This window comes from Mesorhizobium sp. (assembly GCF_024509055.1).
Classification (GTDB): Bacteria; Pseudomonadota; Alphaproteobacteria; order Rhizobiales; family Rhizobiaceae; genus Mesorhizobium.
The window spans coordinates 1-46,440 of sequence record NZ_JANINM010000180.1; the positions used below are offsets into that span (position 1 = coordinate 1).

Annotated in this window: 40 protein-coding genes and 2 tRNA genes; 27 read left to right on the forward strand and 15 right to left on the reverse strand. The window is 63.2% G+C overall.

The annotated features are described in order from the left end of the window. Positions 1 to 64 precede the first annotated feature (64 nt). Positions 65 to 1,144, reverse strand: a complete 1,080-nt coding sequence (gene purM, locus Q0L57_RS08565; RefSeq protein WP_296741132.1) for a phosphoribosylformylglycinamidine cyclo-ligase — start codon at positions 1,142 to 1,144, stop codon at positions 65 to 67. 367 nt (positions 1,145 to 1,511) lie between these two features. Between purM and Q0L57_RS08570 the strand changes: the two genes are divergently transcribed. From Q0L57_RS08570 to hdaA, 3 genes are read left to right on the forward strand one after another with little or no spacing between them, the layout of a single operon-like run. Next, complete coding sequence (locus Q0L57_RS08570; protein WP_296741135.1) at positions 1,512 to 2,084, forward strand: CDP-alcohol phosphatidyltransferase family protein; 573 nt, start codon at positions 1,512 to 1,514, stop codon at positions 2,082 to 2,084. Further along, a complete protein-coding gene (locus Q0L57_RS08575) occupies positions 2,041 to 3,234 on the forward strand; it encodes an AI-2E family transporter (RefSeq protein WP_296741138.1) in 1,194 nt (397 codons plus the stop codon). The genes Q0L57_RS08570 and Q0L57_RS08575 overlap by 44 nt, the downstream gene beginning before the upstream one ends. Before the next feature lies 1 nt (position 3,235). Beyond that, positions 3,236 to 3,940, forward strand: coding sequence for a DnaA regulatory inactivator HdaA (gene hdaA, locus Q0L57_RS08580; RefSeq protein WP_296741140.1), 705 nt, complete (start codon positions 3,236 to 3,238; stop codon positions 3,938 to 3,940). 218 nt (positions 3,941 to 4,158) lie between these two features. Here hdaA and Q0L57_RS08585 read toward each other — a convergent pair whose 3' ends face one another. From Q0L57_RS08585 to Q0L57_RS08605, 5 genes are read right to left on the reverse strand one after another with little or no spacing between them, the layout of a single operon-like run. After that, on the reverse strand, positions 4,159 to 5,265 hold the full coding sequence (locus Q0L57_RS08585) for an SAM-dependent methyltransferase (protein ID WP_296741143.1): 1,107 nt from the start codon (positions 5,263 to 5,265) through the stop codon (positions 4,159 to 4,161). A gap of 15 nt (positions 5,266 to 5,280) precedes the next feature. After that, positions 5,281 to 5,862 (reverse strand): DUF3726 domain-containing protein, encoded by a 582-nt coding sequence (locus Q0L57_RS08590; RefSeq protein WP_296741144.1) that lies wholly within the window; start codon positions 5,860 to 5,862, stop codon positions 5,281 to 5,283. After that, on the reverse strand, positions 5,859 to 7,511 hold the full coding sequence (locus tag Q0L57_RS08595; RefSeq protein ID WP_296741146.1) for a hypothetical protein: 1,653 nt from the start codon (positions 7,509 to 7,511) through the stop codon (positions 5,859 to 5,861). The genes Q0L57_RS08590 and Q0L57_RS08595 overlap by 4 nt, the downstream gene beginning before the upstream one ends. Next, positions 7,508 to 8,518, reverse strand: coding sequence for an Ldh family oxidoreductase (locus tag Q0L57_RS08600; RefSeq protein ID WP_296741147.1), 1,011 nt, complete (start codon positions 8,516 to 8,518; stop codon positions 7,508 to 7,510). Before Q0L57_RS08600 ends, Q0L57_RS08595 begins: the two co-directional genes overlap by 4 nt. Before the next feature lie 15 nt (positions 8,519 to 8,533). After that, complete coding sequence (locus Q0L57_RS08605) at positions 8,534 to 9,442, reverse strand: LysR family transcriptional regulator (protein ID WP_296741150.1); 909 nt, start codon at positions 9,440 to 9,442, stop codon at positions 8,534 to 8,536. Between the two features lie 100 nt (positions 9,443 to 9,542). Between Q0L57_RS08605 and Q0L57_RS08610 the strand changes: the two genes are divergently transcribed. Both Q0L57_RS08610 and Q0L57_RS08615 read left to right on the forward strand, forming a co-directional pair. Further along, positions 9,543 to 10,991, forward strand: a complete 1,449-nt coding sequence (locus Q0L57_RS08610) for an aldehyde dehydrogenase family protein (protein WP_296741153.1) — start codon at positions 9,543 to 9,545, stop codon at positions 10,989 to 10,991. Continuing rightward, on the forward strand, positions 10,988 to 11,962 hold the full coding sequence (locus tag Q0L57_RS08615) for a membrane dipeptidase (protein WP_296741156.1): 975 nt from the start codon (positions 10,988 to 10,990) through the stop codon (positions 11,960 to 11,962). The genes Q0L57_RS08610 and Q0L57_RS08615 overlap by 4 nt, the downstream gene beginning before the upstream one ends. 225 nt (positions 11,963 to 12,187) lie before the next feature. Here Q0L57_RS08615 and Q0L57_RS08620 read toward each other — a convergent pair. Both Q0L57_RS08620 and Q0L57_RS08625 read right to left on the reverse strand, forming a co-directional pair. Then, positions 12,188 to 12,264 (reverse strand) — tRNA-Pro (locus Q0L57_RS08620). A 63-nt stretch (positions 12,265 to 12,327) separates the two neighbouring features. Then, positions 12,328 to 13,497: an NAD(P)/FAD-dependent oxidoreductase gene (locus tag Q0L57_RS08625; protein ID WP_296741216.1), complete on the reverse strand. Its 1,170-nt coding sequence runs from the start codon at positions 13,495 to 13,497 to the stop codon at positions 12,328 to 12,330. Between the two features lie 300 nt (positions 13,498 to 13,797). Here Q0L57_RS08625 and Q0L57_RS08630 point away from each other — a divergent pair, with 300 nt between their 5' ends. From Q0L57_RS08630 to Q0L57_RS08645, 4 genes are all read left to right on the forward strand, one after another. Then, positions 13,798 to 14,103, forward strand: coding sequence for an ETC complex I subunit (locus Q0L57_RS08630; protein WP_296741158.1), 306 nt, complete (start codon positions 13,798 to 13,800; stop codon positions 14,101 to 14,103). A 55-nt stretch (positions 14,104 to 14,158) separates the two neighbouring features. Continuing rightward, positions 14,159 to 14,235, forward strand: a tRNA-Arg gene (locus Q0L57_RS08635). Between the two features lie 266 nt (positions 14,236 to 14,501). Further along, a complete protein-coding gene (locus Q0L57_RS08640; RefSeq protein ID WP_296741161.1) occupies positions 14,502 to 14,984 on the forward strand; it encodes an Lrp/AsnC family transcriptional regulator in 483 nt (160 codons plus the stop codon). A gap of 153 nt (positions 14,985 to 15,137) precedes the next feature. Then, on the forward strand, positions 15,138 to 16,031 hold the full coding sequence (locus Q0L57_RS08645; RefSeq protein ID WP_296741163.1) for a GNAT family N-acetyltransferase: 894 nt from the start codon (positions 15,138 to 15,140) through the stop codon (positions 16,029 to 16,031). A 74-nt stretch (positions 16,032 to 16,105) separates the two neighbouring features. Here Q0L57_RS08645 and Q0L57_RS08650 read toward each other — a convergent pair whose 3' ends face one another. The 4 genes from Q0L57_RS08650 to Q0L57_RS08665 all read right to left on the reverse strand — a co-directional run bounded on the left by Q0L57_RS08650 (position 16,106) and on the right by Q0L57_RS08665 (position 19,552). Beyond that, complete coding sequence (locus tag Q0L57_RS08650) at positions 16,106 to 16,516, reverse strand: RidA family protein (RefSeq protein ID WP_296741166.1); 411 nt, start codon at positions 16,514 to 16,516, stop codon at positions 16,106 to 16,108. 1 nt (position 16,517) lies between these two features. Further along, a complete protein-coding gene (locus Q0L57_RS08655) occupies positions 16,518 to 17,516 on the reverse strand; it encodes a threo-3-hydroxy-L-aspartate ammonia-lyase (protein WP_296741167.1) in 999 nt (332 codons plus the stop codon). A gap of 68 nt (positions 17,517 to 17,584) precedes the next feature. Then, positions 17,585 to 18,862, reverse strand: a complete 1,278-nt coding sequence (locus tag Q0L57_RS08660) for an FAD-binding oxidoreductase (protein ID WP_296741169.1) — start codon at positions 18,860 to 18,862, stop codon at positions 17,585 to 17,587. Between the two features lie 24 nt (positions 18,863 to 18,886). Next, positions 18,887 to 19,552 (reverse strand): haloacid dehalogenase type II, encoded by a 666-nt coding sequence (locus Q0L57_RS08665; protein ID WP_296741171.1) that lies wholly within the window; start codon positions 19,550 to 19,552, stop codon positions 18,887 to 18,889. A 220-nt stretch (positions 19,553 to 19,772) separates the two neighbouring features. Between Q0L57_RS08665 and argE the strand changes: the two genes are divergently transcribed. From argE to Q0L57_RS08710, 9 genes are all read left to right on the forward strand, one after another. Then, entirely contained in the window at positions 19,773 to 20,885 is a 1,113-nt protein-coding gene (argE, locus tag Q0L57_RS08670; RefSeq protein WP_296741218.1) for an acetylornithine deacetylase, read from the forward strand. A 142-nt stretch (positions 20,886 to 21,027) separates the two neighbouring features. Continuing rightward, positions 21,028 to 21,840 carry a GNAT family N-acetyltransferase gene (locus Q0L57_RS08675; protein WP_296741174.1) on the forward strand — a complete coding sequence of 271 codons (813 nt, stop codon included), beginning with the start codon at positions 21,028 to 21,030 and terminating at the stop codon, positions 21,838 to 21,840. 11 nt (positions 21,841 to 21,851) lie between these two features. Further along, the gene (locus Q0L57_RS08680; protein WP_296741177.1) at positions 21,852 to 23,225 is read left to right on the forward strand and encodes an aspartate aminotransferase family protein; all 1,374 of its coding nucleotides are present in this window, start codon (positions 21,852 to 21,854) and stop codon (positions 23,223 to 23,225) included. 544 nt (positions 23,226 to 23,769) lie between these two features. Further along, on the forward strand, positions 23,770 to 24,450 hold the full coding sequence (locus Q0L57_RS08685) for an HAD-IA family hydrolase (RefSeq protein ID WP_296741179.1): 681 nt from the start codon (positions 23,770 to 23,772) through the stop codon (positions 24,448 to 24,450). Positions 24,451 to 24,529: 79 nt separating this feature from the next. Further along, a complete protein-coding gene (locus Q0L57_RS08690) occupies positions 24,530 to 26,143 on the forward strand; it encodes an ABC transporter substrate-binding protein (RefSeq protein ID WP_296741182.1) in 1,614 nt (537 codons plus the stop codon). Positions 26,144 to 26,227: 84 nt separating this feature from the next. Beyond that, positions 26,228 to 27,190: an ABC transporter permease gene (locus Q0L57_RS08695; RefSeq protein ID WP_296741185.1), complete on the forward strand. Its 963-nt coding sequence runs from the start codon at positions 26,228 to 26,230 to the stop codon at positions 27,188 to 27,190. Then, a complete protein-coding gene (locus Q0L57_RS08700) occupies positions 27,187 to 28,041 on the forward strand; it encodes an ABC transporter permease (RefSeq protein ID WP_296741187.1) in 855 nt (284 codons plus the stop codon). The genes Q0L57_RS08695 and Q0L57_RS08700 overlap by 4 nt, the downstream gene beginning before the upstream one ends. Continuing rightward, positions 28,041 to 29,729: an ABC transporter ATP-binding protein gene (locus tag Q0L57_RS08705; protein WP_296741190.1), complete on the forward strand. Its 1,689-nt coding sequence runs from the start codon at positions 28,041 to 28,043 to the stop codon at positions 29,727 to 29,729. Before Q0L57_RS08700 ends, Q0L57_RS08705 begins: the two co-directional genes overlap by 1 nt. 132 nt (positions 29,730 to 29,861) lie before the next feature. Further along, positions 29,862 to 31,187 carry an FAD-binding oxidoreductase gene (locus tag Q0L57_RS08710; protein WP_296741192.1) on the forward strand — a complete coding sequence of 442 codons (1,326 nt, stop codon included), beginning with the start codon at positions 29,862 to 29,864 and terminating at the stop codon, positions 31,185 to 31,187. A gap of 14 nt (positions 31,188 to 31,201) precedes the next feature. On the opposite strand, the gene Q0L57_RS08715 is transcribed toward Q0L57_RS08710, so the two are convergent. Next, the gene (locus Q0L57_RS08715) at positions 31,202 to 32,314 is read right to left on the reverse strand and encodes an FAD-binding oxidoreductase (protein ID WP_296741220.1); all 1,113 of its coding nucleotides are present in this window, start codon (positions 32,312 to 32,314) and stop codon (positions 31,202 to 31,204) included. Between the two features lie 107 nt (positions 32,315 to 32,421). Between Q0L57_RS08715 and Q0L57_RS08720 the strand changes: the two genes are divergently transcribed. From Q0L57_RS08720 to Q0L57_RS08760, 9 genes are all read left to right on the forward strand, one after another. Continuing rightward, positions 32,422 to 33,318 (forward strand): LysR substrate-binding domain-containing protein, encoded by an 897-nt coding sequence (locus tag Q0L57_RS08720; protein ID WP_296741195.1) that lies wholly within the window; start codon positions 32,422 to 32,424, stop codon positions 33,316 to 33,318. Between the two features lie 88 nt (positions 33,319 to 33,406). After that, positions 33,407 to 35,497, forward strand: a complete 2,091-nt coding sequence (locus Q0L57_RS08725; protein WP_296741222.1) for a hydantoinase/oxoprolinase family protein — start codon at positions 33,407 to 33,409, stop codon at positions 35,495 to 35,497. Beyond that, positions 35,490 to 37,475, forward strand: coding sequence for a hydantoinase B/oxoprolinase family protein (locus Q0L57_RS08730; RefSeq protein WP_296741198.1), 1,986 nt, complete (start codon positions 35,490 to 35,492; stop codon positions 37,473 to 37,475). The genes Q0L57_RS08725 and Q0L57_RS08730 overlap by 8 nt, the downstream gene beginning before the upstream one ends. Then, the gene (locus Q0L57_RS08735; protein WP_296741201.1) at positions 37,472 to 37,777 is read left to right on the forward strand and encodes a (2Fe-2S)-binding protein; all 306 of its coding nucleotides are present in this window, start codon (positions 37,472 to 37,474) and stop codon (positions 37,775 to 37,777) included. The genes Q0L57_RS08730 and Q0L57_RS08735 overlap by 4 nt, the downstream gene beginning before the upstream one ends. Further along, positions 37,774 to 39,132: an FAD/NAD(P)-binding oxidoreductase gene (locus tag Q0L57_RS08740; RefSeq protein WP_296741203.1), complete on the forward strand. Its 1,359-nt coding sequence runs from the start codon at positions 37,774 to 37,776 to the stop codon at positions 39,130 to 39,132. The genes Q0L57_RS08735 and Q0L57_RS08740 overlap by 4 nt, the downstream gene beginning before the upstream one ends. A 125-nt stretch (positions 39,133 to 39,257) precedes the next feature. After that, on the forward strand, positions 39,258 to 40,721 hold the full coding sequence (locus tag Q0L57_RS08745; protein WP_296741205.1) for an aldehyde dehydrogenase family protein: 1,464 nt from the start codon (positions 39,258 to 39,260) through the stop codon (positions 40,719 to 40,721). Positions 40,722 to 40,780: 59 nt separating this feature from the next. Then, on the forward strand, positions 40,781 to 41,827 hold the full coding sequence (locus Q0L57_RS08750) for a tartrate dehydrogenase (protein WP_296741207.1): 1,047 nt from the start codon (positions 40,781 to 40,783) through the stop codon (positions 41,825 to 41,827). 1 nt (position 41,828) lies between these two features. Further along, the gene (locus Q0L57_RS08755) at positions 41,829 to 43,268 is read left to right on the forward strand and encodes an NAD-dependent succinate-semialdehyde dehydrogenase (protein ID WP_296741209.1); all 1,440 of its coding nucleotides are present in this window, start codon (positions 41,829 to 41,831) and stop codon (positions 43,266 to 43,268) included. Between the two features lie 90 nt (positions 43,269 to 43,358). After that, positions 43,359 to 43,712: a cupin domain-containing protein gene (locus Q0L57_RS08760; protein WP_296741210.1), complete on the forward strand. Its 354-nt coding sequence runs from the start codon at positions 43,359 to 43,361 to the stop codon at positions 43,710 to 43,712. A gap of 61 nt (positions 43,713 to 43,773) precedes the next feature. Here the strand turns inward: Q0L57_RS08760 and Q0L57_RS08765 are convergent, their stop codons facing one another. Both Q0L57_RS08765 and Q0L57_RS08770 read right to left on the reverse strand, forming a co-directional pair. Continuing rightward, the gene (locus Q0L57_RS08765; RefSeq protein WP_296741212.1) at positions 43,774 to 44,898 is read right to left on the reverse strand and encodes an FAD-binding oxidoreductase; all 1,125 of its coding nucleotides are present in this window, start codon (positions 44,896 to 44,898) and stop codon (positions 43,774 to 43,776) included. Positions 44,899 to 44,924: 26 nt separating this feature from the next. Continuing rightward, complete coding sequence (locus tag Q0L57_RS08770; protein WP_296741214.1) at positions 44,925 to 46,397, reverse strand: 2Fe-2S iron-sulfur cluster-binding protein; 1,473 nt, start codon at positions 46,395 to 46,397, stop codon at positions 44,925 to 44,927. Positions 46,398 to 46,440: the final 43 nt, after the last annotated feature.

Consider the following 46,440-nt stretch of genomic DNA (forward strand, 5'->3'; position numbering starts at 1 on the left):
GCCGCGATCAGCGCCGTCATGTTGGAGCCGCGTCCCGAGATCAGGACGACCGTGCGCTTCCTGCTCATAGGCCGATCGAGCCCCGATAGATCACGCCGGCGTCGCGACGCGGCACGATGCGGCCGATCGGCGTCACCGTCTCGCCTGCTTCCTGCAGCACGGCCGCCACCTGCGCCGCCTGGCCGGAGGCTACGGCCAGGATCATGCCGATGCCGCAGTTGAAGGTGCGCATCATCTCTTCCGGCGCGACGCCGCCGGTCCATGCCAGCCACGAGAACACCGCCGGCACCTCGATCGCCTCGAGGTCGAGCTCGGCGGAGAAATCCTTGGGCAGCACGCGCGGGATGTTTTCCGGGAAGCCGCCGCCGGTGATGTGGGCGAGCGCCTTGATGCCATGTGTGTTGCGGATCGCCTTGAGGATCGACTTCACATAGATGCGTGTCGGTTCCAGCAGCGCCTCGGCGAGGCTGATCTCCTCGTTGAAGGGCGCCGGATCGTTCCAGCCAAGGCCGCTCGACGCCACGATGCGGCGCACCAGCGAAAAGCCGTTGGAGTGGAGGCCCGACGAGGCGAGGCCGAGCAGCACGTCGCCCTCGACGATGTCGTCGGTCGGCAGCAGCTGGCCGCGTTCGGCCGCGCCCACCGCGAACCCGGCCAGGTCATAGTCCTTGTCCTGGTACATGCCGGGCATCTCGGCCGTCTCGCCGCCGATCAGCGCGCAGCCGGCCTGGCGGCAGCCTTGCGCGATGCCGCCGACGATCGACGCGCCCTGATCGGGGTCGAGCTTGCCGGTGGCGAAATAGTCGAGGAAGAACAGCGGCTCGGCGCCTTGCACGACAATGTCGTTGACGCACATGGCGACGAGGTCGATGCCGATCGTGTCGTGCTTTCCGGCGTCGATGGCGATCTTGAGCTTGGTGCCGACGCCGTCATTGGCTGCGACCAGCACCGGATCGGTGAAGCCCGCGGCCTTGAGGTCGAACAGGCCGCCGAAGCCGCCGATCTCGCCGTCGGCGCCCGGCCGGCGCGTCGCGCGCACCAGCGGCTTGATCTTCTCGACCATCAAATTGCCGGCATCGATATCGACGCCCGCCTCGGCATAGGTGAGCCCGTTCTTGCGCGTGGCCTTGTCGCCCTTGCTCATATCCGGCTCGTCCCTGTTTCTTCCATGCGGGCTCTTCGCATGAATGGTTTCGGGGAGCAAGGATGACGCGCAGGTGAGGGAGCTTTGCCCCAGGGAAATGCTGAAATGTCGGCGGGACAGCACCCCCCTCTGGCCTGCCGGCCATCTCCCCCTCAAGGGGGGAGATCAGATGTCACGCCGGCTTTCGCCAATCGCCAGGATCGCATGAAGAGCGCGCCGACGCTGATACAGCCAATCTCCCCCTCTGAGGGGGAGATGCCCGGCAGGGCAGAGGGGGGTGCCTCGCGCTGACTTCGCCAGACCGTCCCTTGCACACCCCTCCCAACTCCCTCATCTATCTCCCGAGAAAGCCTCGGCGGGACATGCGGTGACCATTCCCAATCTCATCACGATCATGCGCCTCCTGCTGGTGCCAGCCGTGGTGCTGGCCATGTTGCAAGCGTATTGGGGCTGGGCCTTCGCCGGCTTCCTCGTCGCCGGCATTTCCGACGGCGTGGACGGCTTCATCGCCCGCCGCTGGAACCAGGCGTCCCGCCTTGGCGCCTATCTCGACCCGATCGCCGACAAGCTTCTGCTGGTTTCGGTCTTCGTGGTCATGGGCTTTGCCCGCGAACTGCCGCTCTGGCTGGTGGTGACAATGGTCTCGCGCGACGCGCTGATCGTGTGCGCAGTGCTTCTGTCCAGCGTGATGGCGCATCCGGTCGAGGTGAAGCCGCTTTACATATCCAAGCTCAACACTGTGGTGCAGATCGTGCTGGCGGCGCTGGTGCTGGGTGAGCTCGCCTTTTCAATCCGTCTCGATCCGCTCCGGCCGGCGCTCATAATACTGTCCGGGGTCTTGACCGTGGCTTCGGCCGCGGCCTATCTCGTGGCTTGGCTGAGGCATATGAGCGGCTATGGCGAAGGCTCCGAGACGAGCGGCTCCACAACGGACACCTGACAGCGAGGCAGCGGAGATCGTGGCAGGCATGGCGCTTCGCCGCCAGATTTTCTTCTGGCTGGGCTCGGCTGTCCTGCTCGCGCTGTTCCTCTATGTCTTTTCTGGCATCCTGTTGCCCTTCGTCGCCGGCATGGTGCTGGCCTATTTCCTCGACCCTGTCGCCGACCGGCTTGAGCGGTTCGGGCTTTCCAGGCTGATGGCGACGGTGGTCATCCTCATCGCCTTCATCGTCATCGTCGTGCTGGCCTTCGTCATCCTGGTGCCGGTGCTGGCGACACAGATGGCCGACTTCGCCCGCAAGCTGCCGGAATATCTCACCCGCCTGCAGTCGCTGATCACCAGCTTCGACCCGACATGGCTGGAGCAGCGCTTCGGCGTCAGCACCAGCGGCCTGCGCGACGGGCTGAATTCGCTTCTGACTTCGGGCTTCAGCCTGCTCACCACCGTCTTCACCTCGATCTGGAGTTCGGGCGTGGCGCTGGTCTCGGTGGTCAGCCTGTTCGTGGTCACGCCGGTGGTCGCCTTCTACATGCTGCTCGACTGGGACCGCATGGTGGCGGAGGTCGACAGCTGGGTGCCGCGCGACTATGTCGAGACGGTGCGTTCGCTGGCCCGCGACATCAACACCGCGACCGCCGGCTTCGTGCGCGGACAGGGCACGCTCTGCCTGGTGCTGGGCGCGATGTACGCGACCGGCCTGACGCTGACCGGGCTGAACTTCGCCATCCTCATCGGTTTCTTCGCCGGGTTGATCTCCTTCATCCCCTATGTCGGCTCGCTGACCGGGCTGGTGCTTGCCGTCGGCGTCGCCTTCGTCCAGTTCTGGCCGCACTGGACCATGGTGGTGCTGGTGGCTTGCGTGTTCTTCGTCGGCCAGTTCATCGAGGGCAACATCCTGCAGCCAAGGCTGGTCGGAAAGAGCGTCGGCCTGCATCCGGTATGGCTGATGTTCGCGCTCTTCGCCTTCGGCGCGCTGTTCGGTTTCGTCGGCCTGCTGATTGCCGTGCCGGCCTCGGCCGCGATCGCCGTGCTGGTGCGCTTCGCCATCGCCCGCTATCTCGAATCGCCGCTTTACAAGGGCGAGGCCGCCGAAGCCGTGCCGCCGCTGCCGGCCGATCGCGGCGGCGGCCATCGCTCGTCGCGCGGCTGACATGTCCGATCGCAGGTCCGACGCGCCGCGCCAGCTGCCGCTCGATCTCGGCCACGGCACCGGCTATTCGCGCGACGAACTCGTGGTTTCGGCCACCAACGCGCAGGCCTCGGCATTGGTCGACCGGTGGCCGGATTGGCCGTCGCCGGTGGTGGTGCTCGCTGGGCCACCCGGTTCCGGCAAGACGCACCTTGCCCAGATATGGCAGGCGCATGCCGATGCGGTCGCTATCGACGCCGGCGGGATCGGCTCGCACATTGCCGGCCTCGGCGCGCGCGCCGCCCTCATCGACGACATCGACAACGGTCCGATCGACGAGCAGGGCCTGTTCCACCTGATCAACACCGTTCGCGGCGCCGGTTCCACGCTGATGCTGACGGCGCGGCGCTTTCCCTCCGCCTGGCGTGTCACGCTTCCGGACCTCATCTCGCGGCTGAAGGCGGCGGCGACCGTCGAGATCCATGAGCCCGACGACCTGCTGCTCGCCGGCGTCATCACAAAGCTCTTCGCCGACCGCCAGGTCGAGGTCGAGCCGCATGTCGTGCAATATCTGGTGCGGCGCATCGAGCGGTCGCTGGCGACCGCCATGAAGGTGGTGGAACGCCTCGACCGCGCGGCGCTGGAGCGCAAGACGCCGATCACCCGCGCGCTCGCCGCCGAAACCGTCAGCGCCATGGATGAAGGGCAGGGCGAGTTCGATATCTGAGCTCGGCCTTTTTACCAAAAACGAGAGGGGCCTTGCCCCGTCCCATTTCGAGACAACCTCACTGGCATCCGTCTTGCAGCGCAACAGCTGCCGGCTGACCCCGGTCCCGATCGCGTTCCAGATCGGGTGGTAGGCTCGCCGGGCTCGAGGTTGTTGGGGGCTCGCCCGGCGGGTTTACGTTTCCCTCGCGTCGCTCAGAGCGAGCAACCCCGCCTGTCCTAGGATTTGACGATCTCCGTCACGCAATGGACGTAGTCCATGCGGTGTCCTTCCGGTGCGCGCGCGACTTCAGCTTCGTAGGCGCCGTAAAGATCGTCGACGATCGCGGAGCGATCGCTGGCCGGGCGCGAAGTCTCGAGCGCGTTTGCAAAAACCGTCTCGGACCAGGAACGCAGTGTCGGCACATACGCCTTGGCGAACGCGGCTGCGTCGCGATGGACCCGGAAAGCCTCGGCATAGGGGCAGGGCGTCACCATCGTGAACATCGTCTCGAGCGTCAGGCCGGCGCGTGACACGGAAGAGTCGGGATCGGCGAACGGCGCGGCAAACTCGTCCGGCGTCTTGTAGAATTGCTGGAAGGTGGCGTTGGCATACTCCGCCTGGCTGATCCGCCCGGCCCGCAGAAGATCGCGCCAATGGCGCGCGAACGAATCGAACATGTCGACCTCGGTCGTGTGTCCGAGATAGCGCCCGGCTTCGTCGACGCAGAAATTGGCAAGCGCGAGCCTGCCGCCGGGTCGCAGCTCGCGCGCCCTGGCTATCAGGATCGTCTCCCAGTCGCGAAGCCCCTGGGCGCGAAACAGCTCGCGCTCGGCAGCGCTTGCGCCGACAGCCTGGACATGGTCGGCGATCATGCAAGGTCTCTTGCTGATCCAGTGCATCGCCGTGGCGGAGAAGCCGAGCGACAGCGAGTTGTCCGGCACGATTTGGCGATAGAAACTCGTTCCGCTGCCGAAGATGTAGAGGTCGGGCGTCTCCGCCAACGGAACCTCCGTCGGGTTGCCAAGCAGTCCCTGGCTGAGCCGGAAGAGGGTCGAGAAATCATTGTGGGGGAGGTCCGTATAGGTGATCGATATCGCCCGCCGAGGCTCGGTCGCGCGAATGGCGCCGACCACCCGCCGCATCATGTCCATCGAGGTGCCTCCGTCCGCGGCGCCGAAATCGGCGATCGCGAACGGCTGGCCGTCTGCCGGGCGGGGCATCTTGGCGACGGCGTCGACGACGAGATCGCCGACCTTGTCGATGACGTTCTTGGCGCCGACCGTGTTGGCCGAATAGTAGCCCGCACCAAGCATGGCGATCTTTTGGCCGTCGGCTGCGCTCATTACCTTCTCCCCTTGTTATTCATCGTCCACGCGGCCTCCTCCGGCCCCACGGACGCGCGACCGTTCGCTCTCCGGCACATAGGTTTTGGTGGCGAAGGCATTCAGCGCGGCAAGCGTCTGCCGGTCGATCGTCCCGCGCCGGCCCATTGGAGGCGGCCCTTGCTCCGGGCGCCGTTCGATGGCGACATCCGCCCGCAGCGTTTCCAGGGCCGCCCGATGCGCCACGCGCATGTCGGAGCGAAGCAGCATGGCATCGAGCCAGACCGGCAGGCCGACATCGCGTATGGTGAGCGGCAATGCGTGCGCTGGAGGCGGATTGTCGAGCAGCAGCGCGGCAGTCCGGATTGGGCATAGTGGCTTCCCGGTGGCGATATCGGCCTCGCCCTTGCGCCAGCACGCCGCGCGGGCGGAATCCGGCGGCGCGAAGGATTGCGCATTCTCCGCGAGGCTCAGCATGGCCGGGGCCCAGTCTTCGCCGTCCGCCGCGAGCCTGCGTGCCGAACGCCCGATATCCTCGGCCAGGCCCCATGAGAATCCCGCGCCGCGCGCCGCCTTGGCGCTGAGCGTTTCCACCTCGTTGAGCGAGAGCTCGATCACGCGGCGCCTCCGGTCGGCGCGTTGGCGACATCCTCGATCAGCGGCTCGCCACTGAAGAGCGCGATCCGCACCCATCGATCCGAGCGCGGATCGAAACTGCGCGCGCCAAAAAATGCGAGCTTGGCGCGCAAAATGTCGACAGGCCGCAAATCGGCGCCAATCAGATTGTCGTGGATCTCGGAATAGGGAAACCGGGCGACGATCTGGGCGCGCCGCACGGCATGCCGCCATTCCGGGTGGCGAAGAAGAAATTCGGCAACGGGGGTCGAGGCCGGTTCCTGCGACAGCGCGGCGGCCAGGCTGAGCGCGTCGCGCGCCGTGGCCAAAGGCTGCTCGAGTTCGGCCCCATCTTCCTCGAAGCGTTCGCCGAGCCTTGGCTCGAGCTTTTCCGCGGAGACATACCAGAACCGCGCATTGGCGGCCGGCGCGGCGAAGTCGATACCTGCCGCCCAGGAATAGCAGTCGAGAAGCGTGTGGCGAAGCGAACCGCAACTCATGCCGCCGTCGATGGCATGGCCGTGCGTCTCGTCGGCCTTCATTGTCTCACCGAGTTCGTCGACCAGCGCCCCGTGCGGTTCGAGGATCAGCGAAACACAGGCCTCTTGTCCCTCCAGGGAAAAGTGCTCTTCCGCAAACCGATAAACCGCATCCCAGGGCCTGGGCTCCACGAGAAGACGGTCGAGATTCTGCGCAAGCTCATCCAGGTCGTCGGCCAACGACCGCGTTGCCGCGGCTTGACGGCCGTCGTCGCTGCGCCAGTGACCGACACGCTGGCGCAAATCCGCGAGCGTTTGCGAAAACACCTTTCGCTCCACCTCGCCGGCGCGCGGCTCGGCGCGCACCTTCGCCAGCGCGGTTTCACGCGCCAGGAACCAGCTATGCGTTAGCAGCGGATGGCGAACGAGGAAGGGGGCCATGCCCAGGCCGGTCGCATTTCCCACCCCGACCGCACGGCGCAGGCCCGGCGCCAGCCTTGCCGCACCGGCGGGATTGCGGCGCAAGGCGATATGATCGGCCAGGTCGAGCGTGAAGGATCGGATCAGCCAGACGGTGAGCATCTCCGCCTGGAAGGATCCCGCTAGCTCCGGTCGCGAAGCGATCTGGTCGCGATCGGCGATGCCGAACTTGCCATTGCCATAGACCGCCGTGGTGCGCAGCAGATAGCCGACGCCCAGCAACTCCTCTTCGTCCGGCTGTCGTCCTTGCGCCAGCGCCGTGGTCACCGCTTCGAACAGGCGCACGCTCTTGTTCGCGCGCGCCAGCACGAGCTCGCGATTGGTGTAGCGCCCGGCCTCCTGCAGAGGTGCGTTTGCCTCCAGCCGGGTGATTTCGGCGGCGTCCGGCAACCCGTCATAGAGGACGTAGCTCGTGTCCCAGGCCTGCGCGATCACACGGTCGGAACGCCTTTCATCGTCGAGGGGCGTCGAGAATGCGACCAGGCTGTAGGTCCGCCCCGGCGTCTCGACGGCATAGACCGCCCGCCCGAACCCGTTGTCGTCCAGCTCGAACCGGTCCTTGCGCACACGCCAGCGTTCCTTCGTGGCGCAGCGGATCAACTGGCGCAGGAAGCTGAGGCGCGTCGGATGCGCCGCGCCAAGCCGCCGCAGGCGCATGACGACCTCGGGAGGGCGCAGCGCGATTGCCGTCATGCCGATGTCCCGGCCAGCTTTTCGAGTGTGGCGAGCGTTTCCGCCGCGACATCGATGCCTTCACTTGCGTTGCGCTCGCGCGCGGCGAAACGCCTTGTCCCCGGAAGCCTCGTATCACCGGCGAAGCCACCTGCAACCGTCTCCAGCGTTTGCGCAAACGAACCGCCCGAGGTGGCGTCGGGCGCCACCGCCAGGAAGAACTGGCCGGTCCCCGGAGGACCTCCGGCGGTGCCGGAGAAGGGACTGGCGACAAGCCCGGGATTCGCTCCCGCAAGGCATGCGGCGAAGACCTCGACCAGCAACGCCGAGCCTACGCCCTTGTAGCCGCCGGCCGGCGCCATCGTGCCCTTCAACGCCTCGCCGGCGTCGGTGGTGGTCTCGCCGCTCGCGTCGAAGGCCCAGCCCGGAGGGATAGGCTCGCCCGCGCGCGCGCGCTTCATGACTTCGCTCTTGGCGACGACGCTCGCGCTTTGGTCGATGACGAGCCGCGCGCCGCCATTTCCATCGGGGACCGCGAGCGACCACGGGTTTGTGCCGACCACCGCCTTGCGTCCGCCCCAGGGCGCGATCGAGGCCGGCGCATTTGTGAAACCCAGGCCGACAAGACCGGCTCGAGCGATGCGTTCGGTGTGATAGCCGAGCGCGCCGCAATTGTAGGAGTTGCGGATGGCGAGAGCCGCCACCCCTTGCGAGCGGGCCGTTTCGATCAGCGCCGGCAGACCGATTGCGATGGCGGCGTGGGCGAAGCCGTTGCCGGCATCGACGGCGACAATGGCCGGAGCCGGTCGTGTAAGGCGCGGCTCCGCCAGCCCCAGCACCTTGCCGCAGGTAAGATGCTCGCAATAGGTCGGCAGATACATCAGGCCGTGCGACTTCAGCCCGTCGCGTTCCGCCGCCGCGATTCCGGCAGCCAAGGCCCGGGCCTGCGCCTCGCTGGCGCCGTGGCGTGTCAGCGCCATCTCTGCAAGCGTCTCGATCCGGGCCTCCGTCAGACGTGTCGCGGTCATTGCGTCACCTGCCGATCATGCCGAGGCATAGCCGAATTCTCCTTCGCTCGCCTGTGTCTGGGCGCGGATGCATTCGATGAACCGCCGCGCTGCGGGCTGCAGGTTCCGGCCGGCCTTTGCGATCCAGCCGACGGTGCGGCTCGATCGCGGATCGGCAAGCGGCACGAAGCGGACGGCGTGACTGGATTTCCATCGGCACAACCGGGGCAGGATCGTGACGCCGAGCCCAGCCTCCACCATCGCCAGGTTGGAGCTCACATTGGTCGCGGTGAGTTTCGAGCCGGTGGCAAGCGCCTCGGTCTCGGCAATGCCAAGCGCAGCCGCGGCACCGTTCTGGATGAAGCTTTCGCCCTCGATCTGCGACCACTTCAACGGACGCTTCGATTTTGCCAGGGCATGATCGGCCGGGCACACGAAATCGAGCGGCTCATGGAAAAGCGCCTCGAAACTGAGCTGTGGCCGCTTGGTTGCCAGCACGCACAGGCCGACCTCCACCATGCCATTTTCGACCGCCTCGACGATGGCGTTGGAATCGCTGTCGCGAACTCGGATGTCGAACTGGCCGCCCTCGGCGCGCAGCCGGGCGATCGCTCGCGGCAGCAAGGTTACCGCGACCGAAGGCACGCTGGCGACATCGCAGCGGCCCTGGCGATCGGCGGCATAGCTGGTCATCGCCAGGCAGGCACGGTCGTAATGGGCGATCATGGCGCGCGCCTCGTCCAGCACGATGCGGCCGACAGGCGAAAGCGCGCCCTTGCGTTCGCTTTCGAACAACGGCGCGCCGATATCGTCCTCCAACTGCTTGAGTGTCATCGACACGGCGGATGGCGTGCGGCCGATCTGGTCGGCGGCCGCACGCACGCCACCCTTTTCGCAAACGGCGACGAAGCTGCGCATGCCGGTGAGGCTGATGTTTTTCGTCACTGTTAAGCTTGCCTGAACAAACATGCCAAAAATTGAGCTTGATTGAAGTTCACATCATTGGTTAGGTCGTTGTCAACCGAATTGATGCGGGTCGAACACGATGTTGAACGGTCAGAACTTCATTGCTGGAGAATGGCGCGACGGCTCCGACTGGATCGAGGACGTCAATCCGTCGGATGTGACCGACATTGTCGGGCGCTTTGCGGAAGCCAGGCCTTCCGATGTCCACGACGGGGTGGCGGCCGCCCAAGGCGCCCAGCGGGAGTGGGCCGCGGCCGGGCTCGAAGCGAGGGCCGCCGTTCTCGATGCCATCGGGCGCGAGTTGATGGCGCGCTCGAAGGAGCTTGGCGAATTGCTTTCCCGCGAGGAGGGCAAGACCCTTCCCGAGGGCGTCGGCGAGGTCTACCGCGCCGGGCAGTTCTTCACCTATTACGCGGCCGAGGCGCTGCGCAATCTTGGCTCCTCGGCCGACTCGGTCCGGGCCGGCGTGGATGTCCTGATCGAGCGCGAACCGCTCGGCGTCGTCGCGATCATTTCGCCCTGGAATTTCCCCATCGCCACCGCGTCCTGGAAGATCGCGCCGGCGCTTGCCTTCGGCAATGCAGTGGTCTGGAAGCCGGCCAGTATCACGCCGGCCAGCGCCTGGGCGTTGACCGAGATCATCAGCCGCCAGGCGATCCCGAAGGGCCTTTTCAGTCTTGTGATGGGATCGGGATCGACGGTCGGCCGCGAGTTGGCCGCGAAGGCCGATATCCAGGGCATGAGCTTCACCGGGTCCGGCGCCGTCGGGTCCGGTATCGCCGCATTGGCCGCCGCGCGGTTCGTGAAGCTCCAACTCGAGATGGGTTCGAAGAACCCGTTCGTGATCATGGACGACGCAGACCTCGACCGTGCGGTCGATCTTGCCGTGAACGGCGCCTTTGGCGGCACCGGGCAGAAATGCACGGCCTCGTCGCGCCTGATCGTCCACCGGCCGATCCACGACGCCTTCGTCGAAAAGCTGCTGGCCAAGACCAAGGCGCTGAAGGTCGGCCATGCGCTGGAGGCCGGCGTCCAGATGGGGCCGGTCGTCAGCGCCGCGCAACTGGCGGCCAATCTCGACTATGTGACGCTCGGCAAGGGCGAGGGCGCCGAGCTCGCTACGGGAGGCGAGGCGCTCGAACGTGCGCATCGCGGGCACTACATGGCGCCCACCGTCTTCCTGAACGGGCGCTCGCGCATGCGGATCAACCAGGAGGAGATGTTCGCGCCGATCACCTGCGTGATTGCCGCCGACGACCTCGACGAGGCGATCTTCCTTGCCAACGACACGCCCTATGGGCTGACGGCGGGCATCGCCACGCGCTCGCTGGCGCGCGCCACGAAGTTCCGCCATGCGTCACGCTCCGGCTGCGTCATGGTCAACCTTGCGACCGCCGGCACCGACTATCATGTGCCGTTCGGCGGCGCCCGCGCCTCCAGCTATGGCCCGCGCGAGCAGGGGCGTTCCGCAGCCGAGTTCTACACCCAGGTCAAGACGTCCTACATCCATGCGGGCGCGCCAGAATGACCGCCGATGCGCCGCAGGTGCTCATCGACGGGCTGCAATATTGCAACTGGTCGCGCGAGATTTTTGAAGAGATGCGGCAGGGCGGGCTGACCGCGGTCCACGCCACCGTCGGCTATCACGAAGGCTTCCGCGAGACCGTGCGCCACCTCGTCGATTGGCGCACACGCTTCCGCGACAATGAAGACCTCATCCTCTTGGCGCGCGACGCCGGCGACATCGAGCGCGCGCAAGCGTCGAACCGGACCGCGATCTTCCTCGGGCTGCAGAACCCGATGCCGATCGAGGACGATATCGGGCTGATCGAAATGCTGTTCGATCTCGGTATCCGCTTCATGCAGCTCACCTATAACAACCAATCGCTGCTCGGCTGCGGCTGGATGGAAGAGGAGGACAGCGGCATAACGCGGATGGGCCGCGAGGCGATCGCCGAGATGAACCGGCTCGGCATGATCATCGATTTGTCGCATGCGGGTGAGCGGACGGCGCTGGAAGCGATCTCGCTCTCGCAAAAGCCGGTGGTCGTCAGCCATGCCAACCCTCGCTGGCTCCGCGACAGCAACCGCAATGTGCCGAGGACCGTCATGCAAGCACTGCGCGACAAGGACGGATTGCTCGGCCTTTCGCTCTATCCGCTGCATCTTCCGAACGGCGCGGAAACGACACTGAATCAGTTTGGCAGAATGGCCGCGGAAGCCTCTGAAATCATGGGGGCGGAGCGTCTCGGCATCGGCTCTGATCTTTGCCAGGGCCAACCCGACGGTGTCGTGCGCTGGATGCGCGAGGGCCGTTGGACGAGACAGGTTCAAGCGATGGCAAGCTTTCCGCCTCAACCCTCCTGGTTCGGATCGAACCTCGACTTTGCCGGCCTTGCGGAAGGCCTTCTTTCGGCGGGCTTCGGCAAAGCCGAAACCGCCTCCGTGCTGGGAGCGGCTTGGCATCGGTTCATAAGGACCAGCCTTCCGGCGGGCTGACCATGAACTGAAGAGCGGCGGACGATCGTTGCAAGTGGCTGGAGTGGCAGGCCTCGAACTTGCGATCACTGGTCCAGGCCAGCCCGCCTTCGTTACCCGTTTCACAGACCTGGCGTCGGTTCGAGCGACAGTAAACAAAATAAGAACAAAAGGAAGCCAAACGGCCTCTTGGCCGGATGGTTCAGATCCGTTGGGAGAGCAGGTCGCGTTGAGCTTTTGAAATGTTGGTCGGAGTGGCAGGATTCGAACCTGCGACCCCCTGATCCCAAATCAGGTGCGCTACCAGGCTGCGCTACACTCCGAGGCCTCGCGGCGTATAGGGTCCCGGCGCGGGGAAGGCAACCCGGGAAACGAGAAAAAACCGCTCAGCCCTTCCGCCCGGCTGCCCTGGCCGCGATCGCGGCAGCCTGGATGCGAGCATTGGCGAAGCAGCCGCGGATGCTCGGCCGCATGCCGGTGAACCAGAGGCCGGGCAGCTTCGGGTCGCCGGCCGCGCCGTTGAACAGTGGCACGCCCTTGGGGTCGAGAACGCCCAGCCTGCCAACCATCGTCTCCAACCCGGTGCGATAGCCGGTGGCGGCAATCACGATGTCTGGCGAGATCGCCTTGCCGTTTTCCAGGATAACGCTGTCGTTCGTGAATTCGCGGACCTGCGGGACGACGAGGATGCGCCCGGCCTTGATCGCCTTGACGGCGCCGTCGTCGGCGGCGATGGCCGTATAGTCGGCGCCGAGCCGGCTTGCACCGCCAGACGGGGCAGGGGGCAGGCCGTATTTCCTGAGATCGCCGAACACCAGGCGCTGCGTCGCCGCCATCGCGGCGTCCGCCAGCCACACCGGCAGGCTGGCCATGAAAGGCGAGAAGCGGTGCACGGCGATCTGGCCGATGCGCTTGGGCAAAAGCGAAGGCCCCTTGCGCGCCGACAGCCACATCTGCCCGGTCTCGACACCGGAAAGGTGGTTGAGCGCGTCGAAGCCCGAATTGCCGGCGCCCACCACCAGCACCTTCTTTCCGGCATAGTCGCTTGCCCGGCCGAAATCGGCCGAATGGATGATCCTGCCGGAAAAACCCTTCATGCCTTTCCAGTTGGGGATGAAGGGTTGCCGGTCGCGTCCGGTGGCGACCACCACATGGCGGGCCACACGCGGGCCCTCGCTGGTCCGCACCAGCCAATGGTCGCCACGGAAGGCGATTTCCTCGACAGCAACGCCATAGGTGATCGGCAGCCGGTGCGTCTCGGCGAAGTCCTTGAACAGGCGGATGACGGCGGTGCGATGCGGGAAGGCGGGCGTGCCGGCGGGATAGGCCACACCGGGCAGCGTCGACAGATCGCGATGCGTGTTGAGATGCAGGTTGTCGTGGCGGCGGTGCCAGGGTTCGGCTAGCCGCTGCTCGCGCTCCAGGATCTCGGCGGGAATGCCGGCTTCGATCAGCGCATGCGCGGCGGCGAGCCCGGCGGCGCCGGCGCCGATGACGAGGGCGCCCTCGAAGGTCGCCGGTTCGCCGCTACGATCCGGCACGATTTCCGCTTCCATGCCCATTTCTGTCTTCGCCGTCATCGCCCCAAATGGCACGGCCGTGTATCCGACATATGCCGCTCGCAAGACAATGGGAATAGGCCAGGGTGCAAACAGCCCCGGCATTGTGTCGCGGATTGGTGCCGGCGAAGCGTTGGCTGGCGCGGTTGCCGCGCGATCGCGCGGGGACTGCCGGACGGCCTTGCCGCCGGCGTCGTTGCACAGTATTGACGGGTTGGCGCGAGGCCCCAGGCCCGGAGTCGGATCTGGCCGCGCCGCAAAAAGGGTGCCCGGTTTTCGGGCGGCAACGAGGTGGTCATGTCCGCGCGCATTTTCAGCCCAGCCAAAACCGCGATGCAGTCCGGCAAGGCAAAGACCGGCCAATGGGTGCTGGAATTCGATCCCGCGCAGCGCAAGAAGATCGACCCGCTGATGGGCTACACCACGTCCGGCGACATGCTGAGCCAGGTGAAGCTCACCTTCGACACCAAGGAAGAGGCGGTGGCCTACGCCGAGAAGGAGAAGATCGCCTTTCGCGTCGAGGAGCCGAAGGAAACCAAGCGCCGGCAGATTTCCTATTCGGACAATTTCCGTTATGACCGCAAGACGCCCTGGACGCACTGACCGGCGATCCAGGCGACAATTGGCCCAATGACACCAGCCGGCCCGGCCGGCCGACGGTCCCGTAGCTCAGCTGGATAGAGCACCGGCCTTCTAAGCCGATGGTCGCAGGTTCGAATCCTGCCGGGATCGCCACTGCAAAAACAGTACCGTGAGTTTCAAGATCACGGGGGCTCATATGCAATGACAGTGGCCCTTGAAAGCGTGCTCGCGCGCATTCGAAAGCACTAGCTGTACCTATCAGAACAGACGCACCGCGTCGGCGCTGCATTCAAAAACACTTAGCGACTGTGGAACGGCAAGGTATCCGGCACGGGCCGGGGGAGGCATGCGCGTTGCCTACTTGCTAATTTTCGGCCGCAGCATAAGCTCCTGTATTAACAGCCAATTTGGGTCCCGATATGAAGCTTGATCGTATCGATATCAAGATTCTTCATGAATTGCACAAGAATGGAAGGATCACGAATGTCGAGTTGTCGGAGCTTGTAAACTTATCGCCAAGCCCTTGCCTTATGCGCGTCAAGAAGCTGCAAGCTGAAGGGTTCATTGTTGGCTATTCGGCGCAGGTCAATGTTGCAAAGCTTGGTCAGACCTTGACGGTCTTTACCGAGGTAACCCTAAAGAACCACCGGCAGATAGATTTTTCTCGGTTCGTATCGGCGGTAGAGAAGATCGATGCGGTTATGGAATGCCACCTTGTGTCGGGAGGGTACGATTATCTCATGAAGATAGTCACCAGCAACATCAGCGAATACCAATCGCTGATGGAGCGCCTCAACGATATGGATATAGGGATCGACAAGTACTTCAGCTTTGTGGTCCTCAAATCTCCGATCGTCAAATCGGCATTGCCCCTGTCGAGCCTCTTCCCCAGTGTGGACTGACATCGGAGCACCTCCAGGCAGGTAAGGCACGAAATGCTGAAAACGAGGCACCTCAGACAGTTAATGCTGCGAAATATCTGTAATTGTTGTGAGCGCGAAAGCCGTGTCAGTCGATAGTCCGGCGGTCACGGCTACGACACGGGAAGGGCCGCGGTGCAACCCCCAAATTCATTCCAGCTAGAGTCATTTCAGCTGACCCTCAAGGACATTCGGGATGTCGATGTCGGTCAACTGCATTCGCTCTCGATTGGCGTCCGCTGGCCTCATCGGGCTAGTGACTGGGAAATGCTGCTGAGCCTTGGGCGAGGGATTGTCGCGATCGACGATATTGGTCGGCCGATAGGATCCGGGATGTGGTTCGATTACGGGCCGGAATTCGCGACTGTCGGCATGGTGATAACCGCACCGCGCCTGCAGGTGCACGGCGCCGCGACATGGATAATGGACCGCATCCTTCAAGACATCGGCTCGCGCCGCGTCGGCCTTAACGCAACGAGGGCGGCCAAACGCCTATATCGCACGCTCGGGTTTCAGTCTGAGTGCCTGGTTTATCAGTACCAGGGCAAGGTGCACTCACAATTGGCCCCTTCCGCCAAAGCAGCCGGTGTTCTCGGCGAGAGGCAGGCCAATGATTTATCCGAGATTCTCGAACTTGATCGGCAGGCCTTTGGCTCGCCGCGAGACCGGGTGCTGGGGACGCTCGCGGCAGCGTCGAAGATCGTCGTCCTTGTGCGCGATGGAAACTGCGTGGCGTATTCGTTCTGCCGTCGGTTCGGCCGCGGTGCTGTCGTAGGTCCCGTTGTCGCCTCGAATGACGAGGATGCGATCGCGGTTGTCCGTCCGCACCTGGTTGATCATGCAGGGCGGTTTGTCCGCCTCGATACCCGTCAGGACGGCGGAGATTTTCCGCAGTTTTTGACGCTCTCCGGTCTCCCTGTATTTGATACCGTGACCACGATGTCGCTGGGCGGCACTTGGATAGACGGCAAGAATCTTGGGGGGGGTGGCCCAAGGGTCTATGGGCTGGCGACACAAGCCCTTGGCTAGATCTCTCTTGGAGCAACTCAACGAAAGGGCTCCAGGACCTTGGCCGACGGGCGCCCCGCCGCTCCTATAGGTAGTCACTCGTCCGAGCGGACGAGCGCCACGGCATCGACTTCGACAAGATAGCCATAGTGCAAGGTCGGCACCGGGACAACGGTGCGTGCCGGCCTGCTGTCTCCCAAGACCTCAGCATAGATGCGATTGAAGGTCGGCCAATTGTCAACGCCTGCTATGTAGGCCGTGACGCACACCAGCGTGTCGCATGAGCCGCCCGCGGCCTTGATGACGGCGATCATGTTGTCCAGGGCAATGCGCACCTGAGTTTCAAAGGAAGCCTCCACATTGTGGCTTCCGTCGGCGGCGACCGGCAATTGCCCCGAGACGTAGATGAGTCCATTGGCCAAGATGCCTTGCGAGTAGTGGCCGCCGGGGGCGGGGGCGTTGGCCGACGCGACAGGTTTGATTGCGTTCTTGGGTTCCGATGCCATCTTAGGCTTGGTCCCCTGTGGTGACCAACTCGGCAAAGCGGGTCAGATCGATGTTCCCGCCGCTGATGATAACGCCGACACGCTTTCCGGCGAGATCTTTGGCATTTGCGTGCGCCGCCGCCGCTCCCAGACAGCCCGTCGGTTCGACCATGATCTTCATCCGTTCGGCGAAGAAACGCATTGTGCGAACGAGCTCTTCATCGGTTACGGTTGTGATCTCCGCAACCTTCTCGCGGATGATGGGAAAGTTGTGTTCGCCCAGATGCGTGACCACGGCACCGTCGGCGATCGACTTCGGCACCGGGATGGTGACGATCTCGCCTTTCTCGAAAGATTGCTGGCCGTCGTTGCCGGCGGCGGGCTCGACACCGACGACGCGACACGCTGGAGACAGCTCCGCCGCTGCGAGGGCCGCGCCTGCAAGGAGCCCGCCTCCGCCAAGGCAAACATACAGCGCGTCGAGTTGCCCGACTTCCTCGATCAGTTCCAGCGTGGCTGTGCCCTGACCTGCGATGACATCCGGGTGATCGTAGGGTGGGATGAGTGTGGCTCCGCGCTCCGAGGCCACCCGTCGGCCGATCTCTTCGCGGTCCTCGGTATATCGATCATAAAATATGACTTCGGCCCCGTAGCCCCTGGTTGCCTCGACCTTCAGTATCGGCGCGTCTTTCGGCATGATGATCGTGGCGGGCACGCTTTTGATCTGCGCGGCATAGGCGAGAGCTTGGGCGTGATTGCCGGAAGAGTAGGCGACGACGCCGCGGGCGCGGGGTTCGTCGGCTACAGCGAGAATTGCGTTCATCGCGCCACGGAATTTGAAGGCTCCGCCGCGCTGGAAGTTCTCGCATTTGAAAAAAACTTCGGTGCCTGTCGCCGCGTTGAAGGTTCGCGATGTAAGCACCGGCGTCTTGTGGGCAAAGCCGGCGATGCGCCCTGCGGCAATACGGACGTCGGCAAAGGTGGGAATTCGCATGGCGGCGTTCTGGCTGGACGGAGTCATAAGCGGCTGCTCGGTGTTGTTGTGACGAGATGGGCGTTGGCCACTGGCCGCTCGCGTATCGCACCCAATCAGGGCAACGCATCCTTGAAGCGGTAGTAGGCGCCAACAATTGGTAGAAACCAAGGTTTGCCCGTATGCAGGGGGACGGATTGCAGCGGGAGGCCTTCGAGTGGATTGGTATCCGTCCGACCCATGGCGATGTCGGCCAATGCGCTGCCGATAAGCGTCGACATCTGTGCGCCGTGACCCGAATAGCCCATGCCAAAGATGACATCGTCGGCCTTGCCGGCGCGAGGCAATCGGTCCGGCGTGCAGCCGACAAGGCCTCCCCAGCAGTAATCGATCGCGACATCCTTCAGCTGCGGGAACATGCTCAACAGCTGCTGCTGCAGGAGTCGGCCCGAACTCTGGTCCGTCCTCTGGTTCGACGCCGCCGAGAACCGGGCCCGGCCGCCAAAAAGGAAGCGATTGTCAGGCGTCAGGCGGAAGTAGTTGGCGATGTTCAGCGAATTGACATAGGTGCGATTGCCCGCGAGCGTCTCCTTGACCTCGACTTCGGTTAGCGGACGGGTCGCGATAATAAACGAGGCGATAGGAATGATCCGGCGCTGGAAGTAGCCAAAGGCGGATGTGGTGTAGGCATCCGTCGCCAGGATGATCTGGCGGGCAGTCAGGCTTCCGGTGGGCGTCGTGAGTTTCCAGCCGTTGGCGACCTTATGCCTTGCCGTTACAGGATTGTGCTCCCAGATCGAGGCGCCGTGCTTCTTGGCGGCCGCGGCGAGGCCGTTCGCGTAGCGACCCATGTGCGCCATGGCCGACTTGGGATAAAGGATAGCGCCGTGAAAAGCTTCCGAGCCAAGCTCGGCGCGTACCTCGTCGCGATCAAGCCACCTGGCCGAGGAATCCACCTCGCGGCGGATATCATCGGCCATGGTACGTAGTCTCTCCACGTGGGATGGCTTGGAGGCAAGTTTGAGCTTGCCAGCACGACGAAAGCTGCAGTCGATCTGCTCTTCCTCGACGATCCGTTCAATCATGTCGATCGATTGGTCGTAGGCGCGCCACAGCCTTCGAGCACGTTCCTCGCCCATGTGCGCGGAAGCCGAGCCGAAGCTCTCCGCGAGCCCGCTGTTGAGGTGGCCGCCGTTGCGGCCTGATGCCCCATAAGCGACGTGCTGGGCCTCGATCAGCGCGACCTTCATCCCGGACTTCGCCAGGCGGCGTGCCGCGTTCAACCCCGTGAAGCCGGCACCGACGACCGCTACGTCAAAATCGCCGGATACGGGCTCAGACTTGGCTCCTCGGAACGGTTCTGAGGTTTCGTGCCAATAGGACGCGAGTTTCATTGCAGAGTTCCCACCCGGACGAAACTAGAGGCCGACGACCGCAGGCAAGCCTGAAATGTCCTTGATCTCCGTGTATTCGTAAAACGGATTGGCCGGCTCGTGCTGGCGGTTTACCCAGACCTTGTTCTTGATGCCCAGATCGTAGGCTGACATCAGGTCGTACCGGAACGAAGACGAGCAATGAAGGATGTCCTCGGGTCCGCAGCCGAGCATGTCCAGCATGTATTCGAAGGCGCGGAAACGAGGCTTGTAGGCCCGCGCCTGCTCCGCGGTGAAGACGTGCGCGAAAGGCGCGCCCAGCTTTGCAACGTTGTGGCCGATCTGTTCATTGGCAGCGTTGGACAGCGCCACGAGTGGGATTTCCTTGGCAATTTTGGCGAGCCCGGCCGGGACGTCGGAATGGGGTCCCCAGGTCGGAACCCTATTGTAGATCGCAAGTCCGTCCTCGGGGCGGTAGGCGATGCCGTTGGCCTTGCAGGTGCGTTCCAGCGCGTTGGCCACGACTTCCGAGTAGGGTTTCCAATCGCCGAGAACCTCATCCAGGCGGTAAGCGGCGAAGTTCTTGATGAACTTGGCCATTCTGTCTTCGGACAGTTGAGCTCCGTAAATGTCGCGGGCAGCACCCGCCATGTCGAAATTGATCAGCGTGCCATAGCAGTCGAACGTAATGAATTTGGGGCGGAAGGTCATGGCTGTCTCCGGTTCGTCGGTTGCCTGAAGAATGCGTCGCGCGGCGCGACAGTGCTTGCCGCCTTTGGCCTTTTGTACGCAGGAAATTGCGTTTCGCAGGCCCCGAGCGGCATAGAGTGCTGCGAGCCGTGGAAGAACGGCGAGTGCCCCTGGAGACGTGTCGCTAGACTCCGGTCAGCCCATACCTGCGGCGAACGAACGGACCCATAGAGGAGCGGCTATGTCCCCGGAGACCATCCTGGAATCCCTTGTTTCCTATCCCTCGGTGGTTGGGGCGCCGAACGGGGCTATCGTGGAATACGTGCGGGCCCTTTTCGCCAGCCATTCAGTGCCCGTAAGCATCATCCCGGGCCCGGAGGGCGACCGAAGCAATCTGTTTGCCACGGTCGGTCCCACAGACGTTCCAGGTTACATTCTGTCGGGCCATTTGGACGTGGTGCCGGCTAAGGAGCCGCAATGGCTTTCGGATCCCTTCAGGCTGCGCCGCGATGGCGAAAGATTGATCGGTCGCGGAGCTTGCGACATGAAGGGGTTTGTCGCGGCCATACTTTCCGCGGTTCCCGACCTGGTAGACCTGCAACTCCCGGTCCCGATCCATTTCGCGCTGTCTTACGATGAGGAGGCGGGCGGCCGCGGAGCCCCTCATATGATCAGGGAACTGCCGAATCTTTGCGCCGCGCCGATCGGCTGTATCGTCGGCGAGCCGAGCAATATGGTCCCAATCCTAAGGCACAAGGGCAAGATGGCCCTGCGAGTGGTGGCGAGGGGAGTTTCCGGGCACAGTTCGCGCACGGACCTCGGATCGAATGCCATCCACAAGCTTCTGCCTGCTCTAGCGACAGCCGTGCAGATGTCGGACGCACTAAAGAGCGGTCCGCTGGATCCCTTTTTCGAACCGCCGTATTCGACGTTGCAGGTCGGCGTGATCCGCGGCGGCGAGGCCATCAACATCATTCCGGGATCAGCGGAACTGCATGTTGAAGCCAGGGCGATCGCAGGTGTCGATCCCGCTCAGTTGCTCGATCCGATCCGCGCATTGGCCGGGCAAGACATGGACGTAGAAGTACTCTCCTCCTATCCGCCGCTAGCAATGACGGAAGACCATCCTTTGGCAGGCCTGATGGAGAGCCTTTCTGGCCAAGCCTCGCTAGCCGCGGTGAGTTATGGGACGGAAGCGGGACTTTTCCAGGCTGCCGGCGTGCCTACGGTCATCTGCGGCCCAGGCGACATCTCGCGTGCGCACAAGCCGGAGGAGTTCGTGACGATCGACGAACTTCACAGCGCTCGCTCGCTTGTTCTTTCGCTCGCTAGGCACCTGACCCACGAGCGTTGACGGGCAAGCGCAAAATTTCCTGCGGTGAAGCGGGTGCTCTTCGTTGGAAAATACCGTCGGTCAGCCAGAACCGAAGTCTTCTGCGGGATGGACCCCCGTAGGTTTGCCCGTGCGGTAGTCCGCACGAAAAACAGGAGTTCCCATGTCGCAAAGCCTGCAACTCGTCCCGATGCAGCGATCGCATCTTCCGGGAGGGCTGTTGCTGTCTCAGGCCGCCGGCTGGCCCCATCGCGCCCACGACTGGAACGCGATCTATGACGTCTCCAAGGGGGTGGTGGGCATAGAAGACGGCGCGGTCGTCGCCACCGGATTCTGCACGACCTACGGAGATCAATCGCGGCTGAACATGATCATCGTGGACGAGCGGATGCGCGGCCGCGGAATCGGCAAGAGGCTTCTCGCCGAGCTCGTGGCCCTTGCGGGTGACCGCCCCATGGCACTCGTGGCAACGGAGGACGGCTTTCCGCTTTACCGAAAGTTCGGCTTCGAACCGCAGGGCAAGATCGAGCAGTTCCAGGGAACGGTAAGGACTGTGCTGAAGATCGACGGCAAGGTTCGGCGAGGCGATGTTCAGGACCTCGGCAGGGTCCTTGATATGGATCGCGCGGCGACGGGTGTCGACCGAGCGGAGCTCCTGGCGAACATCGTTCGTGACGGGCAGTTGTATCTCGCCGATGGAGGCTATGCAGTCTTGCGCGAATTCGGACGAGGAAAGGTCCTCGGTCCGGTCGTGGCGGCGGATCTCGACTTGGCGCGGACACTCGTGGCCGCGGTTGCCCAGGGCCTGGAAGGGACATTCCTGCGCATCGACACGGATCCGGAGCTAGGACTCGTTCCGACAATTACTTCCCTCGGACTTCAACTGGTCGGCGACGGGACGACCATGTTCGCCGGGCCAAGACCCCATTCCCACGATTTCACAGCCTACGCGTTGGCCTCACAGGCGCTGGGCTGAAAGGAGATTCCATGTTTGCCAATTCGCTGGTTGAGCTCGATCGGGCTCATCTCGTTCATCCGGTTTCGTCATGGCGAGGTCACGAAGCGCGTGGCGTTAGAGTTCTGCGGTCCGCAAAAGGAGCAAGCGTGACCGATGCCGAAGGACGAACTTTAATCGACGGCTTTGCCGGATTGTGGTGCGTCAATGCCGGGTACGGTCACGAAAGCATCGTCCAGGCAGCGGCCGAGCAGATGCGCCAGCTCGCATATGCCACCGGGTATTTTGACCTGGGGGCCGAGGCGCCAATCCGCCTTGCCTCAGCGCTGGCGGAGAAAGCGCCCGGTGACCTGAACCACATCTATTTTACCCTTGGCGGATCGGACGCGGTCGACAGCACGATCCGGTTCGTTCGCTATTACTGGCATGCAAAGGGTAACCCCGAACGCGACCAGTTCATCTCAGTCGAGCAGGGTTATCATGGCTCAACTTCAATGGGTTCCGGCCTAACGGCGCTTCCGGCATTCCACGATGGTTTCGGCGTGCCTTACAGCTGGCAGCACAAGATTTCGTCTCATTATGTCTACCGCAACCCGCATGGCAGCGACCCTTCGGCCGTCATAGAGGCTTCCGTGCGCGAACTGCGCGCCAAGATCGAGGCGATCGGCGCCGGGCGCGTGGCGGCCTTCTATGTCGAGCCGATTCAAGGGTCTGGTGGCGTCCTTGTCCCGCCGCCCGGATGGCTGAAGGCCATGCGTGACGTCTGTTCTGAGTACGAAGTGCTGTTCATAGCCGATGAGGTCATCACTGGCTTCGGACGGACAGGTCCGCTGTTTGCCTGCGAGGAGGAGGGTATTGTTCCCGACTTGATGACGACCGCAAAGGGCCTGACGTCCGGATATGTGCCCATGGGCGCGGTCTTCATGGGCGACCGGGTCTACAACACCATCGCTGAAGGTGCCGGCGGCAAGGCCGTCGGTCACGGATTCACATACTCAGCTCATCCCGTATCGGCCGCAGTGGCGCTCGAGGTGCTCAAACTTTACGAGGGCGGACTCCTTGAAAACGGCCGCAAGATGGGGGCCCGGCTTTTGGCCGGACTGGGTTCGCTTGCCGACCATCCACTCGTTGGCGATGTTCGAGGCCGCGGCATGCTTGCTGCCGTCGAACTGGTCTGCGACAAGCAGAAGAAGACTCCGCTGCCTGCCACCCTGAACCCGTCTATCCGCCTTTTCGACCGCGCATGGGAGCAGGGGCTCATCATCCGCGCCTTCGGCCACGGGGTTTTCGGATACGCGCCGCCGCTGTGCTGCACCGAGTCGGAAATCGACCTGATCGTTGGTCGCACCAAGGCAGTCCTCGACCTGACGCTCGAGGATCCGGAAGTGAGGGCGGCGCTCGCCTGACGAATGCAAATAATCCAGGGGTGTCGACTTGCGCGCCATCCCTTTCCAAGCGGCCCCGCCACGATAGGCGGGGCTTTTTGTTTTGGACTGCCACCGAAGTGCAGGTCGGGAAGTCGGCGCTTGGAACTACCGCCGCATCGCAAGCTGACCAGGCGAAGCGGCGACCGCGTTTGAGCAGCCTCCTCCACGAACTCTTGCTCCAAGCTGGCGGCACTGCCGACGCGGCGACTGGCCGGCAATTTCCGGGGCTGGGAGCGGCTATCGACCTGGGTTCTATGCCGGAGAGTAAAATGCTGAGCGTCGGTCTTTTTCGAAAGAATGTGCTGTGCCGGTCGCCACTTTCGGAGATTCCGCCCCGCAGAAAAGGGCAGACTGAAATGGTTGGAAGCGCCAATTTGCCAGGGAAACCTGAAGCGCCGCCAACCGGGCCAAGTGCGCGGGCTCATCCAACCTCACGATCGGCGCAAGGGAAAATCGCAGCATGAACGCGTCGCATCGCCAGCAAGCCTCGGGGACGCCCAAGTCTTTTCAAAGCTTCCAATATATGAGCTTCGACGTTGTCGGAACGCTGATCGACTTCGAAACGGCGATCATAGACGGCCTGTCGGACATAGCGTCGAAGGCCGGCATCGAAGTCGACGGCGAAGAAGTACTGGTCGCCTATCGCGAGGCCCGACTGTTGCCCGGCGCGGTTCGTTGCCCGGATGATCTGGGGCGCTGCTACTCGGTTATGGCAGCCCGTTTCGGTCTGCCCGATACGGCCGAATTGCAGGACAGCATGATCGAAGCGGTGGCCGAGGCCAAGCCTTTCCCGGACAGTGTCGAAGCTCTCCGGCGCCTGGCTGGCAAATACAAGCTTGTCGCCATGACAAATGCCCGGCGATGGGGCTTCGACCGCTACGAGAAGAAACTGGGCTCGCCGTTCTGGGCGAGCTTCACCTGTGACGAGACCGGGACCGAAAAGCCTGATCCGAGGTTCTTCCACCACATGCTCGACTTCGTGGCGAGCGACGGCGGGGCTATTGGGGACGTCATTCACACAGCGCAAAGCCAGTACCACGACATCGGGATTTCCCGAAGCCTTGGCATGACGAACGTCTGGATCGAACGGCGCTTCGATCGCTCCGGGTTCGGCGGCACCTTCGTGCCGGAACAGCTCACCAGGCCGGACTACCACTACCGATCGATGAGGGAGTTGGCTCAAGCGGTCGAGAACGCATTCTAGTCATTTCAGGTTCAACGCATCCGGCAAAGAGAAGCCAACAAGCTCCGTGCCGTTCAACCTCCAGCAAAGGGAACGCAAGATGAAGACCAACATGCCTACGAATTGGAGCAATCGCGATGATGCGATGCTCGTGGATGCCATGCGGCGCGGTGCAACACGCCGGGACCTGCTGAAACTGCTGGCCCTGTCCGGAATTGGCGCCGCTGCCGGCGGCTCCCTTATGCTGAAAGCGTCAAACGCCTTCGCCCAGACCCCGAAGAAGGGAGGGCATGTTCGTGTTGCCGGCTGGAGCAGTTCGACGGCGGACACGCTCGATCCGGCCAAGGCCTCGACCGCGGTCGACTACATCCGCAGCTGTTGTTGCTACAATCGGTTGTCGACGCTCGACGAGAACGGCCAGCTTCAGTTCGAACTCGCCGAGAGCATCAAGTCCGACGACGCAAAGACCTGGACGATCAAGCTCAAGCCCGGCGTTCATTTTCATGACGGCAAGGCACTTTCGAGCGCCGATGTGGTCTACTCGCTGAAGCGCCACCTCGACCCGGCTGTCGGGTCAAAGGTGAACGGCATCGCCAAGCAGATGTCCGATGTGAGCGCGGTCGATGACCAGACCGTCAAGGTGGTGCTGGCCGACCCGAACGCCGACCTTCCGATGATCCTGGCGCTGCACCACTTCATGGTGGTCGCAAACGGCACGACCGATTTCTCCAAGGGCAACGGCACGGGACCATTCGTGCTGGAGTCGTTCGAGCCGGGCGTCAACTCCAAGCACAACCGCAATCCGAACTATTTCAAGCAGGACGGACCTTACATCGACAGCTTCGAACTGATCGCCATCGTCGACGACACTGCTCGCGTCAACGCGCTGCTGACCGGCGAGATCGCCATCGCGGGATCGATCAACCCGCGGTCGGTTCGTCTGATCGAAGCGCAGGGAGGCGCTTTCGCTCATGCCAACAACGCCGGCAACTACACCGACCTGAATATCCGCCGCGACATGGATCTCGGCCGCAACGATGACTTCGTCGAGGGCATGAAGTACCTCATCGATCGCGAGACGATCTTGAAGTCGGCCCTGCGTGGGTTGGGCGAAGTCGCCAACGACCAGCCCGTGCCGCCGATCAACCGCTATCACAATCCCAACATCAAGCCGCGCGGATACGATCCGGACCGGGCCAAGAGCCTGTTTCAGAAAGCCGGCGTTCTCGGCAAGAAGATTCCTGTCATCGCGTCGGATGCGGCCACGTCGTCTATCGACATGGCCACCATCCTCCAGCGCTCGGGCGCCACGATCGGCCTCGACCTCGACGTCCAGCGCGTCCCATCCGACGGCTATTGGTCGAACTACTGGCTGAAGGCGCCCATCCACTTCGGCAACATCAACCCGCGCCCGACTCCGGACATCCTGTTCTCGCTGCTGTACCAGTCTGCCGCGCCCTGGAACGAGAGCCACTACAAGTCCGACAAGTTCGACAGTATGCTGGTCGAGGCCAGAGGCATGCTGGACGACAAGAAGCGCACCGAGATTTATTGGGCGTTGCAGGAAATGGTGTCCAACGAAGCAGGGACGATCATTCCAGCCTATATCGCCGACATCGACGGTGTGTCCAACAAGGTCAAGGGCTGGAAGAGCAACCCGCTTGGCGGCCTCATGGGCTACACCTTCGCGGAGCATATCTGGCTCGAAGGCTGACGGCAGTCGAGTGTGGGCGCGCGGATCAAATGCCGGCGCGCCCACCGTTGACCGACACTGACAACGAGTTGGAGCTCCATCCTCGTGAAATTCTCGCAACATCCGGCCTTGTTGGTCTTGCGGCGGCTGGCGATCACCTGCGTCACGCTGGTCATCGTTTCGCTGGTGGTCTTTTCGGCCACGGCACTTTTGCCGGGCGATGTCGCGCAGGTCATGCTGGGCCAGGCCGCCACCCCTGACGCGGTCGCCGGATTGCGGGAGGCAATGGGGCTCAACCAGCCTGCCTTCTTTCGCTACCTGCACTGGTTCTTCGGAATATTTCGCGGCGATCTGGGCATATCGTACGTGAACCAGATGCCGGTTGCGCAGCTGATCGGCGGCCGTTTGGCAAATTCGATCAAGCTGGCAGCGGCAACGACCGCGGTTGCCGTGCCCCTTTCCCTGTTCCTCGGGATCACGACCGCGATGTGGCGCGGCACGCTGTATGACCGCCTCGTCTCAATGCTGACGATTGCCGTGATCTCGGTACCGGAATTCATGGTCGCCACGCTTGCCGTCCTGATATTCGCCGTGTGGCTGCGTTGGCTGCCGGCACTGAGCAATGAAATGGAAGGAAGCTCCTTCATCGATCTGCTTCGGGCCTATGCCATGCCGATCATGACGCTCGGCTTCGTGGTGTCAGCCCAGATGATCCGAATGACGCGGGCCGCGATGATCGAGGCTATCAACACGCCTTACGTCGAGATGGCCCTTCTCAAGGGCGCATCCCGCTCCCGCATGGTGCTCTTGCACGCCCTTCCCAATGCGCTTGGCCCCATTGCCAATGCGATGGCATTGGCGCTTTCATATCTTGTCGGCGGCGTCTTCATCGTCGAGACGATCTTCAACTATCCTGGCATCGCCAAGCTTATGGTCGATGCAGTGTCGACGCGGGACCTGCCCCTTATCCAGTCCTGCGCGATGATCGTTTGCATCAGCTACCTGACCCTGATCACGCTCGCAGACGTCGTGGCCATTCTCTCAAATCCAAGGCTGCACAACTCATGACCCAGGACAGTTCAGCCACCGCATCCACCCGTGGCATGGCCGGCTACAGCTTCAATTGGGTCGGCAAGCTCGGCCTGGCCGTGATCCTTTTCTGGGCCGTGGTGGCGATCTTCGGTTCGCGGATCGCGCCCTATCCAGTCGGCGAAATTGTCGACACGGACTACTTCAGCCCGATGTCGCACCAGTTCTGGATGGGCTCCGACTATCTCGGGAGAGACATGCTGTCGCGAGTTCTCGTGGGTGCGCGCTACACTGTTGGCATATCGCTCGCCGCCGTCACGCTAGCCTGCCTGTCGGGAATTGTTCTGGGCATGGTGGCGGCTGTGTCGGGCGCCATTTTCGACCTTGCGCTCTCCCGGTTTCTCGATGCCCTCAATGGCATACCGTCGCTGTTGTTCGGGCTCGTCGTGGTGTCGGCCGTCGGCTCTTCCATTCCGGTGCTGATTCTGACGCTTGCGGTAATCTACATGCCCGGGGCGTATCGGTTCTCCCGCTCGTTGGCGGTGAACGTAAACACGATGGACTTTGTCACCGCGGCACGCGTGCGCGGAGAAACGGTCGGCTACCTGATCTTTCAGGAGATCCTGCCAAACATCCTGGGTCCAGTTCTTGCCGACCTCGGCCTTCGGTTCGTCTACATCGTCCTCGTGCTTTCGGGACTTTCCTTTCTCGGACTCGGCGTGCAGCCCCCGGACGCCGACTGGGGCGGGCTGGTGCGGGAGAACATGGCCGGACTAATTCTCGGAGCACCGGCAGTCGTCTTCCCGTCGATCGCCATCGCGTCTCTGACGATCTCGATGAACATGCTCATCGACAATCTGCCGAAAAAGATTCGCGACAGGGGTAACTGATGCACGGTTTGGTTACCCGCGACGCCTCCCTTCCGCTTGTCGAGATCCGCGACCTGCACGTCGGCGCCGTGACGGATGCGGGCAGGGAAGTGGAGATCATCCGCGGCGTATCGTTCGATATCGCACCCGGATCGATTGTTGCCCTGATCGGCGAGTCCGGGTCCGGCAAGACCACGATAGCGCTCTCCTTGATGGGGCATGCCCGCAGCGGCTGTTCGATCCGTAGTGGAACCATACGTGTCGGACCGCATGTGGTCACGGCCATGACCGAACGCCAGCGCGCCAAGGTGAGAGGCACCGAAGTCTCCTACATCCCTCAGTCCGCTGCCGCCGCGTTCAATCCCAGCCGGCGGATCATGGATCAGGTGATCGAGATAACGCGGATCCATAGGCTGATGCCGCGGGCTGCGGCCGAGGCCAAGGCCGTTGAGCTCTTCAAGGCACTGGCTCTCCCCCATGCCGATACGATCGGCCGACGATACCCTCACCAGGTTTCAGGGGGCCAGCTGCAGCGGCTCGCCGCCGCAATGGCGCTGATCGGCGATCCTCGGTTGGTGATTTTCGACGAACCTACGACCGCGCTCGACGTGACCACTCAGATAGAAGTCCTGCGATCGTTCAAATCCGTGATGGCGAGCCGCGGCATGGCCGGCGTCTACGTCAGCCACGATCTGGCGGTGGTCGCGCAGATCGCCGACAGGATCATCGTGCTGCGCAATGGCATCATCGAAGAGGAGGGACTGACAGATCAGATTCTGAACAATCCCCAGAACAACTATACGAAGGAGCTCCTGGCGGCCTTCGAGCCGAAGAGGCATGAGCCGCAGGCACTCGATTCTAGCGAAGCCAAGGACCGCCTGATCCTCGAGGTAAAGAGCCTATCTGCCGGATACGGGCGGGTGCATGACGGCAAGCCCGCCTTCAAGGCGCTAAGCGACATCGACTTCAGGATGGAGCGGGGCCGCAATCTCGGCGTGATCGGAGAATCGGGCTCGGGCAAGTCGACACTGGCGCGCGCCGTCGCGGGCATCCTTCCGCCTTACGACGGGCAAATCCGATTTTTCGGAAACGAGCTGGCGGGCAGTCTTCGCGACAGGCAGAAGGAGGAGCTTCGACGGATACAGATCGTCTTCCAGATGGCCGATACGGCGCTCAACCCGGCGCGTTCGGTCAGCGCGATCGTTGGCCGTCCCTTGACCTTCTACCACGGGCTGAAAGGGTCTGCCGCGGAGAAGCGCATCGACGCGTTGCTGGACATGGTGCGGTTACCGAAAGGCATCAAGCACCGTCTGCCGGGAGAACTGTCGGGCGGTCAGAAGCAACGTGTCAATCTTGCGAGGGCGCTCGCCGCAGAACCCGAGCTGATCCTTTGCGACGAGATCACCTCCGCGCTCGACACTGTCGTTGCAGCAGCCGTACTCGATTTGTTGAAGGAGCTGCAACGCGAGTTGAGCCTTAGCTATATGTTCATTAGCCATGACCTTTCGATGGTTCAGGCGGTCTGTGACGATGTCCTTGTGATGTTCCATGGAAAACTGGTCGAGAAACTGCCCGCGGCAACCATGGTTCGCGACGCCCAGCACCCGTATTCGAAGCTCCTGATTTCGTCCGTCCCCAAGCTCGATCCGAATTGGCTGGACAGCATCGAGCGCAGCCCGGAGCTGTTGGCGGCCCTCGCGGACAGGTAGGGCGAAGGGTGTCCGTCCGCTGGACAGGAACGCGATCCCGAACATGCCACCCAATTTCGCAGAACGCCCGGCAGCCTGGCGCATGCCTCCCTGCGCGGAACAATCCGCGCGCCACCTAAACGGAGACTGGAAATGCCTGCCCCACTAAAGATCGTTCAATCATCGCAGACGGTGCCGAAATCGGCCGACACCGTGGTGATTGGGGCAGGCATTGTCGGTGTCAGCACGGCCTACTGGCTGGCGCGTGCTGGTCAAAGCGTCGTCCTGGTGGAAAAGGGTAGCGTCGGCGCGGAGCAATCGAGCCGGAACTGGGGCTGGTGCCGCCAACAGAACAGGGATGCCCGCGAACTGCCCCTTTCGACAAAAAGCCTCAGCCTGTGGGAGGAGATGGCCGCCGATATCGGCGATGACATGGGCTTTTCGCGCTGCGGGCTGCTCTATCTGTCGGATGCCGAGGCGGAAATCGAGACGTGGGCAAAATGGGGCCGTTTCGCCCGGGGCGAGGGCGTTGTCACGCAAATGCTCGGTTCGGGCGAGGCAAGCGTGAAAGGCTCGGCGACAGGCAAGACTTGGAAAGGGGGCGTGTGGTCTCCGACAGACGGGACGGCCGATCCTTCGCGGGCCGCGCCGGCCGTGGCCAGGGGCATAATGAAGCACAACGGCATCGTTCTTCAGAATTGCGCGGCCCGTGGCATCGAGCACGAGGCCGGCGCCGTCAGCGGCGTTATTACCGAGCGGGGCGTCATCCGTACGCAAAACGTCGTCCTGGCGGGGGGCGCGTGGGCGTCCAGCTTCCTCCGTCAGCTGGATATCGCATTCCCCCAGGCCGCGATACGCAGTTCGATCCTTTCGGTCGCCCCCGGCGCCCAGGGACTGCCCGCCGCTTTGCATACGTCCAGGGTATCGGTCACTCGCAGGAGTGACGGCGCTTACACCCTAGCTGTGTCGGGCTTTGGCAAGGTGGACCCGACGCCGGGTGCGATCTACGGCGCCAGGCATTTCGTCCCGATGTTTGCAAAGCGTTGGCGAATGCTGTCTCCAGGCGGCCTTCAGGCATGGAATGCAGGTTTCGAGACCCGGCGTCGCTGGAAGATGGACCAGCCGACACCCATGGAAGCCGTACGGATACTTGATCCTCGTCCCTCGCGGCGACATCTGGATTTGATCTTGGCCCGGGCAAGGACTCTTCTGCCGGAGCTCTCGAAGGTTGCGGTGCAGGCCGAATGGGCTGGCTACATCGATTCGACGCCCGATGGGGTGCCGGTGATCGACGGTGACATCGGCCTGCGCGGGCTAGTCCTTGCCGCCGGCTTTTCCGGCCACGGTTTCGGGATCGGGCCGGGCGCGGGGCATCTGGCAGCCGACATCGTGCTGGGCAGGAAGCCGATCACGCAAGTTTCGCAATACCGACTGTCGCGCTTCGCCAAGACGCAGTGGGGCAAGGTTTCGGAGTATTAGGAACGCTAGCGAGCCTAAGCCGCGAAGCGATCGACGCGGAAGTCCTGCAGAGGGATTTCGGTGCGGCCCTCCCAGATCAGCTCGGCCATGGTTTCGCCGACGCCGGGTCCGAGCTGGAAGCCATGACCGCAAAATCCGAAGGCGTGATAAAGACCGTCCGTCGTCGCCGACCGACCCATCACTGGCAGGCCGTCGCGCACATATCCCTCGCATCCCGACCAGGTTCGGATGACGGAAGCCTTGGCGATCGCCGGCAGGAGACGGGCGACGGCACGCAGCTGTCCCGGCAGGCGCGCCGGATCCGCATGCGCAAAGCCGGGATCAAGGTCGACATCGACCCGCTCGGCAGCCCCGCCGAAGATGATATTGCCTCGCTCGACTTGCCGAAGGTACGCGCCTTCCGCGTGGTTCCGTGTCCAGATCCCGACCACTGGAATAACACGATGCGGCAGCGGTTCGGTCACTCCCATTTGCGGACCCTTGGCCTCCAGAGGGACGGCGTCGCCAAACTGTCCGGCGATACGCGCACCCCATGCGCCGGCGCAGTTGACGAGGATGTCTCCCGCAAAGCGCCCCTTGTCCGTTTCGACGCAGAACCCGCCACCGTCCTTGAAACAACGGATCTCGCCTGCCTCCTCGACGATCGTGGTGCCCAGCCTGCTTGCCGCGTCCGCGAATGCAGGAGCAACCAGGCGCGGATTCGCGCTGCCGTCCTCGGGCGAATACGAGGCCGCAATGGCTTGCGGCCCCAGTCCAGGAAATCGCTTCCGGATTTCCGCGGCGCTCAATTCGTCGAGATGGAGATCCCATTCCCTGGCCGCCTCGATATGCGCCCGCATGTCCGCAAGGCTGTCTTGCTCATAGACCAGCCTGAGGTGGCCAGTGGCCCGGAACTCGACGTCCCGGCCGAGCAATGTCGCTGCTTCGCCCCACACGCGCCGGGAGCGGTGGGCCAGGGGAAGCTGGGACAGGTGGCGCGCCGTGCGGCGACAGTTTCCAAACGAGGCTATGCTCGCGCCTCCGCCGATCCGGCGTTTCTCGATCAAGGTGACGCCCGCCCCGCGCCTGGCAAGGAAGAAAGCCGTCGCTGCCCCCATGAGCCCGCCACCCAGGATGATGACCTTCAGCATTCCGTCCGCCTTGCTCCGCGATCGCTGGTGATCTTGCCGACGCCCGGCGGATGCGTCAAAGACATGTTCCACATCAGGCCATAAGTTCAGCCTATGGAGGCGACGTGCGTGCGAGACAGATCGAGGTCTTTTCGACCGTCATGCGAACGGGAACAATCACGGCCGCTGCGCGATTGCTCAACATCTCCCAGCCCGCGCTCAGCCAGATGCTGCTGCATACAGAAAGTGAACTTGGCTTTGCCCTGTTCGAGCGGACGAAAGGCCGACTGATCCCGACCCCGGAGGCGCTCGAGCTTTTCCCGGAGGTTGAACGGCTTTTCTCCGGCCTGGAAGGAATCCGCCGCAAGACGAAGGACCTTCGCCTCGGGCGAGCTGGGCTGGTGCGGATTGCGGCGTCAGCACCCCCGGCAATGTCCATCCTGCCGATCGCGTTTCGCGACTTTCACTGCAAGCACCCGGAAATCGTGCTGCGGTCTCATATGGCCCCGATCCAATCCATCATCGACATGCTTCGGGAGGGAGATGCCTGCATTGGCCTGGCCATGGACGACCATCTTCCGCCGGACATCTCCGTCGAGCCCCTGGGCAAGGTTGGCTTTGTCTGCCTCTTGCCGGAGCGGCATCGGCTGACTGAACTGACGGCCGTTCCGTTCCAAGAGCTGGTGCCAGAGCCGTTGATCAGCTATCGCGCCAACACCCGTCCAGCCGAGGAACTCGGGCAGGCCGCACGGTCTCACCAGGTCGAACTCAAAGTGCAAATCGAGATCGACGTCTCAATTTCCGCCGTCGGCTTCGTTCAGGCGGGCATGGGTGTAGCGCTCGTCGATGCGCTGCTGCCGTGGCATCAGTTTTCCGGAGTGACGACGCGTCCCATCGAGGCAAGCCCTGGCTTGCCCGCGTCCTTGCTGACATTGCCGGCTCGACCGCTGTCAGTCGCCGAAGAGCTTATGAAGGAGCAAATCCGAACCGCTGCCGCGCAAGTGCTGACGCCAGCCTCATAAGTTCGACTTATGCCATTGTGCCGGATGCGTCTTGGACGCCCGGACATCGCCTGTGCCAGGCTGCCCTACGAATTGGAAAGGGCAGGCCATGGATACAAGCCGGAACATGACATCAAGCGCCGAGAACGGCGATTGGAAGCTCGGCGTCGATATTGGCGGGACTTTCATCGACTTCTTTGCGCTGGAGGCGAAGACCGGCCGCGTCGCGACGCTGAAAGTATTGACGACGCCGAATGATCCCGGCGCCGAACTGATGACAGGCATCGATCTTCTGGCGGAACGGGAAGGGCTTGAACCCGAACAGGTAAACCGCTTCGTGCACGGCACCACGGTCGGGATCAACACCATCATCCAGCGGAAGGGTGCGCGCCTCGCGCTCATTACCAACGCCGGCTTCGAAGATGTCATTGAGCTTGCGCGCCTGCGGATGCCGGACATGTACTCCCTGTTCTGCCACCGCCCCGACCCGCTCATCTCGCGTGATCTCGTATTCGGTGTTCGAGGACGGATGAGCCCCGACGGCAAGCAGGCGCTGGCGCCTGACCTCGGCACGGTTTCCTCGGTGGTCGAGGCCGCCTTGCGCCGCGGCGTGGAGGGCATCATTGTCTCCTTCCTTCATTCGTGGAGAAATCCGGCGCACGAAGACCTGGTCAAGGCGGAGATAGCCCGCCTCGGTCCTGGTCTTTTCGTCTTCACGTCGTCCGAGGTCTGGCCCGTGATCCGCGAGTACGAGCGGACCTCGACCGCGATTCTGAACGGCTATGTCCACCCGCGCGTCGCTACATACCTTCGCGGCCTCGAGGAGCGGCTGGCGATGCGCAAGGTGCCGGCTCAGGCGATGCTTACCAAGTCAAATGGTGGCCTGATGAACGCTGCCGAGGGCCGGCAATCTTGCGTCAACATGCTTCTGTCGGGGACTGCATCGGGTGTTATCGGCGCTGGCTGGCTTGCCCGCCAGGCGGGCGAGAGTCGCATCCTCACACTCGACATCGGTGGAACCTCGAGCGACTTCGCGCTCATCATCGATGGCGAGGCGCAATTCGGAACCGGCGAGCTTATCGGCGAATTCCCGCTCTACCTGCCGTCGATCTCGGTTAGTTCGATCGGCATTGGCGGCGGCTCCATAGCGACCGTCGACGACCAGGGTGTGCTGCGCGTCGGTCCGGAGTCGGCTGGCTCTCTGCCGGGGCCGGCGTGCTACGGCCGGGGCGGGGTGCTCCCGACCATAACCGATGCAATGGCGGTCTGCGGCTGGCTCGGCCATAGCCAGATGGCGTATGGCCAGCTCTCAATGGATGTTGGGCTCGCGCGTGCTGCCGTGGAGACGCTTGCAGTCCAACTCGGGCGCACTGTCGAAGGGATGGCGCAGGCCATACTCGACGTGGCGATTTCCGAACTGTTCGTGGAAGTTGAGAAGCTTTCCTCGCGGGCTGGGGTGGACTTGCGCGATTTCACCCTGATGCCGTTCGGAGGCGGGGGCCCGATGCTCGGCGCATTCCTTGCGCGGGAGATCGGCATGCGCAAGGTCATGGTGGTAAGCCGCCCCGGCGTGGTCTCCGCCCTCGGCGGTCTGGTCGCCGACCTGCGCGGCGATTTCATCCGGACGGTCTTTGCGCCGCTTTCTGGAGATCAACTGTCCGGATTGGCAGAGACACTTTCGGTGCTTGCCGAGGAGGGCCGGGCATGGCTCTCCGCTCAGGGCCATCGGGGCGCGGTGGAGCTCAGGATCTCGGCGGACATGCGCTACGCCGGGCAAAGCTACGAGATCGAGGTGCCGCTTGAAGGAAGCTGGTTCGCGAAAGCGGATCCCAAGGCGATCGAGGCGGCGTTTCACGAGATGCATCAGAAGATCTACGCCTTTCACGATGCGTCCGGCACGATCGAGATCGTCAACCTTCGGCTGGCGGCCATCGGTGCTGGGCCGCGCCTAAATCTTCCCGCTGAGGAGCGGCATGCCCATGCCGCCGTTCCGTCACGCTTCGCCGATGTGCATCTGGACGGGAAGGTCGTGCGGACAGCCATTTTCGACCGAGCCGACCTCACTGCTGGCGCTTGGTTCTGCGGCCCGGCGATCGTTGCTCAGGAGGATACCACCTTCGCCGTTCCACCCACGACAGCCATAAGCGTCGATGCCCACAACAACCTCCAACTGACTTTCGGGGCTCAGCATCATGTTTGATCGGATGTCACTGCAGGTTCTGGCGAACCATGCCCGGGCTGCCGCTGAAAACATGGCGCACACGCTTCATCGAACGGCGCATTCCGCCTTCGTGAAGGAGACGCAGGACTTCACCGTCATGCTGATGGACAGGACGGGGCAGACCTTCGCAGTTCCGATGGAACTTGGCGCGACTTGGTATCCGGGTCTCACATATGGCCGCGCCATCGCCATGGTCGATAACTATCGGCCCGGCGACATTGCCTTCACGAACGATCCTTATTCCGGCCACGTTGCCACGCACGCGCCCGACACACATCTGTGGAAGCCGGTCTTCGTCGAGGGCGAGATTGTCGCCTGGACAGGCGGGCACATCCACAACACCGACATGGGTGGGGCGGTGCCAGCCTCGCTATCCCGCGCGTTGACCGAAATCCATCAGGAGGGCATCCGCTTCCCGCCGATGAAACTCGTCAACGAAGGGGTCTTCGACGAACAGATACTTCGGATAATGGCGACCAATGTCCGCAAGCCCGATCTGAACGTCGGCGACATCAAGGCGTTGGTCGGAGCGCTGAACACTGGCGAGCGCAAGGTTCTCGCCATGGTCGAGAAGTTCGGCAAGCAAGGATTTGTGGACGGCGTGGCCGCGCTTCTCGACCACGCGGAGGCCCAGGCACGCGAAGTGCTGCGATCGATACCAGACGGCATCTACACCTTTGCCGACTATGCCGATGAGGACTCGGTAGAGGCGAATCCCTGTCGCCTCAAGCTGGCACTGACGATCAAGGGCGACGAGGCCATTCTCGATTTCAGCGGGTCCGACCCGCAGCTCGCCAGCTCTCTCAACGTGCCTTCGGGCGGTGATCCGCGACACACGATGCTGCTCGTCGGTGTCTACTACATCCTCTACACGCTCAATCCGAAGATCCTTCTCAACACGGGGCTGACGCGGCCCTTCACCTGCATTGCGCCGGAAGGCACTGTGCTCAACCCAGTGGCCCCCGCGGCCGTAGGCATGCGTTCGCTTACCGTATCGAGACTCCGCTCCGTGATCTTCGGCGCTTTCTCCCTGGCTCTTCCGGAGCGACTGCCGGCCGCGCCAGCTGGCAACAACTGCATCGTGAACGTCATGACGCGGGACCACCGCAACGACAGGACGATCATTGCTGCCGTCAATCCCGTGGTGGGCGGCGGCGGCGGCATGCCTCATCGCGACGGCACCAATGGTTCGGGTGCCGATGCCGCTTATCTCAAGAACACGCCGATCGAGATCACCGAAACCGAAACGCCTGTCGAGTTCGTCACATACGGACTGGCATGCAATAGCGGCGGCGCCGGCCGCTGGCGTGGTGGGCTGGCGACCGAAATGGCCTTCAAGGTCTTCGCACCCGACACGCGCATAACGGCACGCAATCGCGACAGGTCCTTCTTTCGCCCTTGGGGTGTGCTTGGCGGGAAGGCAGCGGGCCTTTCCGACATGGTCGTCAATCCTGGCACGCCGGAAGAACGTCGGCTGGGCAATGTCGACACCGCCGTCCTTCAGCCGGGAGACGTCCTGGCAATCCGTTCCGCCGGCGGCGGTGGCCGTGGCGATCCGATGTTGCGTGAATCCTGGCGCGTCGGGCAGGACGTTTTGCGCGGGTACATTACACCTGACGTCGCCGAACGGGACTATGGTGTGGTCATGGTCGGCGAAAGCGTTGACGAGCAGGCGACGCTTTCGCTCAGGGCAGCTCGCGAGACTTCAGTCGGACACTTTGACTTCGGGCCGGAGCGGACGGGTTACGAGGCCCGGTGGAGCGACGATGCCTACGACACCCTGACCAGCATCCTGACGGATCTTCCCATCCATTGGCGCTTCTTTGCGAAGACGGAAATTTTCCGTCGCATGGCCGGCAGGCGCGGCAGCGACGGAGTGCTCGCCGCCTTCCGGGAGGTTTGCGCTCGTTTCCCGGAATTGCCTGTTCCCACCGCGACCAGGGAGGCCGCGGAGTGACGCAGCAGCAGGGCCGCATTGTCCGCTTGAAGGAACTCGATCGAAACCCGGTGCACTTCTTCCTCGATGGAAAGGGCTTTTCGGCGCTGGAAGGAGATACGGTCCTGACTGCCGTCTTAACGGCGGCGCCGTGGCTCCGGCTCTCGGACTTTGGACCGGAGCATCGCGCCGGATTCTGCCTTATGGGCGCTTGCCAGGATTGCTGGATTTGGACGGAAGGCGGCGAGCGGCTGCAGGCCTGCTCGACCACTGTTGGTGAGCACATGCGCCTGATCAGCGCCATTCCGGAAAGCTGGCCATGAGCGCGCAGATCGTCGTCATCGGTGCGGGGCCCGCCGGCATCAGGGCGGCCGAATGTCTCGTCAAGGCCGGGATAAGGCCGATCGTGATCGACGAAGGCGCCCGAGCAGGCGGGCAGATCTATCGCCGCCCTCCGGACGGATTCAGGCGCTCCGCCAGGATGCTGTACGGTTCCGAGGCCGCAAAGGCGAGGGGTCTGCATACTCTCTTCGACGCAATGGTCGAACACGATCAGGTCTCGCATATCGAGCGCGCCTCCGTCATCGCGATTGCGGGCAGCGAAGTGCATGTGCTGCGCGGTGGCGAGGTTGAAAGGATCGGCTTCCAGAGGCTTGTCATCGCAACGGGTGCGACGGACCGCGTCGTCCCGATTCCTGGGTGGGAGTGTGGCGGCGTCTATACCTTGGGGGCAGCGCAGATTGCGCTCAAAGCTCAAGGCGTCGCGCTTGGCAAATCGATCGTGCTGCTGGGGTCCGGTCCGCTTCTGACACTTGTCGCCACGCAGCTTCGCACAGCGGGTGCCAACGTGGTTGCGGTCCTGGATACGTCTTCGTTGAACCAACAGCTGGGTGGCATTGTTGACATGGCATCGCGCCCAGCGGTCCTTCTGCGTGGTCTCGCCATGCGGCTGCGACTGGGCAATGTTTATGCCGCGGGCGTGGCGATCGATCGGATTGAAGCCAGCGTCGATGGTCCTGTTGCGGTTCATTGGCGAACGGGGGCGGGCAAGGCTCAGGTGACTTCCTGCGACACGGTCTGTGTCGGCTGGCACCTGAGGTCTGAAACGCATCTCGCGGACTTGGCCCAGGTGAGGTTCGCGTACGACGACCTGTGGCGCCAATGGCTTCCCGTCGCGGATGCGATGGGGCGGGCGGCGCCGAACATCTATCTCGCCGGCGACAGCCTTCGTCCCCTCGGCGCGGACGCTGCCGAACTGACGGGACGTCTCGCGGCATATGCGTGCTTGACCGACATGGGGCTGCAGGTGGCCCACCATGCGAGCGACCTTCGCACGCTTCGCCGGCTGCAGCGTTTCGCCAGGGGCGTCGCAAAGGCCTTTCCCTGGCCAGATCAGCATGTCAAAGCGCTTCCCCCCGATACCATTCTGTGTCGCTGCGAGAATGTCAGCATTTCCTCAGCCAAGGCTGCCGCTGAACTGGGGGGCGCGGAGGTCAACCGGATCAAGTCCCTGGCGCGCGTCGGCATGGGGCGATGCCAAGGGCGATACTGCCAGCTGGCGGAAGCCGAATTGGCGGCCATGTGGCAAGGCCGGCCCACATCCGATGTGGGCAGGCTGCGCCAGCAGGCGCCCGTGCGGCCAACGCAGGTCTCGGCCTGGCTGTCCGGAAAGCCCTGACCAGCGGAATAATCCACCTGCGGTTGACCCCGCTACAGCCGAAAATGCCGTCACCGGACAATCGTTGGCAGCATAATCCGCTGAGCCGGAATTACCGTCGGCCTTGATAATCTCTGGAGTCCACCATGTCCCTGACTTTCGATCCGCGGTCGATCAAGCTGCCCATCGGTCACTTCATCGGTGGCGAGTATGTTGCCGGAACCGCTGCGATGACGGTCAAGGCGCCGTCGGACGGCCGACCGATTGCCGAAATCCCTCTGGCTGATGCCTCGGTCGTGGACAGGGCCGTTGAAACCGCAAAAGCCGCGCTTGTCTCTTCTGGATGGAACAGGCAGCGTCCACGAGAAAGGTTGCGGGCACTCTGCGCCTGGGCGGACTTGATCGAGAAGGAGGCTGAGTACCTTGCTCGTATCGAGGCTGTTTCCTCCTCTCGCTTGATTGGCGAAGCCCTGGCCGGAGACGTCATGGTCGCGGCGGAGCAAATCCGCTTCTTCGCGGAATTCGCAGACAAGGAATGCGATGATCTTGTACCGACTGCGGACAGCCAGTTCGGCTTCATTGCCTCCGAGCCCTATGGTGTCGTCGGCGCGATCACTGCATGGAATGTACCTGTCGCGCTGGCAGCCTGGAAGTTGGCGCCAGCGCTCGCGGCTGGCAATGCCGTAGTCCTTAAGCCGTCGGAGATGACACCCTTCTCCACGCTCTACATGGCTGAGCTCGCGGTTCGCGCCGGCATGCCCGCAGGCCTCATCAACGTGGTGGTCGGTGATGGTCCGCAGACGGGCGCTGCGATCGTCGCGCACGCCGATGTCGCCAAGGTCTCGTTCACAGGTTCGACGCGAGCGGGCGTTGCAATCATGGAGAACGCGGCACGGAGCGGGATCAAGCCAGTCACGCTCGAACTCGGCGGAAAGTCTCCGCAAGTCGTCTTCGCGGATGCCGACCTCGATCTGGCCGCGCGTTGCATCACCCGCACCATCCTTGCCAACGCCGGACAGGGTTGCGTCGCGGGCTCGCGCGTGATTGTCGACCGTCCTGTCGCCGCAGGCCTGGCAGAACGTATCGTGGAACTTATGAAGCAGGTGACGCCGGGTCCGACCTGGGACGAAACGACCACCTTCTCCCCGATCATCTCGGAGCCGCAGCTTTCCCGCATCGACTCCATCGTCACCGCGGCACGCAACATGGGAGCCGAAGTCGTTTGCGGCGGGGCCCGGATCGAGCGTGAAGGCAGCTTCTACCAGCCGACGGTTCTGGCCGCAGTCACTGACTCCTCGCCGGCGGTTGCCGAGGAGATTTTCGGGCCAGTCCTCACCATCCAGTCCTTCGACGGCGAAGAAGAGGCCACCCAACTCGCAAGGCATAAGACTTACGGGCTGTCGGCCGGACTGTTCACGAAGGACCTTTCGCGCGCCATGCGCATGGTTCGAATGCTTGAAGCGGGAACGGTGTGGGTCAACCGTTACGGGCGTTCGCGCGATCACATCCTGCCGACGGGGGGCTGGAAGTCGTCCGGCCTCGGCAAGGATCTGGGGCGGGAAGCCTATCATGCGAACCGCCGCACCAAGTCGGTGCTCATCGACCTCTAGGCAGCACGGATCCGTGCCTGCCGAACGTCGCGCTCTATCGGTACCGAACAGGAGCTGTCATGCCCCGCTACTCTATTGCGCTTATTCCCGGAGACGGAATTGGCATCGATGTCGTCGATGCGGCGATGGCAGTCTTGAACGATGCCGCCATCAGGTTCGGCTTCTCACTCGAGACGACACGTTTCGAGTGGTCATGTGATTACTACCTGCAGACCGGACAGATGATGCCGGCAGACGGCATTGAAACACTGCGTTCGTTCGATGGCATCTTCCTCGGTGCCGTCGGCTGGCCTGCAAAGGTTCCGGACTCTGTGTCGCTGCATGGTTTGCTGCTGCCGATCCGCAAGGCGTTCAAGCAGTACGCCAACATCCGTCCACATCGGCTCCTGCCCGGCGTCCGCGGTCCGTTGCGCAGCGAGAAATTTGACATCCTCTGCATCCGGGAGAACACGGAGGGCGAGTATGCAGGAGCAGGGGGGCGTGTGCACCAAGGCACAGCGGACGAAGTCGCCGTCGAGACAGCGATCTTCACACGCGCGGGGGTCGAGAGGATCATCCGGTTTGCCTTCGAACAAGCGCGCTCGAGAAGATGTCATCTCACCTCGGTGACCAAGTCGAATGCGCAGAAATTCTCGATGGTCTTCTGGGACGAGGTGACGCGTGAGGTGGCGCGCGATTTTCCCGACGTGACCGTCCAACTGATACACATCGACGCGATGGCAGCCAAAATGGTTCTGGCGCCTGAAAGCCTCGACGTTGTCGTGGCATCCAACCTTTTCGGTGACATCCTGACGGATCTCGGCGCGGCGCTGCAGGGTGGGTTGGGCTTCGCGGCCTCCGCGAACATCTGCCCCGACCGGAGCGCTCCGTCGATGTTCGAGCCCGTTCATGGGTCGGCCCCAGACATCGCAGGAAAGGGAATAGCAAATCCGATCGCGGCCATCTGGTCAGGGGCGATGATGCTCGATCACCTGGGGGAGAAAGACGCCGCCGCCGCAGTCCTGTCTGCCGTAGCGGCGAGCACAGCCAATGGCATCGGCTGCACGCCCGGCACCCACACCACAGCCCAGATCGCTGCAGCGGTCGTTGCAGCGTTGGAGACCTGACATGCGCCTGAACGACAGGAATCTATTCAAACAGGCCGCGTTGATCGACGGCACTTGGCTCGACCGTGGGGACATCGAGGTCATCAACCCTGCAACGGGCAATCGCCTGGGGACAGTGCCTGACTGTTCAGCAACGGAAACCGAGGCAGCGATCGCCGCGGCGCAGAAGGCGATGGCGGGGTGGAAGGCCAAGTCCCATGCCGAGCGCGCGGCTCTGTTGATGCGCTGGTGCGAGCTCATCCTGGCAAACGAACAGGACTTGGCTCAAATCCTCACGGCAGAGCAGGGCAAGCCGCTGTCAGAGGCGCTCGGAGAGGTTCGATACGGTGCGAGCTTCGTCAGCTGGTTTGCCGAAGAGGCTCGGCGGATCAACGGGAAGATCATCCCGTCGCCGACGTCCGACAAAAGAATTCTCGCGGTGAAAGAACCCGTGGGGGTTTGCGCAATCATCACCCCATGGAACTTTCCCGTCGCAATGATTACCCGAAAAGTCGCGCCGGGCTTGGCTGCGGGTTGCACGATGGTGATCAAGCCGTCCGACTTGACGCCGTATTCGGCACTGGCCTTGGCGGAACTCGCTCTACGGGCCGGGATCCCTATCGGGGTCCTCAACGTCGTGACCGGGATGCCCGAAGCGATCGGCAGGACGCTGACGGCGTCGCCTGTCGTGCGCAAGCTTTCGTTCACGGGGTCGACGCGCGTCGGCGCCCTGCTGGCCGAGCAATGCGCACCTACCATCAAGCGCATGTCGCTTGAGCTCGGAGGAAACGCACCCTTCATCGTCTTTGACGACGCGAACCTCGACCTTGCCGTAGAGGGCGCGATGGTCTCGAAGTTTCGCAACGGCGGCCAGACATGCGTCTGCGCGAACCGGATCCTGGTCCAGTCAGGGATTCACGACGACTTCGTCCGGCGACTGTCGGAACGGGTCAACGCTTTGTCGGTCGGCCCGGGCACAGCCGATGGCGTGCAGATCGGACCGATGATCAACGAGGCGGCGCTCGCCAAGATCAGGCGCCACGTCGACGATGCGCTCGCCAAGGGCGCAAGAATGACCACCAAGAAGCGAGACCTGCCGCCGCAATATGCGCTGCCGGTGGTCCTGGAAGGTGCGACCACCGACATGCAGCTCGCCTCCGAGGAAACCTTTGGCCCCGTGGCCCCGATCTTTCGCTTCGAGACCGAGGACGAGGCGATTGCCATAGCCAACGGAACGCCCTTCGGCCTCGCCGCCTACTTCTTCACAACCGACCTGGCACGCGCATTCCGCGTCGGCGAGGCTTTGGAGTTCGGCCTCGTCGGTCTCAACACCGGGGCTGTCTCCCACGACGTCGCTCCCTTCGGCGGCGTGAAGGCTTCGGGCCTTGGCCGCGAAGGGGGGCAAGAGGGCATGGAAGAGTATCTCGAAACCAAGACATTCCACATGGGCGGGCTTCGCTAATCCTGATCCTCGCTGTTGCTTGCCTCCAGCGAATGCCGATGCCATCGGCGGCGGCTAACTTTCACGAACTACAACCCCAAAGGACAAGACATGGCTTTGCTGGTTCCAATCCGTACCGAAAACCTGGGCGAGGGCGTGCACAAGAAGCCACCCGTGGACCGCCTGATCGAGGGCAATCCCGACATCTTCGTGTGGGATCAGGATGCAAGCCTAGATGGCCGTGTTCGCAGCGGCGTTGCATCGGCCACCGCGGGGACGACACGTTCGATCAAGGATGGGGTTTGCGAGGTCATCCACATGCTCGAAGGAGTTGTGGAGCTCACTGAGGACGGGGGCGAGCCGATGACGTTCCGCGCCGGCGACACATTCGTCATGAAGCCTGGCTTTACCGGGACATGGAAGACGATCGAGGACTTCCGAAAGATCTTCGTCATATCCGCCTGACACCATCGGATTGGCGGCTGCAGTTGGCGAGGTAGGAGGCTGTCGTTTGTTCCGCCTGGGACTAGGCCAGCACGATGCCACCCTCGACGATCGGTCCGGTCTTTTCGAAGCGGTCCAGTGAGAACGGCTGCATGCGGTGGTCGATCCGGCCCTTGGTGATCGCCTCGGCGAGGAGCTTTCCGGCCGCGGGCGCGCCGGCGAAGCCGTATGACCATCCTGCCGAGAACCACAAGTCCTTCAGTTGCGGATGCTCGCCCAGCAGCGGGGCGAAGTCCGAGGACGCATGCAATTGGCCCGCCCAATGCCTTAATATGCGGACCTCGCCCAGTTGCGGGAACATGTCCAGGTAGACCTTGGCCATGTTCGCCATCACCGGGAGATCGACCTTGAGCGACATGCGAGGCCTTTCGGGCACCTCGGTGCCGCCGACCACCTCGCCACGCGAGGTTTGGTGGAAGTAGGCCAGGCTATCTATCAGCGCGATCGCCGGTTTTATGAGAGGGCGGGTGGGCTCAAGCGCCATCGCTTCGATCCGCATTCCAAAGCCGTTCAACGCCACGCCCGCAAGGGCAGCGATATCGGGGTTATTCGGCCCGGCGCAGGCCACGATGCAATCCGCTTCGATCCGATGCTCACCGACAAGCACGGCGGTCACCCGGGATGTAGTCCGCTCCAGTCCTGTGATACGCGTTCGGTATCGCACGTCGACCTGATTTCTATGACAGAAGGCGAGAAGTCCCTTCATGACCGCGTGGTGTGGCGCCACCCCGCCGTCAGTCTGGTGCTGCACCGCCCTGACTCGGGATTTGTTGATGGCCGGAAGAAGATCGTCGATCTCGCGGCGGGTCAACATCCGGCTCCTGACGCCGAGGCTCTGCTGCACCTTCAGGCCTTCGAGCAGCATAGCTTCGCTTTTCTCTTGCTCGGAGATGACCGAGTAGCCTCGCTGGGTGAACATGATGTTTTCGCCGAGGCGTTTTGACCAGCTCTCCCATTCACGAACTGTGAGCACGAAGAGCTCGGTCCAGGCGACCGACGCGAAGCCTGGCCGGATGAGAGTCCCGTTGCGTCCTGAGGCGCCCCCTTGGAAGTAACCAGCGTCGAGCACGAGAATGTCGCGCTGGCCCTGTTCGAAGAGGTTGAACGCAATAGACAGGCCTTGAATTCCTCCGCCGATGATGACCACGGCGGCGCGCTTGGGCAGAGACTTGGTCATCGGTCGGGCTCCACCAGTCCGGCCAGGCCCGCAGCCTGGGCAACCGTGATTGCGCGTCGTGGGGGACGGTGTGTCGGTCGGGCGAAGCTCTCGGGCTCGACCCCGATGCGCGAAGCGAGCATCGCCAGCATGTGCTCCCAGCACGGAAAGCCCTGGCACGTTCCCATGCCGCAGGAGGTGAGCCGTTTCAGGACCTCAGGATCGGTCTCGCCCTCGTCGATGTGGCAATAGAGTTCGCCAGCCGTCACGTCCATGCAGGGACATATCAGCGTGTCGGGGTGAAGATTTTTACGCGCTCGTATCGGTTCGTTGGGCAGCGCGGCGCCGCCTGTCACGGACATGCTCTGCGGCAGCGGATGAGCCTCCACCTGGAACAGGCCTTCTCCGGATGTTTGAAATCCAAGGCTGGGATCGCTTCGCCAGGGGCCGGCATGGATGAGCGCATCGCATGCGATCCCCTTGTTGGCGCGGATCGCTGTAACGCGGCTTCGGCCTTGGATTTCGATCAAATCCTCGGTACGGCCCTTGTGGACGACCCGCACCCCGACGGCCGCCAATCGTGCAGCGACGGCGTCTTGCGCGCCCGTGCCTACGACCGCGACCCGATTGCCAGGGGCTACTCCGTGCACGATGGCGAGCTGAAGCGCGGAGTGCGCATCCATCACGCCGGGGAGCTGGTTGCCTTTCACCAGCGGCGGGATGGATCTGCGTCCGGTCGCAAGAACCGCGCTGCGAGGCTCGAACACGACGGCAGCCTTGCGGTGATCGTGCGGAGCGCCGACCATGATGGCGCCGCCGCGATAGGCCCCGAACAGTTCCATGCCCTCGAACAAACGGATGCCTTCGTGAAGTGGCTCGACGGGCTCTCCCATGGAGCGCGCGAACCGGGCAAGCTTGTCTCCTCTTGTGACCAGAGCGACGCTCTCGCCAAGCTCCTTGCGACGGTTGGCTTCGGCGATGCCCGAAGGGCCACCGCCGATGACGAGGCAGTCGACGTTGACTCGCTGGCCGGGAAGCGCGTGCGGCGCAAACGCAGCATCCGCCGGTGCCGCCACGCCCGCCAGGTTCGCCATGACCCGCTCCGCCAGGCGGTAGGCCAAACCGGATTTCGGCATCCACGCCCCGTGCTCGAAGCCGCCATACACCGCTTTTGACGGCAGCAGCTGCGCGAGCCGCAGGAGGTCGAAACGCGCCGATGGCCACACGTTCTGGGCTTCCGCCTTGAGGCCGTTCTGCACGGTGATCTGGTCCAGCCTGACATTGGGCCGGCCGTCCACCCGTGCGAGAACGCCAGTCGTATAGGCACCGCCCCAGCCGAGCGGCCGATGAAGCTTGCGCGAGCGCGCGATCGTCGTGATGCCGGCGCGCCACAGCGCGGCAGCAACCGTATCGCCGGGCCGGGCGGTGATTGCCATGCCGTTCCAGAGAAACGTCGTTTCTGTTGTCCGAGGTTCGCTGCTTATGGCCAAAGAGTTCTCCAGCGGATGCCCGCGATATCAGAATTGATCCTCT

Excerpts from the sequence above, each read along its gene's own strand:
- Q0L57_RS08655 (WP_296741167.1), bottom strand. The coding sequence starts at position 17,516 with ATGACTCCGTCCAGCCAGAACGCCGCCATGCGAATTCCCACCTTTGCC.
- purM (WP_296741132.1), bottom strand. The coding sequence starts at position 1,144 with ATGAGCAAGGGCGACAAGGCCACGCGCAAGAACGGGCTCACCTATGCC.
- Q0L57_RS08630 (WP_296741158.1), top strand. The coding sequence starts at position 13,798 with ATGTCCGCGCGCATTTTCAGCCCAGCCAAAACCGCGATGCAGTCCGGC.
- Q0L57_RS08745 (WP_296741205.1), top strand. The coding sequence starts at position 39,258 with ATGTCCCTGACTTTCGATCCGCGGTCGATCAAGCTGCCCATCGGTCAC.
- hdaA (WP_296741140.1), top strand. The coding sequence starts at position 3,236 with ATGTCCGATCGCAGGTCCGACGCGCCGCGCCAGCTGCCGCTCGATCTC.
- Q0L57_RS08760 (WP_296741210.1), top strand. The coding sequence starts at position 43,359 with ATGGCTTTGCTGGTTCCAATCCGTACCGAAAACCTGGGCGAGGGCGTG.
- Q0L57_RS08640 (WP_296741161.1), top strand. The coding sequence starts at position 14,502 with ATGAAGCTTGATCGTATCGATATCAAGATTCTTCATGAATTGCACAAG.
- Q0L57_RS08725 (WP_296741222.1), top strand. The coding sequence starts at position 33,407 with ATGGATACAAGCCGGAACATGACATCAAGCGCCGAGAACGGCGATTGG.
- argE (WP_296741218.1), top strand. The coding sequence starts at position 19,773 with ATGTCCCCGGAGACCATCCTGGAATCCCTTGTTTCCTATCCCTCGGTG.
- Q0L57_RS08615 (WP_296741156.1), top strand. The coding sequence starts at position 10,988 with ATGACCGCCGATGCGCCGCAGGTGCTCATCGACGGGCTGCAATATTGC.
- Q0L57_RS08685 (WP_296741179.1), top strand. The coding sequence starts at position 23,770 with ATGAGCTTCGACGTTGTCGGAACGCTGATCGACTTCGAAACGGCGATC.
- Q0L57_RS08600 (WP_296741147.1), bottom strand. The coding sequence starts at position 8,518 with ATGACCGCGACACGTCTGACGGAGGCCCGGATCGAGACGCTTGCAGAG.
- Q0L57_RS08610 (WP_296741153.1), top strand. The coding sequence starts at position 9,543 with ATGTTGAACGGTCAGAACTTCATTGCTGGAGAATGGCGCGACGGCTCC.
- Q0L57_RS08660 (WP_296741169.1), bottom strand. The coding sequence starts at position 18,862 with ATGAAACTCGCGTCCTATTGGCACGAAACCTCAGAACCGTTCCGAGGA.
- Q0L57_RS08705 (WP_296741190.1), top strand. The coding sequence starts at position 28,041 with ATGCACGGTTTGGTTACCCGCGACGCCTCCCTTCCGCTTGTCGAGATC.
- Q0L57_RS08750 (WP_296741207.1), top strand. The coding sequence starts at position 40,781 with ATGCCCCGCTACTCTATTGCGCTTATTCCCGGAGACGGAATTGGCATC.
- Q0L57_RS08690 (WP_296741182.1), top strand. The coding sequence starts at position 24,530 with ATGAAGACCAACATGCCTACGAATTGGAGCAATCGCGATGATGCGATG.
- Q0L57_RS08730 (WP_296741198.1), top strand. The coding sequence starts at position 35,490 with ATGTTTGATCGGATGTCACTGCAGGTTCTGGCGAACCATGCCCGGGCT.
- Q0L57_RS08710 (WP_296741192.1), top strand. The coding sequence starts at position 29,862 with ATGCCTGCCCCACTAAAGATCGTTCAATCATCGCAGACGGTGCCGAAA.
- Q0L57_RS08585 (WP_296741143.1), bottom strand. The coding sequence starts at position 5,265 with ATGAGCGCAGCCGACGGCCAAAAGATCGCCATGCTTGGTGCGGGCTAC.
- Q0L57_RS08595 (WP_296741146.1), bottom strand. The coding sequence starts at position 7,511 with ATGACGGCAATCGCGCTGCGCCCTCCCGAGGTCGTCATGCGCCTGCGG.
- Q0L57_RS08755 (WP_296741209.1), top strand. The coding sequence starts at position 41,829 with ATGCGCCTGAACGACAGGAATCTATTCAAACAGGCCGCGTTGATCGAC.
- Q0L57_RS08675 (WP_296741174.1), top strand. The coding sequence starts at position 21,028 with ATGTCGCAAAGCCTGCAACTCGTCCCGATGCAGCGATCGCATCTTCCG.
- Q0L57_RS08680 (WP_296741177.1), top strand. The coding sequence starts at position 21,852 with ATGTTTGCCAATTCGCTGGTTGAGCTCGATCGGGCTCATCTCGTTCAT.
- Q0L57_RS08575 (WP_296741138.1), top strand. The coding sequence starts at position 2,041 with ATGGCGAAGGCTCCGAGACGAGCGGCTCCACAACGGACACCTGACAGC.
- Q0L57_RS08650 (WP_296741166.1), bottom strand. The coding sequence starts at position 16,516 with ATGGCATCGGAACCCAAGAACGCAATCAAACCTGTCGCGTCGGCCAAC.
- Q0L57_RS08700 (WP_296741187.1), top strand. The coding sequence starts at position 27,187 with ATGACCCAGGACAGTTCAGCCACCGCATCCACCCGTGGCATGGCCGGC.
- Q0L57_RS08665 (WP_296741171.1), bottom strand. The coding sequence starts at position 19,552 with ATGACCTTCCGCCCCAAATTCATTACGTTCGACTGCTATGGCACGCTG.
- Q0L57_RS08740 (WP_296741203.1), top strand. The coding sequence starts at position 37,774 with ATGAGCGCGCAGATCGTCGTCATCGGTGCGGGGCCCGCCGGCATCAGG.
- Q0L57_RS08625 (WP_296741216.1), bottom strand. The coding sequence starts at position 13,497 with ATGGAAGCGGAAATCGTGCCGGATCGTAGCGGCGAACCGGCGACCTTC.